Annotated in this window: 53 protein-coding genes, 2 tRNA genes and 1 riboswitch; of the genes, 34 read left to right on the top strand and 21 right to left on the bottom strand. The window is 51.5% G+C overall.

The window, feature by feature from the left end:
- The coding region (locus ABI361_07995) for a hypothetical protein (GenBank protein ID MEO9320596.1) at window positions 1–184 on the top strand (184 nt) is incomplete at its 5' end.
- Between the two features lie 3 nt (window positions 185–187).
- Here ABI361_07995 and ABI361_07990 read toward each other — a convergent pair.
- Window positions 188–1114: a hypothetical protein gene (locus ABI361_07990; GenBank protein ID MEO9320595.1), complete on the bottom strand. Its 927-nt coding sequence runs from the start codon at window positions 1112–1114 to the stop codon at window positions 188–190.
- 100 nt (window positions 1115–1214) lie between these two features.
- Between ABI361_07990 and ABI361_07985 the strand changes: the two genes are divergently transcribed.
- The 4 genes from ABI361_07985 to ABI361_07970 all read left to right on the top strand — a co-directional run bounded on the left by ABI361_07985 (window position 1215) and on the right by ABI361_07970 (window position 5046).
- The gene (locus ABI361_07985) at window positions 1215–2630 is read left to right on the top strand and encodes a nucleotide sugar dehydrogenase (GenBank protein ID MEO9320594.1); all 1416 of its coding nucleotides are present in this window, start codon (window positions 1215–1217) and stop codon (window positions 2628–2630) included.
- Window positions 2631–2714: 84 nt separating this feature from the next.
- Window positions 2715–3746, top strand: coding sequence for an S-methyl-5-thioribose-1-phosphate isomerase (gene mtnA, locus ABI361_07980; protein ID MEO9320593.1), 1032 nt, complete (start codon window positions 2715–2717; stop codon window positions 3744–3746).
- A 97-nt stretch (window positions 3747–3843) separates the two neighbouring features.
- Window positions 3844–4446: a PqqD family peptide modification chaperone gene (locus ABI361_07975; protein ID MEO9320592.1), complete on the top strand. Its 603-nt coding sequence runs from the start codon at window positions 3844–3846 to the stop codon at window positions 4444–4446.
- 12 nt (window positions 4447–4458) lie between these two features.
- Window positions 4459–5046 carry a hypothetical protein gene (locus ABI361_07970; protein ID MEO9320591.1) on the top strand — a complete coding sequence of 196 codons (588 nt, stop codon included), beginning with the start codon at window positions 4459–4461 and terminating at the stop codon, window positions 5044–5046.
- 39 nt (window positions 5047–5085) lie between these two features.
- On the opposite strand, the gene ABI361_07965 is transcribed toward ABI361_07970, so the two are convergent.
- Together ABI361_07965 and glyS are read right to left on the bottom strand one after the other, a co-directional pair.
- On the bottom strand, window positions 5086–5484 hold the full coding sequence (locus ABI361_07965) for a hypothetical protein (GenBank protein MEO9320590.1): 399 nt from the start codon (window positions 5482–5484) through the stop codon (window positions 5086–5088).
- A gap of 35 nt (window positions 5485–5519) precedes the next feature.
- Window positions 5520–7007: a glycine--tRNA ligase gene (glyS, locus tag ABI361_07960; GenBank protein MEO9320589.1), complete on the bottom strand. Its 1488-nt coding sequence runs from the start codon at window positions 7005–7007 to the stop codon at window positions 5520–5522.
- A 147-nt stretch (window positions 7008–7154) separates the two neighbouring features.
- Here glyS and ABI361_07955 point away from each other — a divergent pair, with 147 nt between their 5' ends.
- The 3 genes from ABI361_07955 to ABI361_07945 all read left to right on the top strand — a co-directional run bounded on the left by ABI361_07955 (window position 7155) and on the right by ABI361_07945 (window position 9908).
- Window positions 7155–8342 (top strand): aminotransferase class I/II-fold pyridoxal phosphate-dependent enzyme, encoded by a 1188-nt coding sequence (locus ABI361_07955; protein ID MEO9320588.1) that lies wholly within the window; start codon window positions 7155–7157, stop codon window positions 8340–8342.
- 40 nt (window positions 8343–8382) lie between these two features.
- Window positions 8383–9303 (top strand): zinc metalloprotease HtpX, encoded by a 921-nt coding sequence (gene htpX / locus ABI361_07950; GenBank protein ID MEO9320587.1) that lies wholly within the window; start codon window positions 8383–8385, stop codon window positions 9301–9303.
- Between the two features lie 152 nt (window positions 9304–9455).
- Window positions 9456–9908 carry a hypothetical protein gene (locus tag ABI361_07945; GenBank protein MEO9320586.1) on the top strand — a complete coding sequence of 151 codons (453 nt, stop codon included), beginning with the start codon at window positions 9456–9458 and terminating at the stop codon, window positions 9906–9908.
- On the opposite strand, the gene ABI361_07940 is transcribed toward ABI361_07945, so the two are convergent.
- The 3 genes from ABI361_07940 to npdG all read right to left on the bottom strand — a co-directional run bounded on the left by ABI361_07940 (window position 9892) and on the right by npdG (window position 11583).
- Entirely contained in the window at window positions 9892–10374 is a 483-nt protein-coding gene (locus ABI361_07940; protein ID MEO9320585.1) for a hypothetical protein, read from the bottom strand. The genes ABI361_07945 and ABI361_07940 overlap by 17 nt on opposite strands.
- A gap of 191 nt (window positions 10375–10565) precedes the next feature.
- On the bottom strand, window positions 10566–10832 hold the full coding sequence (locus ABI361_07935) for a hypothetical protein (protein ID MEO9320584.1): 267 nt from the start codon (window positions 10830–10832) through the stop codon (window positions 10566–10568).
- A gap of 82 nt (window positions 10833–10914) precedes the next feature.
- Window positions 10915–11583, bottom strand: coding sequence for an NADPH-dependent F420 reductase (npdG, locus tag ABI361_07930; protein MEO9320583.1), 669 nt, complete (start codon window positions 11581–11583; stop codon window positions 10915–10917).
- A gap of 114 nt (window positions 11584–11697) precedes the next feature.
- Between npdG and ABI361_07925 the strand changes: the two genes are divergently transcribed.
- The 8 genes from ABI361_07925 (at window position 11698) to ABI361_07890 (ending at window position 18385) form a co-directional block, all read left to right on the top strand.
- The gene (locus ABI361_07925) at window positions 11698–12321 is read left to right on the top strand and encodes a histidine phosphatase family protein (protein ID MEO9320582.1); all 624 of its coding nucleotides are present in this window, start codon (window positions 11698–11700) and stop codon (window positions 12319–12321) included.
- Window positions 12322–12380: 59 nt separating this feature from the next.
- A complete protein-coding gene (locus tag ABI361_07920; protein ID MEO9320581.1) occupies window positions 12381–12653 on the top strand; it encodes a heme transporter CcmC in 273 nt (90 codons plus the stop codon).
- Entirely contained in the window at window positions 12654–13145 is a 492-nt protein-coding gene (locus ABI361_07915) for a hypothetical protein (GenBank protein MEO9320580.1), read from the top strand. It begins immediately after the preceding gene.
- 166 nt (window positions 13146–13311) lie between these two features.
- Window positions 13312–14841 (top strand): cbb3-type cytochrome c oxidase subunit I, encoded by a 1530-nt coding sequence (locus ABI361_07910; protein MEO9320579.1) that lies wholly within the window; start codon window positions 13312–13314, stop codon window positions 14839–14841.
- 21 nt (window positions 14842–14862) lie between these two features.
- A complete protein-coding gene (locus tag ABI361_07905; GenBank protein ID MEO9320578.1) occupies window positions 14863–15777 on the top strand; it encodes a cupredoxin domain-containing protein in 915 nt (304 codons plus the stop codon).
- Window positions 15778–15786: 9 nt separating this feature from the next.
- Window positions 15787–16242: a COX15/CtaA family protein gene (locus ABI361_07900; protein ID MEO9320577.1), complete on the top strand. Its 456-nt coding sequence runs from the start codon at window positions 15787–15789 to the stop codon at window positions 16240–16242.
- An 18-nt stretch (window positions 16243–16260) separates the two neighbouring features.
- On the top strand, window positions 16261–17388 hold the full coding sequence (locus ABI361_07895) for a hypothetical protein (protein MEO9320576.1): 1128 nt from the start codon (window positions 16261–16263) through the stop codon (window positions 17386–17388).
- Window positions 17389–17431: 43 nt separating this feature from the next.
- On the top strand, window positions 17432–18385 hold the full coding sequence (locus tag ABI361_07890; GenBank protein MEO9320575.1) for an iron-containing alcohol dehydrogenase: 954 nt from the start codon (window positions 17432–17434) through the stop codon (window positions 18383–18385).
- Here ABI361_07890 and ABI361_07885 read toward each other — a convergent pair.
- Window positions 18382–18951: a hypothetical protein gene (locus ABI361_07885; GenBank protein MEO9320574.1), complete on the bottom strand. Its 570-nt coding sequence runs from the start codon at window positions 18949–18951 to the stop codon at window positions 18382–18384. The genes ABI361_07890 and ABI361_07885 overlap by 4 nt on opposite strands.
- A 113-nt stretch (window positions 18952–19064) precedes the next feature.
- On the opposite strand from ABI361_07885, the gene ABI361_07880 reads away from it, so the two are divergent.
- Window positions 19065–19316 carry a hypothetical protein gene (locus tag ABI361_07880; protein ID MEO9320573.1) on the top strand — a complete coding sequence of 84 codons (252 nt, stop codon included), beginning with the start codon at window positions 19065–19067 and terminating at the stop codon, window positions 19314–19316.
- Window positions 19317–19466: 150 nt separating this feature from the next.
- Here ABI361_07880 and ABI361_07875 read toward each other — a convergent pair whose 3' ends face one another.
- Window positions 19467–19841 (bottom strand): hypothetical protein, encoded by a 375-nt coding sequence (locus ABI361_07875; GenBank protein ID MEO9320572.1) that lies wholly within the window; start codon window positions 19839–19841, stop codon window positions 19467–19469.
- Between the two features lie 131 nt (window positions 19842–19972).
- On the opposite strand from ABI361_07875, the gene ABI361_07870 reads away from it, so the two are divergent.
- Window positions 19973–20269 carry a hypothetical protein gene (locus ABI361_07870; protein MEO9320571.1) on the top strand — a complete coding sequence of 99 codons (297 nt, stop codon included), beginning with the start codon at window positions 19973–19975 and terminating at the stop codon, window positions 20267–20269.
- A 36-nt stretch (window positions 20270–20305) separates the two neighbouring features.
- Here the strand turns inward: ABI361_07870 and ABI361_07865 are convergent, their stop codons facing one another.
- Window positions 20306–20785: a hypothetical protein gene (locus ABI361_07865; protein MEO9320570.1), complete on the bottom strand. Its 480-nt coding sequence runs from the start codon at window positions 20783–20785 to the stop codon at window positions 20306–20308.
- 199 nt (window positions 20786–20984) lie between these two features.
- Window positions 20985–21062: riboswitch (Fluoride riboswitch) on the top strand.
- A gap of 24 nt (window positions 21063–21086) precedes the next feature.
- Here ABI361_07865 and ABI361_07860 point away from each other — a divergent pair.
- Window positions 21087–21470, top strand: coding sequence for a CrcB family protein (locus tag ABI361_07860; protein ID MEO9320569.1), 384 nt, complete (start codon window positions 21087–21089; stop codon window positions 21468–21470).
- A 10-nt stretch (window positions 21471–21480) separates the two neighbouring features.
- Here ABI361_07860 and ABI361_07855 read toward each other — a convergent pair whose 3' ends face one another.
- Window positions 21481–21987, bottom strand: a complete 507-nt coding sequence (locus tag ABI361_07855; GenBank protein ID MEO9320568.1) for a hypothetical protein — start codon at window positions 21985–21987, stop codon at window positions 21481–21483.
- Between the two features lie 134 nt (window positions 21988–22121).
- On the opposite strand from ABI361_07855, the gene ABI361_07850 reads away from it, so the two are divergent.
- From ABI361_07850 to ABI361_07840, 3 genes are read left to right on the top strand one after another with little or no spacing between them, the layout of a single operon-like run.
- Complete coding sequence (locus ABI361_07850) at window positions 22122–22286, top strand: hypothetical protein (GenBank protein ID MEO9320567.1); 165 nt, start codon at window positions 22122–22124, stop codon at window positions 22284–22286.
- A 36-nt stretch (window positions 22287–22322) separates the two neighbouring features.
- Window positions 22323–22487, top strand: a complete 165-nt coding sequence (locus tag ABI361_07845) for a hypothetical protein (protein ID MEO9320566.1) — start codon at window positions 22323–22325, stop codon at window positions 22485–22487.
- Window positions 22488–22524: 37 nt separating this feature from the next.
- Window positions 22525–22773 carry an Lrp/AsnC ligand binding domain-containing protein gene (locus tag ABI361_07840; protein ID MEO9320565.1) on the top strand — a complete coding sequence of 83 codons (249 nt, stop codon included), beginning with the start codon at window positions 22525–22527 and terminating at the stop codon, window positions 22771–22773.
- A 31-nt stretch (window positions 22774–22804) separates the two neighbouring features.
- Here ABI361_07840 and ABI361_07835 read toward each other — a convergent pair whose 3' ends face one another.
- A complete protein-coding gene (locus ABI361_07835; protein MEO9320564.1) occupies window positions 22805–23008 on the bottom strand; it encodes a hypothetical protein in 204 nt (67 codons plus the stop codon).
- Between the two features lie 281 nt (window positions 23009–23289).
- On the opposite strand from ABI361_07835, the gene ABI361_07830 reads away from it, so the two are divergent.
- Window positions 23290–23364, top strand: a tRNA-Arg gene (locus tag ABI361_07830).
- 119 nt (window positions 23365–23483) lie between these two features.
- On the opposite strand, the gene mntR is transcribed toward ABI361_07830, so the two are convergent.
- Complete coding sequence (mntR, locus tag ABI361_07825) at window positions 23484–23948, bottom strand: transcriptional regulator MntR (GenBank protein ID MEO9320563.1); 465 nt, start codon at window positions 23946–23948, stop codon at window positions 23484–23486.
- A 161-nt stretch (window positions 23949–24109) separates the two neighbouring features.
- Between mntR and ABI361_07820 the strand changes: the two genes are divergently transcribed.
- Window positions 24110–25417 carry an Nramp family divalent metal transporter gene (locus ABI361_07820; GenBank protein MEO9320562.1) on the top strand — a complete coding sequence of 436 codons (1308 nt, stop codon included), beginning with the start codon at window positions 24110–24112 and terminating at the stop codon, window positions 25415–25417.
- A gap of 174 nt (window positions 25418–25591) precedes the next feature.
- On the opposite strand, the gene ABI361_07815 is transcribed toward ABI361_07820, so the two are convergent.
- The gene (locus tag ABI361_07815) at window positions 25592–26152 is read right to left on the bottom strand and encodes a hypothetical protein (GenBank protein MEO9320561.1); all 561 of its coding nucleotides are present in this window, start codon (window positions 26150–26152) and stop codon (window positions 25592–25594) included.
- Between the two features lie 286 nt (window positions 26153–26438).
- Here ABI361_07815 and ABI361_07810 point away from each other — a divergent pair, with 286 nt between their 5' ends.
- Window positions 26439–27824, top strand: a complete 1386-nt coding sequence (locus tag ABI361_07810; protein MEO9320560.1) for an Nramp family divalent metal transporter — start codon at window positions 26439–26441, stop codon at window positions 27822–27824.
- Window positions 27825–27857: 33 nt separating this feature from the next.
- On the opposite strand, the gene ABI361_07805 is transcribed toward ABI361_07810, so the two are convergent.
- From ABI361_07805 to glmS, 4 genes are all read right to left on the bottom strand, one after another.
- Window positions 27858–28826 (bottom strand): 2-oxoacid:ferredoxin oxidoreductase subunit beta, encoded by a 969-nt coding sequence (locus ABI361_07805; protein ID MEO9320559.1) that lies wholly within the window; start codon window positions 28824–28826, stop codon window positions 27858–27860.
- Window positions 28816–30795, bottom strand: coding sequence for a 2-oxoacid:ferredoxin oxidoreductase subunit alpha (locus ABI361_07800; protein ID MEO9320558.1), 1980 nt, complete (start codon window positions 30793–30795; stop codon window positions 28816–28818). Before ABI361_07800 ends, ABI361_07805 begins: the two co-directional genes overlap by 11 nt.
- Window positions 30796–30880: 85 nt before the next feature.
- Window positions 30881–31069, bottom strand: a complete 189-nt coding sequence (locus tag ABI361_07795) for a hypothetical protein (protein ID MEO9320557.1) — start codon at window positions 31067–31069, stop codon at window positions 30881–30883.
- 89 nt (window positions 31070–31158) lie between these two features.
- Window positions 31159–32925: a glutamine--fructose-6-phosphate transaminase (isomerizing) gene (gene glmS / locus ABI361_07790; protein MEO9320556.1), complete on the bottom strand. Its 1767-nt coding sequence runs from the start codon at window positions 32923–32925 to the stop codon at window positions 31159–31161.
- A 259-nt stretch (window positions 32926–33184) separates the two neighbouring features.
- On the opposite strand from glmS, the gene ABI361_07785 reads away from it, so the two are divergent.
- On the top strand, window positions 33185–34306 hold the full coding sequence (locus ABI361_07785) for a TFIIB-type zinc ribbon-containing protein (protein ID MEO9320555.1): 1122 nt from the start codon (window positions 33185–33187) through the stop codon (window positions 34304–34306).
- 46 nt (window positions 34307–34352) lie between these two features.
- Here ABI361_07785 and ABI361_07780 read toward each other — a convergent pair whose 3' ends face one another.
- A complete protein-coding gene (locus ABI361_07780) occupies window positions 34353–35849 on the bottom strand; it encodes a spherulation-specific family 4 protein (protein ID MEO9320554.1) in 1497 nt (498 codons plus the stop codon).
- A 102-nt stretch (window positions 35850–35951) separates the two neighbouring features.
- Between ABI361_07780 and ABI361_07775 the strand changes: the two genes are divergently transcribed.
- From ABI361_07775 to pdxT, 5 genes are read left to right on the top strand one after another with little or no spacing between them, the layout of a single operon-like run.
- Window positions 35952–36272 carry a hypothetical protein gene (locus ABI361_07775; GenBank protein MEO9320553.1) on the top strand — a complete coding sequence of 107 codons (321 nt, stop codon included), beginning with the start codon at window positions 35952–35954 and terminating at the stop codon, window positions 36270–36272.
- 33 nt (window positions 36273–36305) lie between these two features.
- Complete coding sequence (locus tag ABI361_07770; GenBank protein ID MEO9320552.1) at window positions 36306–38294, top strand: aconitate hydratase; 1989 nt, start codon at window positions 36306–36308, stop codon at window positions 38292–38294.
- A gap of 1 nt (window position 38295) precedes the next feature.
- Window positions 38296–38937, top strand: coding sequence for a hypothetical protein (locus ABI361_07765; protein MEO9320551.1), 642 nt, complete (start codon window positions 38296–38298; stop codon window positions 38935–38937).
- Window positions 38938–38980: 43 nt separating this feature from the next.
- Complete coding sequence (pdxS, locus tag ABI361_07760; GenBank protein MEO9320550.1) at window positions 38981–39952, top strand: pyridoxal 5'-phosphate synthase lyase subunit PdxS; 972 nt, start codon at window positions 38981–38983, stop codon at window positions 39950–39952.
- Window positions 39952–40623: a pyridoxal 5'-phosphate synthase glutaminase subunit PdxT gene (gene pdxT, locus ABI361_07755; protein ID MEO9320549.1), complete on the top strand. Its 672-nt coding sequence runs from the start codon at window positions 39952–39954 to the stop codon at window positions 40621–40623. Before pdxS ends, pdxT begins: the two co-directional genes overlap by 1 nt.
- Here the strand turns inward: pdxT and glmM are convergent.
- Window positions 40620–42017, bottom strand: coding sequence for a phosphoglucosamine mutase (gene glmM, locus ABI361_07750; GenBank protein MEO9320548.1), 1398 nt, complete (start codon window positions 42015–42017; stop codon window positions 40620–40622). The two genes, pdxT and glmM, sit on opposite strands and share 4 nt — an antisense overlap.
- A 65-nt stretch (window positions 42018–42082) precedes the next feature.
- Between glmM and ABI361_07745 the strand changes: the two genes are divergently transcribed.
- Window positions 42083–42221: transfer RNA gene (locus tag ABI361_07745), tRNA-Leu, on the top strand.
- Window positions 42222–42510: 289 nt separating this feature from the next.
- Here the strand turns inward: ABI361_07745 and ABI361_07740 are convergent.
- Complete coding sequence (locus tag ABI361_07740; protein MEO9320547.1) at window positions 42511–42795, bottom strand: hypothetical protein; 285 nt, start codon at window positions 42793–42795, stop codon at window positions 42511–42513.
- Window positions 42796–43362 carry a hypothetical protein gene (locus ABI361_07735; GenBank protein MEO9320546.1) on the bottom strand — a complete coding sequence of 189 codons (567 nt, stop codon included), beginning with the start codon at window positions 43360–43362 and terminating at the stop codon, window positions 42796–42798.
- A 500-nt stretch (window positions 43363–43862) separates the two neighbouring features.
- Here ABI361_07735 and ABI361_07730 point away from each other — a divergent pair, with 500 nt between their 5' ends.
- Together ABI361_07730 and ABI361_07725 are read left to right on the top strand one after the other, a co-directional pair.
- On the top strand, window positions 43863–44225 hold the full coding sequence (locus ABI361_07730; protein ID MEO9320545.1) for a DUF488 family protein: 363 nt from the start codon (window positions 43863–43865) through the stop codon (window positions 44223–44225).
- Between the two features lie 724 nt (window positions 44226–44949).
- Window positions 44950–45133: hypothetical protein (locus ABI361_07725; protein MEO9320544.1), on the top strand; the 184-nt coding region annotated here is incomplete at its 3' end.

Here is a 45133-nt window from a genome sequence, read left to right as displayed (position 1 = left end):
AAAGCGCTGCCAGATATGCGAGATATTCATAAAGTGGGATGGCCTATGGTGCCCGTGCTGCGGCTATAGACTTAGGACAAAGCCGAGGAACCTAAAGTACAAGGCAAAGCTGAGGGCAAAGAACAAGCTTGAGGCTCCCACTGCAGTAATCGCTGTGCCTCGGACAGGTAAAAAGCGAGCCTAAAACTTAATTATTTTTCTTGAGGCCTCTCAGAGCAATTGTTGCTGCTCTAAAGAGGCCAGACTGGTTTTTCCTGAATGTTGAAGCGTCAATTGATAAATCCAACGCAGTTTCGACAAGCTTCATGTTAAAGTTCTGTCTATTCATGTGTCCTGCCTTGAGAACTCCTGCTCCTGAGAACAAATGACTGCATACTTGCATGCCGATGTAATAATAACAATCTGCTATCATTTGTTTTTGCAGCAGGGTGCTGGCCTTGGCCATTATCAGTTCAAGGTCAGGCCTGCCATCCAACAGCGCCCTTGCCGACGGAATCGATCTTGATAGAACCGATCTGCTTGCCCTTTCAAGCCCTATTATCTCGGTGGCCAAATCAAGACCCGAGTGGTCGATAGGAGAACTAGACTGGTTACGCAGCTGACCAAGCTCGTGGAGCGGCATTGGCCTTGTGCCTGCAATCTCCAAAGTCCCCCGAGAATACTCAAATGCTCCAATCTTGAGCCACATCGCGGCTGCCTGTGTGTCAGATTCTTTGTAGGCCTCAAGAGCCTCTCCCTGGCAGAAAAGCGACCTGACAAGCGACCTTCTACCCAGCGACTGCAAGAGTCTGCGAGAAGCCAAGGAATGCTCCGTGTCGTTGATTTTACTGGACAGTTGCATTGAAGGCGAGTCTCTGATAACAATCGCATCGGAAGTGTCAAGCAGGGGAGAGGCGCCTATCGAAGAAAAATCGAAATGGTGCTCTTCGATGAAATAACCTTCAACCTTCACAAGGTTTGACTGAGTATTGCCAGCGTCGAATATGGCAAGATCATACTCGCAACACTCAAGCGAAGACTCGCCGCATCTGCACCCGACAAGTGCGACTGGGAGACCGAGTGCTAATGCGAAGCTTCTGATTTCGTCAGGCAGTTTAGGCAGATAAAGCTCCATCCGCCTGAGCGCTAATTGAGTTTAACCTCAATTATAGGCCGATATGTGGTAGTCCAACCATAATCAACTCTAATATATCCAGAGTTTATGTAAGACGCCGATGAAGAGAACAGCCGCCAAGACAGTGTCTTCGACATCCCTGGCCGACTCAGCAGACAAGCACGTTTTCTCGTCTTCAAAGGTGAAAAGTAAGCTGAGGTCCGGCGATCTAAAGATAGCGATGTATGGCCTTGGTCATGTCGGCTCACCCCTTGCAGCGGCCTGGCTTCGAGCAGGAGCGTATGTCATAGGCTTCGACAAATCGCCGGCCGTACTCGCGAATGCGAGGCAGGGCAGGACACACGTGCCGGAACCCGGAGTCAACGAGGCATTCTCAAGGGGTATCAAGACAAAGCATTTTCTGGTTTATGACGACCCTGTAAAGGCAGCACACGAGTCTTTTCTAAAAATGATATGCGTTCCTGTCCTTTTGACAGATGGCAGTTTTTCTGCCGATCTCAGCGCGATAAAGCAGGTCGCATCTACCATAGCCAGAGGGATGAAAAAAGGTGATATCGTATCTCTCAACCCGAGCGTGCCTCCTGGGACTTCGGAAGACGTCATTCTTCCTATCCTTGAAAAAGAAAGTGGGCTTACCGTCGAGAAAGATTTCTTTATGTTGTACAATCCCGAGAGGATATACGAAGGCAGGGCGATAGAGGATATTGAGGAAAGGTATCCCGCCGTAATTTCTGGCGCCGGGCCGAGGAGCCTCGAGCTTGGGAAGGCCCTTTACTCCTTCATTTTCAAAAAAGGAGTAATTCAACTTAGCAGCATGAGAACTGCCGAGACTGAAAAGCTTCTGGAAGGGATATACCGGGATGTCAACATCGCACTTGCAAACGAGCTCGCAAAATTTTGCGAGAGAATAGGCGTTGACTTTTGGGAAGCCCGAGAGGCCGCCAATTCACAACCATTCTCACATATCCATAGGCCCGGCGCTGGCGTAGGAGGCGCATGCATCCCGGTGTATCCTCACTTTGTACTTCATACCGCCGATGCCATGAAGATTGACTGCAATATTACACGCCTGAGCAGAAACGTCAACGACACGATGCCTGCCTATTGCGCTCAGCAGGCAGTCAGTCTACTTAATGCTCACAGTTCTGATGCAACTATCGCAGTTCTTGGCCTCGCGTTTCGGGGAGGTGTTTCAGACACCCGACTATCGCCTACCTATGATGTCATAAGCGAGCTTCAAAAGCTCCGAGTCGGACGGATCCGCGTTCACGACCCGCTGGTCAAGGCCGACGCAAGGCTCGAAAAGGAAGGAATACCCGTTACGCAAAATCTAAAGCAGGCAATTGACGGCGCCGATTTGATAATGCTAGTAGCTGATCATCCTGAGTACCGCGAGCTGAGCTCTAAAATCACCGGAGCGACTCCCATATATGACGGGCGCGGAATGCTGGATAGATCGAAATTCCAGCACGGTAGAATCGCTTCAATAGGCAGACCTCGGCCGCAGGCAGGTTAGATTTTATAATCTAAACCCGCGCAGGGCTATTGGCACTTGCCAGCCCGCGCCAAGAAAGATCACAAACGTAGCAAGAACCTAGATCTGTTACTCACCGTCGCCTGGGACGAGGATGCCGGCAGCCTGAAGTTGATTGATCAGACCAAGCTTCCAAGCCGTCTCGTTTACAAGAATTGCAAGGATTATCGTGAAGTGGCCGACGCCATCAAAAGGCTTGTCGTGCGGGGCGCGCCTGCGATTGGAGTGGCGGCGGCCTTTGGCCTCGCGCTCGCGGCCAGGCAAAGTGCGGCAAAGACGAAAGATGATTTCATTGCAGACATGTCCACCGCATTCGAGCTCCTGCGGTCAACACGCCCGACAGCTGTGAACCTCTTTTGGGCCCTTGAAAGGGTAATGGATAAAGCGAAAAAATCTAAAAGTGTTGAACAAGCGAAGTCGGACGTCCTAAATGAAGCGCTGGTCATGGCAAACGAAGACATCGAGTCGAACAGGAGCCTTGGGTCCCACGGCGCACGGATGTTTACTGATGGCGACGTTGTATTGACACACTGCAACGCCGGTTCGCTGGCAACGGTCGCATACGGGACCGCATTGGGGGTCATAAGGTCTGCGCGTGAATCGGGGAAGAGGCTCAGCGTTGTAGCCACGGAGACAAGGCCTGTGATGCAGGGAGCTCGACTAACCGCCTTTGAGCTGCAGCACGATGGTGTTGATGTTAGCCTTATACCGGACACAGCAGTAGGTCACATGATGTCGCGGGGAATAATCCAGAGAGTGATTGTCGGCGCGGACAGGGTCCTGCGCACAGGACATGTCTTTAACAAAATAGGTACATACCAGGTTGCAATCCTGGCAAGGAAACACCAGATTCCGTTCTACGTGGCCGCCCCGCTTTCGACTTTTGACTTTGAAAGCAATCCGGAAGACGTTGTAATCGAAGAGCGGTCTATTGACGAGGTGGTCAAGGTAGGGAAAAAGCGCATCGCCCCCAGAGGCGTCAGGATATTCAACCCGGCCTTTGACATGACTCCTCCAGAGCTCATATCTGGCATCATTACAGAACGCGGGATACTCAATCCTCCGTTTGAAAAAAACCTCAAAACGCTCTTGGGCTAGCCCTATCCGGCAATGCTGAATCCAGGTTCCTGATGACTTGTCCCGATAGCGCACTGTAGATAAAGTATTTAAAACATCAGAGATTACCTGAGTTGCTATGTCTAGGCAGGAGGCTGTCAGCGTGGATCAGGTGTACACGGCACTCAGAAAGTGCATGGACCCCGAGATCCCCGTAAATGTTGTTGATCTTGGTCTGATTTATGGCGTGAATGTTGCACATGGGAAGGACGTTGACATCAAGATGACAATGACTACTCGCGGTTGCCCTCTCCATGATACTCTTGTAAGCGATGTCAAAAGGTACGTTGGGAAAATTAACGGCATCGGCAATATCAACGTGGAAATCGTATGGGATCCGCCATGGAGCATTGAAAAGATGGATCCTAGTGCGCGGGAGCGGATGGGTTTTGGAAAACCCAAGCTGCGCTTCCAGATCGATTATGAAAAATCAAAGCCTCTCAAGACTGGCAGGCTGACAAAGCAGGAAGACGGATCGCTTATCTTGCTTAACGAAAAGGAGCAGGGATTTATGGTCAACGACGCGATCGTGGAGTTCTGGAACACCTGCGACGGCTCCAGGACACTGAATCAGCTAACAGACCAGTTCTCTGCAAAACTCGGGCTTCCAAGGCAGCAGGTGGAGCAGGAAGCCGTGCAGCTCGTTACTCAGCTCCTAGAAGCAGAACTACTCAAAGTCTGATTAATCCGGCTCATGAGCGCGCAGAACGAGGTAGCTGGCAGGCCGGCCAGCCACCCACTAGTGGTGGAGCTGGGGATAGGCGACGGGCGTTTTTTAAAGAACCTTGCAAAAGCAGGGATGAATCAAGGAATAACTTTTGAAGGAATTGAAGTCGATCCGGCCAAGTGCGAGCTTGCGAGGGAATTCCTTCCTTCCAATGCCACGGTAATTAATTCTCTCTGCCAAGATGCTCTAAGAAGATACGACAACTGCTCTGTGGACGAATTCATCTCAATTCTCCCCGACCCCGCCCTGATAGACCAATCCAGGGAGGATGATTGGAGGGAATTTTACCGCGTGCTCTACTTAAAATTGCGTTCCGGGGGCAGGTTTCACCTTATAACAGAGCTTACGAATGATCTTTTCGAGCCCGTGCCGCCAATCGAGTTTTATCGGTGGGTCGACTGGCTGGTCCGTACCTTTGAATCGATAAACTTCAAGGCTCTGTCCTGCATGCCCGGGGCGCCTTCAGGATACTCAACTGGGTGTCTGGACCAATTCGCGGGGGACCCTGAAAGAATCAGGATAGTCACGCTTGAGCTGATAAAACCCTTGGAGTAGCACCTGCCGCCACGACGTCTGGGCCCAGGTCAGTTTACACTATCTGTGTCTGAGTGCCTTGTGTTCTGCCATGCAGTCCCGAGAGCAAAATTGCGCCCCACAGTCCTCGTAAAAGCAAGGTACGGGTTCTGCATGATTGAACCTTTTGTTGCAAAAAGTGCATCGAGCATCGAGCATAGGAAACTTGCAACCCTCGAGACCCTCGCAAAGCCTCCTCTCTTTAAACCACAGCACCTCAAAGTTTGTTCTTTCTGCAAAGGTCATTACGATGTCATAGGCTTCGTAAAACCCCGGCGCCAGAAATTCACGCACCAAAGAACTATCAGGCCTTGAACGCGAGCTTGGATTTCGAAATGCGACCAGCCACTTCTCGCCTGGGGGATCGGAGTCCTGCGCAATCCTCCTTGGGTCGCGATGTCCGCCAGCTCTGGTAGGCATGACTCTGCTTGCCTGCGCAGAAATAAAAGCACTCGTCATCGGCGAGCGGGAATGCTGGCGGCGCGACGCATAAACTCCCCCAGTTCCGCAATTCGCAACCTGTCCTGGGTCATCGAGTCACGGTGGCGCACGGTCACAGTGTCGTCGCTCATTGTTTGCTGGTCGACGGTTACGGCAAAGGGAGCGCCGACCTCCTCGAGGCGGCGATATCTCCGTCCTATGGAGCCAGACTCATCGTAAAAGGTGTCAAAGTCAAGTTTGAGTTCTCCGTGAATCCTTCGGGCCTTCTCTCCTAGACCCTCCTTTGTCATCAGGGGAAGAATCCCCACGAGCACCGGAGCAAGGTAAGGCTTGAGCCTAAGAACGATTCTATCGTCGTGCTCCTGGTCTTCGTAGTAGCAGTGTTCTAGGATCGTATAGAGGCTGCGGTCTATGCCCATGGATAACTCGAAGACATGCGGCAGAACCTTTGTCTGGTCGGAAGGGTCGACGACTTCAAGGTTTTGCTTGCTCGTCGCGCCGTGGCCCTTCAGGTCGTAATCCGAGCGGTAGTTGCACGCTACAAGCTCCAGCCATCCTATGCTCGTCTCGACCTCAAAGTCAAAGGCCACGCTTGCGTAGAACGCCTTTTCTTCGTCGGAAAGCCTGCGGAACCTGCTCCGTGAAACGTCAATGCCTGTCTTCTCGTAGAAAAGGGTAAGAAGCGACAGATAGTACGCGACAAGGACGTTTGGAATGAGACCTTTCCTCACCGCCTCGTCGGCAGTCATCTGGCCAATTGGTTTACCTTCAGAATCCGAGAGTCGAAGCACCGTGTCCTTCACCTCTTCAAAGCGCGGCATCCTGTCGACATGCGCTGGGTTGCAGAATACCTCAATCTCGGCCTGATAAAATTCCCTCAACCGCAAAAGGCTCTGCCTTGGCGCTATCTCGTTGCGAAACGACTTGCCTATCTGGGCTATCCCCAGAGGCAGCCTGCCTCTCATGGTCTTGAAAACCCTTGAAAAGTCTACAAAAATGCTCTGGCAAGTTTCGGGTCGAAGATATGCCTCTTCGCCAGCTGGACCTATGCCGAGCCTGAACATCATGTTAAACCTGCTTACTCCCCCAAATTCCCCCTTGCAGTTGGGGCATTTCAGGTTGTGTTTGCGGATAATTGCGTTTACTTCCTCGTCACCCAGCCTCTCCGGCACGTTCTCGCCAGTTTTTTCCGAAATGAATTTGTCCGCCCGAAAAGTGGAGCCGCACTTGGAGCACTTGACGATCGGGTCGGTAAAGTTGCCGATGTGTCCGGATGCCACAAAAACGCTCTTACTCATCACCTGGCATCCGTCAATCTCCATCATGCCATCCCGCCTTACCAGCTCGCGGCGCCACAGTTCAATGAACTTGTTCTTCAGGTTTACCCCTGTCGGCCCGTACTCCCAAAAGCCCGCTGGTGCATCCGCATAAATCTCGCAACTTTGGAAGTAAAACCCGCGTTCGAGAGCAAGTTTCATGACATCTTCATAGCTGGCAACCATTCAAGCAAGACTCAGACGATTAGGCTTTAAGTTTGTTGTTCACATTTTATGTAACTTGAGCATCTCATTGTGAACTCCCGCGTGCTTAATTCAGAAAATCACTAACAATTTAACTCGGCTCGCTTGCCCTACCTCAGTCACGCTCAATTGAAGGTATCTGACCGTACGCACGGCGTTGAATATGCTATCCGAGACATTGCCACATACGCGCGGCGTTACAAGGCCAGCGGTAAGGACATCATTTATCTAAATATCGGAGACCCGGTGAAGTTTGATTTCAAGACGCCCGACCACATCAAGCAGGCCCTCATAGACGCAGTAAGTGGTGACCTGAACTACTACGCCGAGTCGGAGGGTCTTCAGGAGCTGCGTCAGGCGATTGTTGAAAAAGAGTCAGAGAAGGGGCTTGATGTCTCGGAAGACGACGTGTTGGTCACAAACGGCGTTTCGGAGGCCCTGGACATGACGATGGCGTCGATAGTCGATCCGAACAGCGAGGTCCTGATGCCCGGGCCGTATTACCCTCCATATTCCTCTTATGCGAAATTTTACGGAGGCCGACCGGTGGAGTTCAGGCTGCACAGTGATGGCCGGCCCGACCTCGAGGACCTGCGTTCCAAAATCACTCCGAGGTCAAGGGCCCTCGTTATCATAAATCCAAACAATCCCACTGGCGAGGTCTTTGACCGCAAGAGCCTTCAGCAGCTCGTCGATATTGCCACCGAGCATGACCTCTATGTAATTTGTGACGAAATCTATGACAAGATCGTATTTGATTCCCAGTTTTCAGGCATCGGGAAGGTCTCAAAGGACGCCCCCATTGTTCTTTTAAACGGCTTTTCGAAATCTTATCTCATGACTGGCTGGCGCTGCGGCTACCTTTGCATGAACAGCCAGTCGAGGAAGCTCGACGGGCTGAGGGAGGACGTGCCAAAACTCGCAAGGGTCAGAATCGCGTCAAACCTTCCAGTTCAAGTGGCAGCCGTCCAAGCCCTCAAGGGTCCCCAGGACCACATTCCAAGGATGGTCAGCAAACTTCGCTCGCGACGGGACTTTGTGGTAAAGCGACTCGCCGAAATGGGGATGAGCTGCAAAGTCCCAAGCGGGGCTTTCTACCTTTTTCCAAAACTGAACCTGGGAAGCCGGTGGAAAAGCGATCAAGAGTTTGTAATCGACCTGCTTAACAGCACCGGCGTCCTAACCGTGCATGGGTCTGGCTTTGGCGCGGCCTACGGCAGCGGTCATTTCAGGATCGTTTACCTTCCTCAGGAGGAGTTGCTGGAAAAGGCGATGGACAAACTCGAGGACTTTGTATCGGACAGGGGCGGTAAATGATTATAATACTAAATCTGCATAGTATTACCGTCGCTATCTGATGTATTCGCCAAAAAAAGAGCAGCCATGGAAGAAGAGAGACACAGGCCTCACTGCGAGGATTATAGTTTGCTATGCAGTTCTAACTATCCTTTACCTTGTATTCTTGGGCATTCTGACTGCTCTCGGCGTAGGCGCAACGGCCATAGCCGTCATTGCAGGGATTATGGTCCTCGCCCAGTGGTATTTTTCAGAAAAAATAGTTCTCTGGAGCTCCGGCGCCAAGATCGTTAGCCGAGAACAGTTCCCAGAACTTCATGACCTCGTTGAGCGCATAGTCGCCCGCACCGGCCTTCCAAAGCCCAAGATCGGCGTAATAAATACAGATATGCCAAACGCGTTTGCCACCGGCAAGTCACAGAAAAGCTCCATAGTATGCGTGACGACCGGCCTTCTGAACCTGCTAGAGCCGGAAGAGCTTGAAGGTGTGCTGGCACATGAACTTTCCCACATAAAGAACCGGGATGTCCTTGTCCTTACCCTGGCAAGCCTCTTTTCTACTGTCGCATGGTACCTCATGCAGTTTAGCTTTTACGGCGGTGCCTATGGAGGGGGGTACTACGGGGGAAGGCGAGACAGGGACAACGGCATGATGATGATTATCGTCCTTGTGGTGGCGGTCATAACCTGGGTTGTCAGCTTTTTGATTATACGTGCAATATCGAGATACCGGGAGTTTGTCGCAGACAGGGACGGGGCGCTTATGACCGGCAAGCCCTCCAAGCTCGCGAACGCTCTTCTCAAGATAAGCGGCGACATGCGTAAAATACCGACTCGGGATCTCCGTCAAGTCGAGGGGCTTAACGCGTTTTTCATAATTCCCGCCCTTTCTGGCCAAGGCATCGCAAACCTTTTTGCGACACATCCTCCAGTCGATCAGCGAATTAGGAAGCTGATGGAAATGGAGGCGCGAATGAGCTGAGTTTTTTTCGCCGCGTCCGCGACATTGCCAATGTCAAGAAGGCAAAGCAGCCTGATTATGACTCGCTCTTTAGCCTGTCTTCTGCTCAGCTCACACTTGATGTAAAGCTCGGGCTAAAGTCAACCGGAAGGTGCGCGATTGCGTTCAAGAGCGTGAGCGGGTCCTTCTTTCAGGAGATGGAAAGCGAACTTCGCAAATTTCTTGACAGCATTCGGCCAGAGTTTGACATAAATTACAACCTATCGACCGACTCGTACGGATACATGTGGGTGACCTTTGACGGACAAAAGATAGAGGATCTTCTTGCCGGAGTCAACTCTGTCGCTGATACCGTAATTGAAAGGGGATTTAAGGACCAGCTCCTGGCAGCCGTCTTTGAGTTTCAGGCGCAGGGCGAATCGTCAAGGACTTTTTCGACCTACCAGTACTTGATTTACAATTACAAGAGGACAAGGTACTATCCCTTTGTCCCGACCGGAAGCGACAAGCGAAACACGGAGGCAGAGATGAAGATGATGTCTGCGGTTTCAGATGAAATGGCTTTTGAAAAGGATATGGGGCTTTGGTATCCTATATGGAACCTTCCGCTCAGAAGCGGGGGATGACGCCTTCTCCAGTAAACAGCTTTTTGGCATTATCGATTGGCAGGTCTGCACTGGGCAAGATAATGTCTGTTTTCGTCATTTCTTGGCCTGTTAGCGGCTTGCCGTCGCGGACTACGATTTCGGTCAATTCCGTCAATTTTCGCTTGAACTCAATGTCGTCGGGCTTTTCCTTGCTGACCATCTCCACCATTGCGTCGTCGACCAGGTTGAGCCGCTTCAATGTCCTTGCGTTAACCCTGTATTGACCTCTGCCCATGATCCTCACCACGCTTGGCCTTTGGGGCTGGGCCTCAACGTTAGGCGATTTCCGTGCACTGTCAGTGCGGCCAACCGATTTGCCGGTCTTGCGTGGGCTCTTTGCAAGGGGAGGCAGTCTGGACTTCTTTGATCGTTTCCGGGTAGAATCGGCGCTCTTGGATGCCGACCGTGACGACATGCGCCGCATGACTTGAGCTCTTCGCTTCATGACTAATTCGCTGCTATCTCAAGATTAGTGCACACTCGGACTTTAACTTTGCTGATTATCTGACTGGAATATTAATTGCGGAAGACCCTAGGGGTCAGGCAGACAAGTCTAGTCTGATTAGAACCCAATTTCACTAAAAATTGTATCGGCAATTGACGGTTAAGCGAAGATTATCGGGATGAAAGTCACACCTACCTGAACCTTCGGCGTTCGTGCTCGTCAGGCGGCCCGTAATCCTCTTTCTTGATGAAATACCCCCAGTACAGCAAAAAGCCGCCTATGCCAAGCATGACGAAAACGAATTTTTCGTTGGTTATCTGCGAATTAGTAATCTTGTTCAGGTATTCCTGCCAGCTGTTCTCGATCAGTCCGGCAGAATAGTCAACATAGTATAGAGCCAAATTTCTAATAGCGATGATTCCTGCGACGACAATAAACAGGACTCCCATGGCCGACATCCAATTCCTGCCGCGGCGACTGCCGGTCTCCTCCTTCCACCGCACATGCGTAAACTGCCCGCTAAGTGTATAATGTTTGCTGTCAGACGAGCTTTAGACCGGGATTCTTTAGTTTATTCCGCCTAGCTGCGTTTAGGAGCATCGGTGTAAGGATTTCTATCTGGTAACTCAGAGATAGCGGTCCGATGTGTATTGGCCTGAGGCCAGCTATTTCTGACGTCAAAGCTGAAATTGAGGATACTGCCTGGGCATCATCACCGCAAATGAATGCGTCCGCATCGATGTCGTGTCCCATATTCTTCAGCTTCACCTCCGATATTGTGTGATACGCAGCGACCACTCTTGAACCCGGAAGCTTTTTCGCTACGAGCTCCGCGGCAGGTCTTGCCGAGCGCTCGAGCGGAATGTAGACGAACCCCGACTCTGCCTTGGCCATAGGAACAATCGGAGAGACTATGATGCACTCGTTTTTCACCTGGCCAGCAAGCCTGCTGCACGTATCCTCAATCGTTTCGTAAGGTATTGAAAGGATTAAAACGTCAGAATCCTTGGCGAGCGCGATATTCTCATCGCCGGAAATGCTGCCTGAAATACTTCCATGGAACTCGGTTGCAGCTTTTGAGTAACCAGCGGCTACGTCCCTGGCCTTGCCGGCTTCCCGAGAACCAATGACTATGTCGTGCCTCAAGCACCAGCGAAGTGCAAAGCCCTCGCCCATCCCGCCAGTTCCGCCTATTATCCCAATTCTCATACCCGGATGTGCTTCGTGTGTTCCGATTGCGGATATTAAGTTTACACACGAGGCTAAACCAAACGTTCGAGCTGGGCTAAAAAATAATAGTGACACTTGTACGCTGAGCACGTATTGCCGCTTGTCATCATGATGCGCCACGGCCAGGCAGACAACAATGTCAACAGAATATTGGTCGGAAGGCACATAGAATCGCACCTTACTGAGCAGGGCAGGGTGCAGGTTGCCGATGCGGCCAAGCAGCTCAAGTCAATTTCGATAGACAAGGTCTTTGTCTCGCCCGTAACCCGCGCCATTGAAACTGCAGAAATAATCTGCAAGTCAATTGGAACCACCTACGAAGTCGACGAACGACTTTACGAGATAGAGCTCGGCAAGCTGGTTGGAATGAACTATGAAGAAGTCATTGCGAAATACGGCAACCTGTTCCTAAAGTTCTACTCTGAAGACGATCCGGTTCTGCAGGGTTTTGGAGTCGAAACCTTTGCATCAGTCAAGGCCCGGGTGAAAAAATTTCTGGAAGACGTAATTCGTCGGCATCCCGACAAAAACGTGCTAACCGTCACTCATCTGGATCCCATAAAGGCAGTCTTGTCTACTGTCCTGGACCTGAAACCTGAGGCACTCTACCGCTGGCACATCCGTAACGCCTCGATGACTGTTGTAAAACACGAGGAAGGGATGATGTCTCTGTCCGGCGTGAACATCATGGCCATGCACAGATACCCTAACGAATAGCAGCTCTTTGCGATAGTTTTAAATTACAATGCCAAAGGAGCTAAGGTCGACAGAGGATCATGATCTCGTATTCTAGGATCTTGTTGTTTGTCCTGCCTGTCGTTGCTGCAATGCTTTTTGTTTCGGTCGGTCCCGCGTTTGCGCAGCAATCTGGTGGAAATACCTTCTATCCCAGAATTGAAATTTGGGCGCTATTTTACAGGCTGATGGTTGTCGCATTCGTAATCGGAGCGGTAATCATGGGTACAATGTTCTACATCGTATGGCGATTCAGGGAATCTCATCCGCGAAACAAGACTGTGTCGTCAAAAATGCAGGGAGGCGGGCACTAGATGGGTCACGCAACTATAGAATGGGTTTACGTAGCAGTCGTTATTGCTTTATTAATCTACGTGGGCGCGGATGCTTGGAACGTAGAGCGGAAACTAGACGAGACTCCGCCAAACGCCCAGCTGATCAAAGTTACTGCCCAGCAATGGTTCTGGACGTTTGAGCATGAAAACGGAACTCAGGAAATTGGCCAGCTGCACGTTGTAAAGGGAGTCCCCTATCGGTTTGAAGTAACTTCTAGGGACGTAAATCACGCATTTAACATCCCTGATTTTTCCACCCTGATTGACGCAGTCCCAGGCAGAATCAACAACGTCTGGACCATCTTCGACCAGTCTGGACAGTACCTGATACAATGCAGGGAATACTGCGGCTTTTCGCACTATCAGATGAGGGCCAAACTGTTCGTCGAGGAGCCAAGCTCAAACTCTACGTCTGCGACCAAGCCTGTTGACCTGACACCGTCTGTCGGTGCAACAGCTCTGACGGGTTAATTCTTCCCGTTTTCCTTTTTACTTTTTATTTCAAGTTTAGTTCTCTTGCCCCATTCAATCATTATAACAAGCAGGACACTGCGTTTCTGAGCATTCGAAATCTCCAAGCAAAATGCTTTTATTGATAATCGCAGCGTAAAATGTCAATTAAGAGGTGCGGATGTAGTTGGTATTAGAAGTCAAGAAGCCGCGACCTGTCTGGGAAATACTTTTTTCAACCCATCATACAGATATAGGTCTACTTTACGTATACCTTGCTTTGACCGCATTTATTATGGGCGGAGCCCTCGCTTTGGTCATACGAACAGAGTTATTTTTGCCCGGCCACCAGATGGGGCTGGTTCCTGATTCGACCACATTCCATAGAATATTCACAGTGCATGGTACCAACATGCTGTTCCTGTGGCTGCTTCCCTTTGCCTCTGGTATCGGTAACTACCTCATCCCCATCATGGTCCGATACAAAGACATGGCTTGGCCAAAGCTCAACGCTGTTGCGTTCTGGATGATTCCAGTCGGAATGGCTCTAATTTGGCTCGGCTGGTCCGACACCTCATGGTATGGTTACCCACCTTACTCCACTATCCGCGCGCCAGGTCCTGCCGCTGAAATGTGGATATTCGGCCTTAAGATTCTGGGAATCTCTTCAATTCTTGGCGCAATCAACTTTGTCGTAACTATTCTCCGTATGAAGCACCCGGATCTGCCTCTGATGAAAATTCCTTTGTTTGTCTGGGCTACTCTCATCACATCACTCATGATTCTGGTTGCTATGCCTACCTTCGCTGCAGCTCTTATCATGCTGTATACGGACAGGCTTGGGGTATCCGGCTTCTTCAATCCCGCGATGGGAGGAGATCCCATAGCTTATCAGCACCTGTTCTGGTTCACGTTCCACCCTGAGGTGTACATCTTCTTGATACCTGCGGTAGGTATGGTTTACGAGATAGTGCCAAAGTTCTCTCGCAAGCCGATATTCAGTTATCAGTCAGGAGTAACCGCCTTTGTACTATTAGCAATCGTGGGCTTTTCGTCATGGGCACATCACATGTACTCCACAGGCATGACTTTCACGGAAAAGACAGTGTTTATGGTGGGGACTCTTGCCGCAGTGCCTGCGTCTGCGATGCACGTCTTTAACTGGATGGCGACCATGTGGGGAGGAAGAATCAGGTTCCGTGCCCCAATGGCTTTCGCGGTAGGGGGGATAGTGTTGTTCTTCTTCGCGGGAGCCGGAGGTATAGTGAATACTGCAATGCCCCTCGACTTCCTGACGCATGACAGCTATTGGGTAGTCGGGCACTTCCATCTGTTCGTGATGGGGCAGATTACCTTCAGTTTCGTCGGCTTCCTGCTATACTTCTTGCCGTTTATCACGGGCAGGATGTACAACGAGAGGCTCGCAATGGTCACCTTCTGGTTCATGTTCATAGGCACATCGCTGATATTCCTCACTCAGCACGTCACAGGACTATACGGGCAGCCCAGACGAACATTCGACTACGTGCCAGTCCAGCCGCTAATCATCCTGAACCAGATTTCGACCGTCGGCGCATGGATTACCGGCACAAGCGCTGCGTTGCTCCTTGCAAACCTCTTCCACTCGGTAGCTCGTGGCAAGCCTGCGAACATGGACGACCCATTTGGCATCGGAGAGAAATACTACGACTATGCGCGCCGCGAGCCGCACCACTAGGAACGGAGGAATAGGGACAAGATGAGCCACGACGAAGAGGGGCCAGGACATAGGGAACCAATCATCCTGACCTCGCCAAAGCGTTTTGGCAAGGGCTTAGCGATCATTGGCATTACTATCGCCATCGGGGCAGCAATCCTCATCCCCAACTTTAATGAAATGATCAAGAACCCGCCTCCTGTAACAAGACTTGGCCTGCCAACAACCGTAGAGCCGAAATTCACTGATACTGGTAGCCATGGAGCCGGCTCTAACTCATCGGGCGGCGGCAATGCAATTCCTGCAGGCGCGACCACAATATCCATACTGAAAGGCGCGTCCGTTCAAGGCAGCAAGGCATACGACCCTGACCCCGGTTCGGTGCCCGCAAACGGCCAACTAGTATTTTCAAACAAGGACACTGCAGTCCACACTGCAACATCCGGTAAAGGCTCTGACGATCCAAACTCTGGCAAGATCTTTGATACCGGCTTTGTAAATCCTGGCAAGAACTCAAAGGCTATGACGCTGACTGGAGCGAAGCAGGGCGATACCATCCCGTATTACTGCCAAGTACACCCCTTCATGAAAGGGACAATTAACGTGGCGGCTCCCTCGGCAGGCGGCGCCTCTGGCAGCACTAGTTCCACTCCGGCTGCGGAAAAGATTTCCATTCTGAAGGGCGCTTCAGTCCAAGGCAGCCCCGCATATGACCCCGACTCTGCGACTGCCAAGAAGGGCGACATAGTAGAAGTTGATAACACTGACAACGCGATGCACACGCTGACTTCGGGTACCGGCTCAGACGATCCCAATTCAGGCAAGGCATTTGACACAAGCTACATTCAACCTGGAAAATCCGCCACCATCACACTCGATAAAGTCGATTCGGGAACCACCTATCCGTTCTACTGCCAAGTCCATCCGTTCATGAAAGGGTCTCTAAAGGTTAGCTAGTCCCAGGACATGGGCCTGCTACAAACCCTCTCTTTTTCTTCATTATCCGTCCTTTTTGTACTGATTTTCATCGGAGGCTACGTGAGTTCTTCGGGCGTGGGACTGTCCTGCCCCAATTGGCCGCTGTGTCCGCAGGGCTTCGTTCCCGGGCCTGATTTTATTATCGAGTACTTTCACAGGACCGTCGCTGCAACCTCCGGTGTCCTTGTTATCATCACCATGGTCTTTACGTTGAGGTCCCGGATTGCACCTAGGGCAATGAAGATGACCTCTGCGATCGCCGGCGGCGCCGTGATTGGACAAATATCGCTAGGAGGCGTTGTTATAGTCGAGCGGCTCCATTCACTGCTTGTTACGGGCCATTTGGGACTCGGTCTTGTCCTGTTTTCCATGATGCTTATGACCTTCCTCTACGCGCGCAGGCTCGAATTGGAAAAAAAGGCGATACCTACAAAGGCGCGTTAGGCAGTAGAGCCCATGACCTTGCCGGCAATGCATCAAAGCGTCATCTCTGAGACAACTGTCAGAAAGAAAAAAGCCGGCCGGCATATTCCGTCAAGGCGTATCGGGCTGGCCCTTGCAGCCCTAATCATTGCCGCCCTGTTTTGTTTTTCGCCCAAGCCGGCTTATGGCCACTTTGAACACTTTTCGCACTACAATGCTCTGAGCCAGGGCGTAGGCCAATACTATGTCTACGAGGCGCTGGATCCGGAATATACTCCGCCCAACCAGCCGGTAGCAATGCAATTCAGCGTCCAGGACACTCAGGGCCAGGACACGCATAATATCTACACCATGGTCGAGGTTTATTCTGCGCTTAGCGGGGAAAGGGTTGCTGCCTTTCCCTGGACCAAGCAGGATGTCGGCGACTTTCAGGTATACTATAACTTTCCAAGCGTCGGCAGCTATCAGATAGTGCTCAGCGTCGCCGGCTCACAGCCCGCAAACCCCAACTCGATTGACCCCCCAAGGTCAATCCTATCAAGTTCACTTGGCTGCAGCTGTGACAGGTTCGTGTTTAACGTCAACATCAACCGCGATTTCGGCACTATTTTCAACTCGACCGTGCTAGTCGGAATATCGCTCCCCCTGCTGTTTATGGGAATCGCGATGGGCATGGCGTACAGGCGCAGGCGCAAAGCCGGGCAGTTCAAGCTACAGCCGGGCGATCTTGTAAGGTATGTAGTAACGTTTACTGCCATCGCCGGAGGCATGGTCCACTTTGCCGTCTATTCGGAGCACGCCACCCTCAGGATAGAATACAGCATATTCCTGATAACGGCCGGAGGTATGCAGGTAACATATGGAGTCATTTACACAATGTTAATGCTTGTTGGTGCCACCTATGGCCGGGGTTCGTACCCCTACAAACACTATCGAAAGACGGTGGCAGTTAATCTCTTCGGGCTGGTCGGCAGCCTCGTGCTCGTAGGCCTTTATACGTACGCCGTAATATTCCCGCCGCCACTCTCGCCAAGCAATCAGCCGGAACACATAGACTTTGAAGGCCTGCTTGCCAAGTCGCTTGAGGTCTTTGTCATAGCAGGCATCGTTTACCTTATGCGTCTAGAGAAGAAAAAGTACGAACAGCTAGTCCGGCAGAACGTATAGAGCAAGACATAAAACCCCACCTCATGGATCCTAGAGACGTAACATGGCCTCAAAAGTGCTGATGCCCAAGAAAATAATGTTTGGCGAAAATGCTGCCAAGGAATTTCCCTATCCCAAGAATTCGCTCGTAATTACAACTACGACTCCTGACATTTACAACAAGTGGCTCGACTACATGGGTATAAAGAACTATGAAGTATACGACAAGGTAACCCCCGACCCCGCAATTGAAACCATTGAAGCCATCAAGAAACAGTACGATGGAAAAGAGGTCTCGGCTTACATAGGCCTTGGAGGAGGGAGCTCGATGGACGTATGCAAGTACCTGGGAAAGATGACCGGCATTCCCAAGATACTCATTCCGACTACCTTCGGAACCGGGGCCGAAATGACGACGTATGCAGTAATCAGTTTCGATCACAAGAAGAAGCTGCTGCAGGACGAGGCGTTCCTTGCAGACGCCGCCATAGTGGACCCTTACTTTCTTCCCGGCACGCCTTTTAACATAATGCGCAACTCCGCGTGCGACGCAGCAGCTCAGGCATCGGAGGCGTTTGACAGCAAGCTTGCAAACCCGTTCACCCGCTTCTTCTGCAAGGAGGCGTTTGATATCCTCGAGGATGCGATTATAAACGACAAGCAGAGCCTTCTGCCATACGGCGCAATGCTTTCGGGCATTGGATTTGGAAATGCCTCGACCACTCTTGGACACGCTCTGTCGTACGTATTCTCAAACGAGGGAGTTCCTCACGGCTATGCCCTCTCATCCTGCACGACCGTCGCCCACAGGTTCAACAAATCTCAGTACTACGATCGGTTCAAGAGGATATGCCAGAAGTTAAAGTTCGAGCCCCTAAAACTCAAACAGCCGCTTGATGCCGCTGCTGACGTGATAATGCCTGACAGGGGTCATCTGGACAACAATCCTGTTTCGGTCTCAAAGCAGGACATCGTCAGGTGCCTTGACGAAATCGTAAACTCTAACCCGCTGGGCTAGGGCTCGCCTTTTTCTTCCTTTTTGTGTTGGACAAGTTGATTTGCCGTGGCAAATGTCGCGCCACACAAATCGCAGACAGCTGCGCTTCTGGGGTTTTGAGCCATGACTGCACCCTGGTTCCTGTCTGGCGCCACATTGACTTTTGTCTCTGACACGTGCTTTCTCGTCGGAGTTGACTCATATCTGGATCTCTCGACCTCTGCAGCGTGCTCGCCCTGCCCCTGGGTCGGAAACGTGTCCGGCGAATCATTGCCGTGATGGCGAGTCCTGGGACGGTTGACCTCTATGGCCTCGCGTACCTGGTTCAGTTCTCGGTAGGCATTGTAACCGCTCAGGGTATTGAGGACGCTCAGGACCTGGTCCTCGCTCATGTTTGCCTCCGTGACATAATCGAGTATTTCCTGCTTGAAGGCTGGAAATTCCATTCCCTTTAGGAGCTCGATTACCCGTTCAACAAAATCCTGGTCAGCTATCGCCCTTCCTACCGAGTCGTTGAGTGCGCGTGATTCAAGCCCGGGGCGCAGAGAGGGCGATTGATCGCCGTCCGAGTCAACATTGTCAGGCATGTCGCAAATATTTGTACGCACCATGCAAGATATGAATTCCCACTCAGTGCCCGAACTATCGTTGATCACGTTTATAGTCATAGCAATCCTGTAACTCTCAAGGAAACTGGAATATGGCGACAGAAGACAACGGTAAGATAATCAAGCGAATCTCATGGCAGTCTGAAAACTGTCTCTCGTGCACTTGGTTTTCCCCATCCGATCCAATAAACGCAGATATTCTGACGAACGGCAAATGCGTCCAGCCCGACCTTGCAAAGTTTAACCTGATAATTTCAGGCAGGGACTGGTGCAACAAGTTTGCTGAGATCCCGCAGGCCAAGATAGACAAATTGCAGCAGGAAGCAATGGAAAGGGAGCGCTAGTTCTCGTCGAGTGATAGTATTCGCATTGGTTTTCTGGGCCGGGGTTAACCTACGTCATCAGAGCTGCTGAAGGGCAAATCAACGGATCAACCCGATGCTCTAGCTGTTGTCATTGATGGCCATGGGGGCATTGCGTGAACTTGACGCAGTTTAGCTCCTGTGTTTTTCCGCTATAATCGGCATCTCGGGAAAGTATGCGCGAGGATACGGACGGGCGTCGATATAAGGAGAATCTTGGACATAGAATGGGCCCTGCTCTGGCTCTTTGTCGCTCTCATGAAGTGCTTTGACCCGGTCCTCCGTGATCTTTAGCCACACTACATGTCCATCCCAGCCTTCCACGTCGCGTACTGGAATGTAGTAATAGTGCACATTGGCATACCCCCTTTTTACAACGATAAATTCGCGGTTTATGGCCTTGATGTCCCCAATATCTACGTCGTCGCTTGTGTGGACTGACTCGTTTGTCACGTCCATCCATGTCGTCCTTTGACCCTCGGCCTCATGTTCATTGCCCCTTGACACGCTCCTACCTACTCTGAATATTATTTAGTATGCAGGTACGGTTGTGCTAGCCGAAATAACCGGAAGAGCCTGTAACTAATGGAGAGGATGGGCTTATTTTCTTATATGCGCCATCGGATGCTGTTACCTTGGTGAACACAAGCATTCTTCGCGAAGCGATTGAAAAAAAACAGTTATTGCAGTTTACCTTTAAGGGCTTTCAGCGGATTGCAGAGCCTCACGCCTACGGCATCAAGAACAACAAGAGGATGCTTCTCGTTTACCAGATAGCCGGCGGGACTAGCTCCGGTTCGGTACCTGACTGGAGGCTAATTCCTATTGACGAAATAAAGAATCTTGGCAAGACCGGCCAGGGTTTTGCCGCCGCACGCGAGCTACCATCCGGAGATTATGGAAAGTGGGACACGCTGATATCCCAGTCAAAATAGCTTCGAGCAAGGTTTGACGCCTACCCTGCCCGTCTCTCAAACGTTAGAACTTGGTCTTATCTGCGGCGCGTCCTCGGTTCGCGCAAAGTAGAGCATGAAGCCTATCCACGAGCCGACCTGGATTATTGTAATCAATACGTCGAACCTTCCAGACAGATATCCCCGGGTGAAGAATCCCTCAAGCACTACCTTTGAAAACTGGTCGACTACATATGCCAGGCCGACTGAAGTGATAGCCAGTCGCAGGTTTCCAGGGAATAACCTTGAACTTGCGGTAATTGAAATCCCTGCGGCCAACCCAAATATTCCGCCCATCGCGTTGTACGAAAGAAGCCGGGTTACCGAAGTGTTGGAGCAAATCTCATGACCACCTGTGAAATCCACCCAGATACGATATGAGTAGCCATTGGATGAGCAGACGAGGGCATGGCCAAATTCGTGGAAGACGCTTACGGGAACCACAAGAACAATGTACAGCAGAACCGACCACCGGATTACGTTCTTGTTCAGTTTCATGCTACATCGGTCTGTGCAAAAATAGTGCTCGCAGAGAATGTAAGGTAATCACTGGAACTGTAATTACGAATGGGCTTGAGAGCCGGAAGCTGAATCACTGGCGAATAGTTCTCATTTCAAATTAATCTACCTATTCCCGCCGACGGAAGCCGTTTATTCTTCAAAGACACCGCTAAGTTTATCTTTTTCATGTGCCGCTGCAAAATCAGGCTATGGCATTAGCCTTGGCAGAAAGCCAAAACCGCACCTGAGGGGTGCTGATAATGCCTGCCAAAAAAGTGTCAAAAATGGTGGGCGCGATTTGAAGGGGATTGAGGTTGCTCTTATTGCTGCCGGAGCAGTTGCAGGCGCGCTAATCAGGTTCAAAATCACGGAATCTCCACTAATCTTTGGGACACTCCCGCTTAACATTCTCATAGTTAACGTGCTAGGGAGCGCAATCCTCGGCGCGTTCTCTGCAATATCTGCTCTTTACAATCTCGAGCCCCGCTATTCCCTTTTGGTCGCGGTCGGGTTCTGCGGTTCGCTGACTACAATGTCCTCATTTGCATTTGAAGCAACCGGGATGCTTGACAACAGACAGTATCTGAACTTCGCCCTGCTGGTTCTGGGAAATGTGGGCCTATCGCTGGGCGCAATCATTGGGAGCCGGGAACTCGCCACTGCCGTCGCCCGGCACGCCTAGTCGCAGTCCACTATTGGACGGTGATTACAGAGGTCATGAACGGGTGAACCTGACAGTAGTAAGAATGGTCGCCCTTGCCCAGCTTTGAAGCCGGGACGCTGAACGACTTGCCCGGCGCCAAAAAGCCCGAGTCAAACAACTTGCCGGAGGTTGGGTCGTCAGATGACTTGCCGTTTGTCGCCGTGTGGGTTGCAGTATCCTGGTTGGTCCACTTTATCAGGGCGTCGCTGTTTGCCTTTGCGGGCGATGGCGAATATGAAGGACTGCCCTGAACAGACGCGCCCTTGAGGATGTCGATATTAACGATATCTGTAAACTTTGACTCATCAACCGGAGCGCTACTGGAGTTCCCAGCGGAAGTCGGCTGGGCGACTGGTGGAGGAAGCTCCTGCCTGTAAGGAGAAGCTACTGTCCCAAGATGAGGGATTGCTCCGTAAAACCATGTGTAGCAAAGATAGCCCGTCAATGCCCCTAACGCCAAAATCACGGGAAACGCGACCTTACCAACACGTCCCATTTTTGTGGAGATACACACCTTTTGCCCCTATTAAAACATAAGCATATTTCCCGCGGGCTGGAGGCAGGTCCTCCTAGGATTTCCGTGCCTGCCTACCGATTAAATTGACGGTATCGCAAAACAAGCCAGCAGAAATGCAGAAATCAGTCAGATGCAAGAGTTGCGGCAGGCGGTTCCTGGCGCCAGTCGTGGACACAAGCAGGCAAGAGATTTCCGAGATTTCCGAAGAAACAAGCTTTGGGCTTATTTGTCCGTTCTGCATGACGCATGAGGTCTACCGCTCGTCGGATTTGGAATAATTCTTATTGCGCAAACTTTTACGAAAATAGAGAACAATGGCAGATGCCCCGACCTGCGCGCTCTGCGGCAGCCCGCTAAAGTTCAAGTACCGACCAATGGATGGGTGGAATATTTCCGGATTGCTGTGCGGCAAGTGCTACGAAACCAAGCTGACCGAGCAGTACATTGCCGAGGACCGGCGCGGTATAACAAAAAGGTAGCAAAGACTAAATACTAAATTCTTGTTCTGCTTTCCATATGCCAACTGCATACATCCTCGTCAACTGCACTCTTGGCTCCGAGGAAAAGATCATTAACGAAATCGCCAAATTGCCGGACGTCAAGGAAGTCCGCGGAACTTATGGCGTGCACGACATCTTTGTGAAGGTAAAGTCAGACAACACAGAGGCAATGAATCACACAATCACGAACAAGGTCCGCAAGGTCCCGGGAATCACGTCAACGGTAACTCTTGTGGTGATTGAAGAGCAGGGCGGCAAAGGTTAATCGGCTTTACCTCCTGCACGAGCGGCCCAGACTAGGCGAGCTCTCTCTTTTTCTTCCGGTCCTCGCTTTTTATCCTTCTAATCTCGTACAGCATGAGTCCTGAACTCGTTAGCAGTGTGACCCAGCCCGCGACGCCGACCGCAAAGAAGTCGTTATACCTTGGAAACAAAAGAGCGAACCCGGCAGCCGCTGCGCCTGCCCACCAAATCACGAGAAGCAAGTGAAGGTGATTCAATTATCATCCTCTCACGTCTTCGTCGTAGCCTCTGATCTGCTTCAGAGTTTTTCCGCACTTTCTACAGGCGCAAAACTCGACGAAAGAAAAATCGCCATAGTTCCTGTACGCAAAAGAATCCTTGTGGGTGCAAAATAGCTGCCTAAAGCCTGACTGCAATTCGCCTGTCTTACATGTACACTCGAAAGCCACCTTCTTTACCCTTTCGGAACTCGGCCAACTGGCATGAATCTCTTGCTTGAATTATATGATACTCTCATACTCAGGTATAGGCGACGGCTGGGCCCGTAGCGTAGTCAGGATATCGCGGCGGTCTTCGGAACCGCAGGCCAAGGGATCGAAGCCCTTCGGGCCCGCTAGTTTTGGTGTCCGAGGATTAAAGAAAGGTTCACGCTGCGCGAACAACAACTTTGATTCAAACTGGCGTTGCTGGAATGGATAGCCGAAGCAGACGCTATTCCTGGCAGGTCTTCAGCTACTTCTTAATCGATTTAACAAAATCTTCAAGCTTTTTCAAAGTTTGCGGATGGAGATGGTGCTCGATACCCTCTGCGTCCATATTTGCTACCGCATCATCAACCCCGATTATCTTCAAGAATTCAACTAGCAGGCTGTGTCTGCTGCGTATATTCGCTGCAATCGCTTTTCCCTCATCGGTGAGTGTAATTCCTCTGTACTTTTCGTATATGAGGTAGCCCATCTCGTCAAGTTTTTGCACCATCTTCGTCACGCTGGGGGAGCTGACGTTGAGATAGTTCGAAATGTCAATTGTAGTGGCGTAACCTTTACTCTGTATCAGTTCATAGATTACCTCGAGGTAGTCCTCCATGGTGTCGGTTCTCGAGGGCTGACCAAGCTTGCCTGCTGCGCTGGAGTGGGCTATGCGAATCGACTCTAGCCTGTTTTGTTCATCAGCGTTATCCTCAGGCTTCGCTTTCAACCGGATACCACTATCAATGACTCCGTTAGTATTTTGGTTTATGTAAACTTATTGCCTTTGGCTCTGATAGTTTAGCCGAACTAATGCAGTTAGCCAAGGCTAACTTCTTTAGTGGTGCACAAGCTTTATAAATCACGCAACCTTTTATAGCATATCGAAATATGGCCGAGGGTTCACCCGTAGCCAGAAAGTCCACTATTTCTAGGCTGGCCTTGGCCTATCGCAGTAGCAGGGTGGCGCAGCTGATTTCGTTCATGGGTCCTGCGCTAATGGTAAGCATTGCTTACATGGACCCTGGCAACTATGGCACGGACATCCAGGGGGGAGCGGCATACAACTACGCACTGATTTGGGTAGTCTGGCTTGCAAGTGCCATGGCTATGTTGCTTCAGTATCTGTCTGGCAAGCTGGGAATTGCGACAGGTTTCTCCCTCCCCGAGTTAATGCGAGAAAAATTAAGAAAGAGAATTTACATTATTCCGTATTGGCTGGCTGCCGAAGCAGCGGCCGCTGCCACCGACCTGGCAGAATACCTTGGCACGGTTATTGCCCTGAATCTCCTCTTCGGCGTTCCCCTGCTGTATGCGGCGATATTTGGCGCGCTTGATGTTATTTTGATCCTGACCCTGACATCCCGCAGGTTTAGGGTCATTGAGCAGATGTTTCTGCTGTTTGTCTCAGTCATCAGCATTGGGTATCTATACGAGTTGTTTGTGACAAAGCCCGACCCATATGCCATTGCGGCTCATTCGTTCGCGCCCTCATTTCCTGACAACGGCGCCATAATTATCGCAGTTGGCGTAATCGGAGCGACCGTGATGCCACACGCACTATTCCTCCACTCTTCTCTCACCGCGAATAAGGCCCGGGAAGCAACCCCGACCACACGTAGAAAGATGCTCCAGATGCACAAGTACGAGAACATCATTACTCTCACCGTCGCTGGATTTGTGAATGTCGCGATAATGGTCATGGCTGCGGCAGCATTTCACCACGGACACTCCAACGTCGCCTCGATAAGCGACGCGTACAGGACGATTCTCCCTATCTTTGGCGCAGCTGCAGGCGTTATCTTTGTCATCACCCTCCTTTCCTCGGGCATTTCCTCTTCTGTGGTTGGCACCTTGGCCGGCCAGTCGATCTTTGAGGGACTTTTGGGAAAAAAGGCCAATCCCTGGGTGAGGCGACTTATCACAAGGTTCGTAAATGTCATCCCGACAACAATAGCAATCCTGCTCGGCGTCGACCCATTGAACCTGCTTGTCTATAGCCAGGTGATACTAAGTCTCATGATTCCATTGCCAATGATACCTCTGGTACTTCTCTCCAGAAACAAAAGCCTGATGGGCGAATTTGTCAACAAAAAGATGACAACTCTGTTTGCTTTCGTGTTTGTGGCTGTGATACTTGGCTTCAATACGTACCTGCTGATTACGTCGTTGGTTCCATCAGCTGCACCCTCTTCTTAGGCTCCTTCGCGAGGCTCTTCGATAGCAATCTTGTCATCTGTCCTTGCACTAGCGAATCGTTAGCAATATTCTCCGACAGGTACCGTTAATGACCGTTCGTGGAAGATTTTCAAAATGGCTCTAGTTGATTAAAATCGGTGGGAGATGCAAAAAAACGGGGTTTTTGCACCGAATTTACTTCGTGATTACTTGGACTTGCTGTACTGCGATTGCTTGGCCTGACTGGACTTGGAGCGAGTACGTGTTGCCTGCGTCGATTGTACCAATGTTGCCAGCGCCGACCATGTATACAATCTGTGCCTGACCCTGTGTCAATGACACTGGACCGGTCTGCATCGCGTAGTTAGTACCACCGAGCGGAACGCCGGTTGACGGATGGTACTGGGTTGGCAGGTCCGTGTTGATGTTGCCTGATGTCGCGCATGCTACCGGGTTGACACACGAGTACCAGCTTGTCTGTGCAATTGGCAGACCTCTCAAAGATATGGAGTTGATTGCCACTGCCTTGCTGCCCGTGTTCTGGACTGCAAATGCCGTTACTGATGTGCCGTTAGAGTTAACCCAAGTGTGCACGTTTGACACCTTGATGGATTCGCTTTGTGTGTTGGTCTGGAACATGCTACCCCCGAAGAAAATTACTCCCGCGCCCAGAACGACTGAGGCGATGAGGATAATCAGGGTCGTAATTACGTCGCCGAGACCTCTACGACTGCGTCTCGTTCGGATGCGTTTCATCATGCGATTTATCGATAAGCCCAGTCCATAAGATACGGTATGTAGCTACCGCATAGTAGTGCAAGTTTTAGGCTCCAGAATGCCAAGAATGGGAACTTGCTCCCTCAATGGAGCCGCTCTGATCCTTATAATTTGCTCAACCCTTGGGGTCACCGCGTTCCGCCGTGTGACGCCGCAGACATTTTCATACACTGTTTCCCGCACGTCGGCTAGCTATTGCTACTATGAAATGTCTTAAAATTATCAAATAGTTTGTACCTCATGGAGCTTTCGATTACAAAGCCTATTGGACAATACTGACACGCCTTCTGACGGGCTGGCAGAAAATGGCGGCGCCTCAAATCCAGTTGGGGAGCAGCAAGGTAACAGGACCCGGCAAAACCCGGTGCGGTCTTTTCTGAATACCTTGGGACCGGGCATAGTCACAGGGGCTGCAGACGACGATCCATCCGGCATTGCAACCTATTCTCAGGCAGGCGCGCAGTTCGGACTTGGCATGCTCTGGATGGTGCTTTTCATGTTTCCTTTAATGACTGCAGTCCAAGAGATGTGCGCCAGGATAGGTCTTGTAACGGGTGATGGACTAGGCAAGGTCATTTCCAACCGGTATAGCCGCAAGGTCATGTTTCCCCTTGCAGGACTCTTACTCATTGCCAATACGGTTAACATTGGTGCCGACATAGGCGCCATGTCCGCGTCTGCCAAACTCCTGCTTCCGCAAGCGCCAATGGCGCTGGTAACAATCGGGTTTACGGCATTTATTCTGGCTGCAGAGATTCTAATCCCGTACAGGGCGTACGTAAGGGTTCTGAAGTATCTGTCACTTGCGCTCTTTGCTTATCTGATATCAGCGATTATTGTCGGCGGAAGCTGGTCAGAACTGCTGGAAAGCACGTTAGTACCGACATTCCAACTATCGCCGGAATTTGCGGTCATGTTTGTGGCCGTACTAGGCACTACCATTTCGCCGTATCTGTTCTTTTGGCAGGCATCGGAAGAGGCGGAAGAAAAGGTCACGGAAGGAGTAATTAGGGAAATTAGCGGAACCGACAGGCCGCGGCTCAAAAGAGAGGAAATGCGAAAAATGAAAGCAGATGTTGTGATGGGTATGGCGTTTTCGCAGGCCATTACCTGGTTTGTTATCGTTACGGCCGCAAACACGCTTCACGCTCATGGCGAGACGAACATCACAACTGCTGAACAAGCCGCTTCTGCGCTAGAGCCGCTTGTCAAGACATTCCCGCATGCCGGCGAGCTTGCCAAAACGATATTTGCGGCCGGAATAATCGGCACGGGACTTCTCTCCGTACCGGTACTTGCTGGGGCGTCAGCATACTGCTTGTCGGACGGATTTGGCTGGAAGCAGGGCCTCCACAAAAAGTTCGGGCAGGCGAAGGCATTCTACGCCGTAATTGGAGCCTCAACTCTAATCGGGCTGTGGATCAATTTTTCGGGAATTGACGTCATAAAGGCGCTTGTATATGCCGCGGTGATTAACGGAATAATGGCAGTCCCTATCCTAGTGGCGGTAATGAGAATAGCGAACGACCGCACCGTGCTAGGCAGGCGAACAAACGGCAGGCTTTCAAACGGGCTTGGGTGGCTCACAGTCGCCGTGATGGGAGGGGCTAATGTCGTCTTGTTTGTATTCTGGAAGCAGGCGTTTGGCTAAAGCTATATGCAAGCTGCCTCCTTGCGCTGAACATTATTGGTCTACGCGCAGGTCGCCTAACAAGCGCTCGATGTTTGTCACCGGCTTGCCAGTGTCATCAGCTATCCTCTGCACGGCAGGGGCATCTTTCAGGTAAGTCGGGATTCTTGCGGATATCCTCTCCTGGTACGTTGGAACGTGCTCATTCTGGTAAAACACTCCGAGCGGTATCCTGGAGCCCCATTCGTTTGATTTTTCTATCACCTGCGCCATCTTTTGGTTCAGCTCCTCCGGGCTGTGCACGATGCCATCATAGCCGGTCTCTTCAAGCTTGTACGTCCTTGGCATGTCTTTTCCTGTCTCCGGGTTCATGTTGTCTGCTCCCTGGAACCACTCTCTCGTATTGATGTCGTTGTAAGTTGGACATGGCTGTAGCACGTCAACAAATGCAAGGCCCTTGTGCTCGACTGCCTTTCTAATCATGTCCTTTAGATGCCGAACATCGTATGCGTAGCCACGGGCAAGAAAGGTAAATCCTGCGACGAGTGCAAGCGCTATCGGATTTACCGAATTATTGACGTTTGGTTGAGGCAGTGACTTGGTCTTCATTCCAAGTTTCAGCGTAGGAGAGGCCTGCCCCTTCGTAAGGCCGTATACCGCGTTATTGAAGATAATGTAGGCCATGTCGACGTTTCTGCGCCCGGCGCTTACAAAATGGCCTGCTCCAATTCCAAGGCCATCGCCATCGCCGCCAACCGCGAGAACATGCAGCTGCGGATTTGCAAGCTTGGCTCCCTGGGCAAACGGCAAAACCCTTCCGTGAAGTGTATGTACGCCATAAGTGCGAATAAAATGGGGCGTCTTTCCGGAGCAGCCTATGCCGGAGAATATGGTCGCGCCTGAGGGAGGCACCTGCATGTCAGCCAAGGCCATTTGGATCGCGTTCAGGATGCCAAAGTCGCCGCAGCCGGGACACCAGTCATTGTGAACCTCGGTCTTGTAATCGGCCAGCTTAAGCGCCACTTTTCAGCACCTGCCTCCTTGGTGACTTGCTTCCATTCTTGTACGCTGCAACTATTCGCTTTACAGCATTATAAACCTCGTCAAGCGACATCGGCCGGCCGTTGTACTTTACAATCTGGTAATCCATTTTTCTGCCGATATTTTGCATCACAAGGGATCCCAACTGGCCCGAGTAGTTCATCTCCACGTCAATTACCACTTTGCAGTCCCTCAGCATTGATTCCACGAGTTCCCGTGGAAAAGGGTTCATGAGGCGCAGTTGAATCATTTTTACACGGATTCCGTCGTTTTCTTCAAGCATTTCCATTGCATCGAGGATTACTCCCTTGGTAGAACCCCAAGTCAATAATGCAATGTCGCTTGTTTTGTCGCCGTATTCGCGAGCCATTTCAGACGCAGGAATTTCAGTCAGCGCAAGGTCAAGTTTGCCCATTCTTTTCTCCATCATCCTCGTCCTCACTTCAGGGTCCTCGGTAATGTGGCCTTCCTCAGTGTGCTCGTCGCCGGTGTTCCAGAATATGGCGCCTTCGGTGCCAAGCGGTATGCGGGGACTGATTGGGTCTGAATCTGACAGCTTGAACCTGAGGTAGTGCCCCGCGGCGCCGGTATTCTCGGATTTCTCTACGCGCCTGGAAAAGTTGCCCCTGTCAATACGCGCCCGAGAAAGGTCAAAGTTCTTGCAGGTGGTCACGCAGTTGGCGATTGCCTTGTCCATCATGTGAATGACGGGGACCTGGTATCTGTCAGCGAGGTTGAACGCCATGATTGTATCGTAAAAGCTCTCCTCGACATCAGCTGATGCGAGAACTATTTTCGGGAACTCGCCGTGCCCCGCGTTTATGGCAAACAAAAGGTCGCCCTGCTCGTGCCTGGTTGGCAGGCCCGTTGAAGGTCCGGCTCGCTGGTAAAGCGACACGACGAGGGGAACCTCGTTGATTCCTGCCCAGCCAAGCGCCTCTGCCATGAGCGAAAACCCTGGACCCGACGTAGCAGTAGCAGATCGTGCTCCTGTCAGCGAGCTGCCTATGGCCATCGCAATCGCCGCGATCTCGTCCTCGGTCTGAACTACGACGGTGGAGCCCTTGCCGCCGGAATCGTAGAGGTCAAGCACCTCGTTTGATTCAAGAAATTCGCTGTCGTCGCTGGCGGGCGTGATGGGATAGTAGGTCTGAAACCGGCAGCCCGCAACCATCTTGCCCATAGCCGAGGACTGGTTGCCCTGAGCAATTATTGTATCACTATCCGGCTGGCGTGTCTTTAGCGAGTACAGTGTCTGCTGGCTGGAAAATTTCGATCTTGCATAATTGTAAATGTGCGTCGCGGCTTGAATGTTGAGCTGGGCCACTTTTGGCTTGTTGCGAAAGATAAACGATATTGCCTTTGTGAGTGCCCCTAGATCAAAGTCCAAAATGGCCATAGAGGCTGCAAGGGCCATGACGTTGACCATGCGTGAGAGTTTGCTAAGCGACGGGTCGTTGACCTGCTTTGCAAATTCCTCAAGAACCTGGAAAAACGGAATCTCGTACAATACGGCCCCCCGTGAACGGGCAAGTGATAGCGCGTCCTTGACGCTCAATCCAAGGCCGGCTTTCTCTAGAAGCGATCTAATCCTGTCGACTGCGGGGTCATCAATGGTAGGCACTTCTGTCAGCAGAGTGTGCACAGCGTCCGCATCGTAGATGATAGCGCCGCCGGCCGACACCTCGTCGAAATGTCTGAAGACGGTTTCCGCGTCGAAAGTTACAAGCATGCTAATACATTCTATATGAGAGTGTACTGGCCGTTCCGACACCCTGACCGTGAAGTAGCTGTGTTCACCTTTGATATTCGAATAATACTCGCGCTTGCCGAAAATTTGCAGTCCGCCAATCGCACATGCGCGAGAAAATATGTTTGCGGCCGAGTCGACGCCGCTTCCTTGAGCGCCGCCTATGACCCATGACATGGAGTTCACGATCTTTTCGGGCATTGGTTCTATACGCGGTGTTCTCTGGGCAGTCCTGCTTTTAATGCTTTTTAGAACGGCCAAAGCCGAGTGACGGGCTGGACCTGTATCAGCCGCCGGTTACCGCGTCAAGTATACAGCATTCGCACTTGTCAAGCTTGCCGCAGTATGGGCAGGCACACATGCACGAATCAAGTGGGTTACCACAAAGTTCGCACATTATCACTTCCTCGTGGCTGCTGGATTGAGGGGTCGATTCTTTTTCGGGCTTGGAGCGCTGTTGCGAGGAGGAAGACACTAGAGTGGTAATTGGCGGCGGAACTTAATTACTTTATCTCTCGATTGAGCTTTAGCGACCCCGCCAATCTCCCTGCAAATTGTATCGTGTCATCTTACTGTGACAGACTTTGCTAGGTTTCTGGGGAAGTCTGGATCGGCATTGTTTTGGAGGGCCAGGTAGTATGAGAGCAGTTGTAGTGGAATCGTCTCAATCAATGGATAAAGCAGATCGTTGGCCACGGAAGGGATACGGATCAGGGCATCGTATATATCGCTATCCGCGTTAGAGATTCCGATTATTTTCGCACCCCTTGCCTTTACCTCATGCGCGCTGTTCAGAGTGTCAGCGTAAGTGCGGTCTTGGGGGTTGATAACGATTACACAAGCGTTCCTGTCCATCATCGCCAGCGGACCGTGCTTCAACTCGCCTGCTGCTATTCCTTCAGCATGGACATAAGCCAGCTCTTTCATCTTGAGGGCGCCTTCAAGGGCGATTGGATAGTGGAGCGACCTGCCAAGAAGGTAGATGTCGCTTGCTTTGGACAGCTGCGTGGCGGCAATTCTCTCTATGTCGTAAGAATGAGCAAGGACGCCTTCGAATTTCAGAGCAAGTTCATTTGCGTCAAACCCTACCTTGCCTGACGAGAGCCTGTCAATAATGGCGTAAGCCAGTGAAAGCTGGCCGGTAAAGCTCTTCGTCGCAGCTACTCCTATCTCCGGTCCACAATTGATCGCAAGTGAGGCGTCGGCAATGCGTGCTAGAGAAGAAGTGGGGACGTTGACGATTGAGACGACCTTGGACCCGGAAGCTCTGGCATGCTTGACAGCTGAAAGGACGTCCGCTGTTTCGCCACTCTGCGATATCGCAATCACGGCCGTTGCAGAATCCAGCATGTCCAGGTCATACTGGAACTCACTCGCCATTATCGGCTCAAAACGTTTTTTTAGTAATTTGGAGCCGAGCATCGAAATAAGGACTGAGCTATGGTAGCTAGTGCCGCTGCCCGTGACAATTACCTTCTGAGCCGAGCCTATAATGTCGCAGAATGACGCCAGAGTGTGGGCCGGCTGCCTAGTTGCCAAGACGACGCTTGATCGCTGCTCAAAGATTTCCTTTGCGGTATAGTGAGCAAATTCCCCCTTGTTGGTGTCTGCGAGTTCCCACGCGACCTTGGTAACCTCCCTGCGAACCGGCCGGCCCCCGAAGTCGAAGACCTGCACTCCCGACCCATCAATGATCGCAATGTCTCTGTTTTCGAGAAACATTGCCTGATCGGTATGCTGTAGAAATCCCAGCACATCGCTTGACGCGTAAAACGCATTATCCGACATTCCGATTACCAGAGGTTCGTCCATCCTTGCGCAAGCAAGTGTTCCGGTTGAAAACAGGGCGACAAATGCATAGGTCCCTTGCAGCCTGCCAACCGTTTCAAGCACAGCAGTCTTGACATCTCCAGAGTGGGAATACGCCTCTTCAAGCAGGTGTGAGATTACTTCGGTATCAGTATCGCTTCTAAATACGTGATTGCGATTGAGAAGCTCTGATTTTAGCCCCGAGTAATTCTCGATGATGCCGTTGTGCACAACCGCGATATCGTCGGTGCAGCAAGGGTGCGGATGGGCGTTGTAATCGGTGACTTTGCCGTGGGTTGCCCACCTCGTATGGCCAATCCCGACTGTGCCCCCCATGGAAGGGAGATCAAGGTTGCTGCTTACCTGACCGACTTTTCCAATTCCCTTCTTAACTTTGATGCTCGACCGAGAAAGGGTCGCAATCCCGACGCTGTCATAGCCCCTGTACTCCATCCTTCTGAGGCTTTCCACGAGGAACGGGGCGACGGACTCCTTGCTTACAATCCCAATAATAGAACACATGTGCTGCTAATTTGCAGACTGGTTGGATGGCTTTTATCGCTTGAGTACGTCTGGTATCGAACGATATGTCGATAAATTCATTGTATACAAGGTACCTGCATTGCTTTTGTAACAATCAGTCCAGGCCAGATTTTGTGTAATCGGTTGCCAGAATCAAGTTTCCATAAATTTCAAAGGAGTACGAGACAACATCATTATTGCTTCCGGGTTATTACCACCCGGACTTTATTCTCGGTTGGCAATGACAGACGGTGGATTAGTGGATGATCTATGCCTCAGCTGCGGGGGCTCTCCCATTACAGACAGCTCGACCGGGGAGCTGCTGTGCGGGTCGTGCGGGATAGTGCTGAGAGAAAGGCTTGAAACTTTGTCGCCTGAATGGCGGAACTTCTCATCAATGGACGAGGACCGCGCCAGGGTAGGCTATCCTTCTTCTCTTTTAATTCATGATACGGGACTTTCAACCTTTATCGGAAATCTCAAATCGCCAGCCGGAGCAGGCAGGAGGCAGTCGCCTGACCATGACACGCGTGACGAGCTTCAGCTCGACGGGGCAGAGGATGAAAGCAGTCATTCCATTGAAGGTTCTTCTGGCCGTACAACGCGGGGCCAATCGGGCAGAAGGCGAGAAAATCCACAGCCAGGCCTTTCAGCAGGCAGCGAGCGCACGAACGAGATTGGGTCACTGAATAGATCCTTTCATCCCATTCCCGTCAGCAGGCTGCGGAAACTCAACGCGATGTCAGTCGCCAGCGCGCCGGTTTCCAGAAATCTGAAGAAAGCCACGTGGGAGATTAACCGCGTGTGCAGCACTCTGGGCCTGAGCTGGCAGGTCGCGGAGCGCGCGGCCTATTTTTACCGGAAGTCCCTGCAGAAGAACCTGATCAAGGGCCGCTCGATAACCGGGTTTGTCTATGCGTCGATTTACCTTGCCTGCAAGGAAAGGAGAATCCCGCGAACAGTGGATGAAATATGCCGGGAGATCGGGCTGGACAAACCGTTTGGCAATCACTGCTACAAGATACTCGTAAAAGAGATGCAACTTGATCCGCCCATGAGCGACCCCTATAGAAGCGTGACTAAAATATCCGCCAAGGCCGGAATTGAGGAGCGCGTTACCCGGAAGGCACGTGACATTCTATCTAAAATTGCAAATCACACCGCCGTAATGGGCAAGAATCCGCTAGTACTTGCAGCCGCGGCACTGTACTTGGCAACCGTCGAGTGCGGGCTGAAGAACATAACAAAGACGACCATAGCTGATGCCGCGGAAGTCAGTACGATCTCGCTGCGAAAGAGGCTGGCAGACATTACCGTCGCGCTCAACTCTATAAAGGCAAAACAGACGGCATTGAAGCATCCAGAGGCAGCGACACGGTAATTCTCTGAAGACTTATCCCTAGATAACTTCGATAGGGCGCCTGTAGCTAGCCTGCGCAGGCTGCCAATGCTGCACTTTTTTGCATGTACAGTTCAAGCGTGCCTGCAACAGGTCCGCCCTGCTGGAGCGCGTCGGCAACCGCAGCCGAGTAGCCATTATCAAAGCATTGCTGTTTGAAAACCGCGGTGCCCAGCTTGCCCACCAGCTGGTTGTCATACCGCGCCTCGACGAGCGTGTCATTTGAGACGTTCAAAGTCAAGCTTCCTCCGGAACCACTGCTTGCCTGCGACTGGCTGTCCCAGCCGGCGAATTGGTAAAACTTGTAACCTAAGGCAGTAAAATCATAAGTTCCGGGCTGCAGCTTTACCTGATAAGGGGTAAAACCCTGGGCTACCGTTGTGGCGCCATTGCTCACCCTGACAAACATGCCTCTTATGGGATTTGCGCTCAAATCATGGCTCTCTATGGTCACGAGGTGGCTTTGCGTCCGATACACCGCTCCGAGTTCCAGATCCAGAGAGACATCCACGCTCCTGTACTGCTGGGTCATGCCGTCGCTCCACTTCGAAAATTCAAAGGCCTGATAGCTGGAGGCGCCTATCTCGAAAATTCCATCCGGCAGGTTAAAGGCAGCTGGGCTGAACCCTGTCATTATAACCGAGTTTCCCTTCTTGACCTCGATCCAAAGACCAGAAATCTCTTGGCCAGAGTCATCGTAGGTCCTGACGCTGACCTTGTGCGTATTTGCAAAGGAGCTCGAATAATCCACCAAAGATTGCTGGTAGCTTCCAAACCATGGCGGCAGGGCGGTGTAGGTGTCCGTAGAGTAGTGATATCCTATGCCGTCATTCCAAGCTTCGATCGTGTCGCGCGAAGCGACATCGCTCGCGACTCTATATCCCATAGCGTTCAGGACGTCGTTGCTGGAAATCCCCATGTAACGCGAGGGAGGATATTTTGAAAACCAATCCAAGGAAGAGGCAAAGCGCCACTGGTGCTCGAACGAAACAATGTCGCTTACCTGCATCACCCGTTCCCCTACTAGCACGCTGCCCGGATTTGCAATCACCAGTTTGTCGCTTCCACCCTGCTGCTTGACAAAGTTGTAGATTTGCTTGTAGTACGAGTACTGATCGTCTGTCTGCATGAGGGATACCTCGTCGAGCATCACGCCGTCGGCGCCCGCGCTGAGCGCGGACTTGATTTCGCCTAGAACCGAGTTGACGTCTCTTTTGGCGTCACCTGTTGCAACGTACGCAATCACCTTGATCCCGTTGCTGTGAAACGTGTTCATTACGTCAGGCCGGATGTTGACCTGGCCGTCGGACGTGTGGTAAGGGCTTATCACAAGATCAGGCTTTGCCGCCAAGATACTGCTGACCACGTTTTGCAGGATCCCGTGTTCGTCAAAATACCATCCATAATAGATAACAAACCGCCTGTGGGTTAAGCTCTGGTCCGCGGCAGTTACCCCGGTTGGAGTTGCGCTTGACAGGAATGAAATGAAAAGCAATGCCGCCAAGCCCCTGAGCAAACGCTTCAAATCAGATACCTCAAGCCCCGCGAGCGTATTTAAGGCGACAGAATTTCTTTATCAGAAGAATAGAGCGCCTTTTATCCTTGAGATACATTATCAGAGGTGCGCTTGAAGGTCTTTGCATACTCGTGCCAGAATTGCGGCTATGCCTCAAGACATCTGCTAGGCACCCCTGCAATGGACCAGGTACTGACTGACGTAAATGATGAGTTTGCTGATTTTCGCCTGTTTTGCTGCACCTTGGAGTCGAGGTTTATTTCTGTAGATGTCTTGTCCTCCGGCTTTACCGGGCTGTGCCCTTCAGACGGCTCTGACCTCATAGATGTACCCGATACTCAGACCCCCGCCTGCCCGCGTTGCCATAGCCTGCTTGCCGTCGGGGAGGAGCTTCCGCTCTCTGTAAGCAATGACAAAGGCGGCTCGGAATAAAATATTATATCCTTCATGCATAACCATCTAGTAGTGCCGTCCACATCGTCAGACCGAAACAATGAGCAAACCGGCCCGCTCAATCTGGCTCAAAAGATAATTTCCTCTCACCTAGCGGAAGGCAAGATGGAGCCGGGTCAGGAGGTTGGCCTGAAGGTCGACAGGGTGTTGATGCAGGATGCAACAGGCACAATGGCCTGCCTGCAATTTGAGGCCATGGGAATTCCGAGGGTCAAAGTCGAGCACGCCGCCATCTATGTAGATCACAATATACTCCAGACAGGATTTGAAAACGGCGACGATCATCGCTTTTTGCAAACTTTTGCTTCAAGGTACGGCATTCATTACTCAAAGCCCGGAAACGGCATATGCCATCAGGTAAACCTGGAGAGGTTTTCGGTCCCGGGAAGGCTGCTTATCGGCTCTGACAGTCACACTCCCACTGCCGGTGGTGCAGGAATGCTCGCCATAGGTGTAGGCGGACTAGACGTGGCCGTGGCGATGGCAGGCGCGCCTTTTTACACCAAGATGCCAAAAATCGTGGGCGTAAAACTCACCGGCAAGCTGGGACCTTGGGTGACCGCAAAGGACGTTATTCTTGAAATGCTCCGCCGGCTGTCCGTCAAGGGGGGAGTAGGTAAGATTTTTGAGTATTACGGTGATGGAATAAAGAACTTCGGCATTCCTCAGCGTGGAACCATCTGCAACATGGGGGCAGAACTGGGGGCGACCACTTCGATCTTTGAGTCCGATGAGGTCACTCTCGACTACATGACGCGCCAAGCGCGCCCACAGGACTATACACGCATCGCGGCAGACCCGGGCTGCAGCTATGACGAGGACATGGAGATTGACCTGGGTGAGCTCGAGCCGCTCATTGCGCTGCCCGGCTCACCAGACGCGGTGAAGAAGGTCCGGGACGTCCAGGGAGCCGACGTCCAGCAAGTGCTTATCGGATCGTGCACGAATTCCAGCTATACTGAACTCATGACGGTCGCACATGTTCTCAAGGGGAGGAAGATACACCCGAACGTAACAATGGCGATCAACCCCGGCTCAAAGCAAGTGCTTGAGACGGTCGCCCGGGATGGTTCAATCTATAACATTATCGCTTCAGGCGCTCGGCTCCTTGAGAGCGGCTGCCAGGGGTGCATCGGCATGGGCTCAGCCCCGGGGACCGACTGGATATCGATAAGGTCGTTTAATCGCAACTGGCCCGGCCGGAGCGGCACCAAGGACGACAAGGTCTTTCTGACCTCTCCCGAAGTCTGCATCGCCTGCGCCGTGACTGGCAAGATCACCGACCCGAGGGATCTGGGCGAATACCCTGCGATCCCATGGCCCGACAGGTACGTCATTGACGATTCGGGAATCATTGAACCTGCGCCAACCTCCCAGGCGGGACAAGTGGTGGTTGCACGAGGGCCCAACATCAAGCCACTTCCACTGCGACAGCCGATGGAGCAGGCTCTGCGAGGCGAGGTCCTGATAAGAGTTGGTGACAACATCAGCACGGACGCTATCATGCCCGCAGGCGCAAAAATCCTGCCCCTGCGAAGTAATATCCCGGCAATAAGCGAGTATGTCTTTTACTGGATAGATCCAGAGTTTGCCAAGCGCGCAAAGGAGAAGGGAGGCGGCTTTATAGTTGGAGGCGACAATTACGGGCAGGGCTCAAGCAGGGAGCATGCGGCTCTTGCTCCGATGTATCTGGGCATAAAGGGAGTGATCGCAAAATCATTTGCGCGGATTCACAGGGCCAACCTGATTAACTTTGGAATAATTCCGTTCGAGCTCTCAAACAGCGCCGACTTTGAGGCTCTGCCACAACAGACGCTAGTTAACATAGCCGGGGTGACTGAAATGCTCCGATCTGATTCCCGAACTATCGATGCTGAGGCGGGCAATGGTACAAGCGTGAAAAAAATCACGCTTAAAGTCGACCTTACACCAAGGCAGCGGCAGGTACTCCTCGCGGGCGGACTGCTTAACTTTATCCGCACAGCACAGCCAGGATCCTAAAGTGGCTACAGGCGGAAACAAGTTTGTAATCATTATGGTTGCCATAGTTGCGGTTATGGCAGCCCTTGTCTTTCTTCCGGGGATTAACGGTAAGAACGGCACCAATGAACCTGTGGTTTCCCCTGGCGGCCAGGCAAGTCCATCGAGCAGTTCACAGGACGTAATCATCACACTGGACTATGGGCGTCAGAACTTCACGTCGGGCTTCTCGCCGAACAGCGTCCTTAACCAGACAGGCGCACCATCGGACCTGCTGACCGTGTCTGCAGACGGATCGGCCAAGTTGATGCGCTTTAACGAGAATGCCTCGTTACCCCGGGAAAAAGACTTTGCTCTGACCTCAGACGAACTGTCGCGGCTCCACTCACTTATTCTTGATACAGGCTTTTTGCAAATTCCAGACGCAGACTATCCGCGAACGGATAATGCTACAAAATTCACCAGGTACTCACTTGACGTACACCTGGTAAATTCAGCAGGATTTGGGACAACGGGTGACAGCAATAGCCTAACTTCGGCCCTTCCTTCTTCCACAACAAAGACAATGGCATGGGTAGATGCCAATGCGACAAAAGGCTCGGTGCCTCCGATTGTGCGCAACATTGGATCGACTCTGGATGAGATAATCTCGGCACACCGGTAAATCACGCTAATATCTATATAGAGCGTTTTGACAAAATCAGAGCATGACGATTTCTCTTGTGGCAGCCGAGCATGATCCAAAGGGCGTCAGGGTATCTGAGCGAAATGGCGCCAAGGTGATCAGGGGCACCACTCTTCTAAAACGCGGCTTTGCGCATATGCAAAAGCACGGCGTGGTTATGGACGTGACGAGCGTGGAGCAGGCACAAGTTGCCGAAGACGCCGGCGCGGTGGCTGTCATGGTCCTTGACAAACTGCCTTATGATGTCCGCAAGGCCGGAGGCGTTGCGCGCACAGCCAGCATCAAAGTGATTGAAGACATCATGGACGCAGTTACCATTCCGATTATGGCCAAGTGCAGGATTGGCCACACCGACGAGGCTAGGGTGCTGGAGGTTACCGGCGTTGACATGATAGACGAAAGCGAGGTGCTGACCCCGGCGGACGAGGAAAGGCACATCTGGAAATGGGATTTCACTACGCCCTACGTGAACGGCGCCAAGAGCCTCGGCGAGGCTTTGCGAAGAGTAGAGGAAGGCTGCGCCATGATACGCACAAAGGGCGAACCGGGCACAGGAAACGTATCTGAGGCAGTCACCCACATACGCGCGGTAAATGGCGAGGTCCGGCGAATCAGGTCAATGTTTCAGGACGGCGACAAACAGGAGCTGATGAAGGCCGCAAGGGAGCTCAAGGTTTCTTTTGCAATTGTAGAGGAGACGGCAAGGCTTGGAAGGCTTCCTGTCGTTAATTTTGCCGCGGGCGGAATAACCACTCCTGCTGATGCGGCTCTTCTTATGAACCTGGGCTGCGACGGCGTATTTGTCGGCTCTGGAATTTTCAAGTCAGACGATCCCGCGCAGCGCGCTCGCGCCGTCGTACTTGCCACGACTTTTCACGACGACGAAAAAGTAGTTGCCGAGGCGCAAAAAATGGTAGACGAGAAAAAGTCTCTGCTTGGACTTGATGTAAAGAATCTTGAACTGCGGATGCAGGAAAGGGGCCAGTCCGCCTGATGAGCGATTCTTCCGGTCGTCCTTCAGCATCTTCCACTGGCAAACTCGTGATAGGTGTGGCTGGATTTCAGGGTGACATCGAGGAGAACCTGGCTGCTGCGCAAAATGCATTGAAGCAGCTCGGCCTGGATGGCGAGGTCATTTCGGTCCGCTATCCTGACGAAATAGAACGCGTCGACGCCCTGATTCTGCCCGGAGGCGAGAGTACGGTAATCAGCACACTTGCTGCCATTCACAGTTCCCTTCCCGCAATAAGGTCGCGGATTTCTGAAGGCCTACCGGTGCTAGGCACCTGCGCAGGCATGATAATGCTATCGAACAGGGCGTTTGACAGGGTGGTGGGCGAGACCAAGCAGAAGCTGATAGGCGGACTGGACATTGTGGTGGAAAGAAATGCGTTTGGGCGCCAGAGCGACTCGTTTGAGACCGACCTTGACATGCCGTCGTTGGGAAAATCACCATTCAAGGCCGTCTTTATCCGGGCGCCGGCCGTCTCTGATGTAGGAAGCGGGGTACAGGTCATTGCAAAACTGGACGGAAGGCCGGTTGCAGTGCGCCAAAAGAACCTGATTGGAACGTCATTCCACCCCGAGCTTTCAGACGACACCCGGATTCATGAGGAGCTCGTCAGAATGGCAGCTGCGTTCCACGAGTCCAGGCTAAAGAACTAGCTATCCTGCATCCCGCCGATTGTTGAAACGATAACTCGCCTGTACTCCTCGACCTTGGAGTCAAGGAGCGATTTGTCTGTCGACTCGGCGTACATCCTGATAAGAGGTTCTGTCCCGCTCGGCCTCACCATTACCCAGCTCTCGTCGTCTATCCAGATTTTTGCCCCGTCCATCTGCTCAATCCTTCTCGGCGAGCCGTGACCGAGAACCGCCCTGACAACGCTCTCTACCGATGCCCTTGAATTGCAAGAGAACTTGTCCTTGAACTGGTATGTTCTTGGAAGTCCTGCGACCAGCCCAGAAAATGGCGAAGCAGATGCGGCAAGCATATCTAAGACAAGGCAGGTTGACATTGCGCCGTCGCGCACCTGATTCATTGGGCCGTACATGTAGCCGCCATTCTCCTCAAGCCCAAGCGGGCTGCCTCTTGCAACCATCTCGCGAGAAACTTCTACGCTTCCCACCTTTGTGTAAAACACTCTTCCGCCTGCCTCTTTAGTCACGGATTCTAGCACCATGGAGGTGTTTATCGGGCAAACAACCTCCGCGCCAGGATGCCTTGTCGAAATGAGGTGCCTGGTGAGCAGCGCGCCGGTTTTATCGCCCCAGTGAATAGCTCCTTTTTCATCGCAAAAGATGCTCCTGTCGCCGTCGCCGTCAAAAGCCACGCCGAGATCGGCCCTTGAACTTTTCACCGCCTCTGTCAGTATCGAAAGGTTGGTTACAAGCGGTTCTGATCCGCGGGCTGGAAAGTCGCCATCGATTCTTCCATTAACCACAATCACCTTGCAGCCGAGATGCCTTGCAATCAGCGGCGCAACTGCTGCCTGGGCGCCGTTGCCGGTGTCCATCACAATCGTGAATTTGCGATTTCTGATTCTATCCGAATCAACGAGCGCCAAGGCCGCGTCGATGTAGGCCGGAACAACTGATTCATCCCGAGAATCCGTCGCGGCATGTGCGTGAACGGGCGGATAAACCTTATCGTAATACGCCTTCTCGACAGCCAGCTCGTCCTCTCTCGATATTTCTACCCCGTCTGCTCCGGAGGGCTTTAGGCCGTTGTACTCGGGAGGGTTATGCGACGCGGTGACCATGATGCCTCCACTGTAACCGAGTTTCTTTGCTGCGAACTGAAGGCATGGAGTCGGCAACAGTCCCGCATCGGCCGTCCGGATTCCGGCAGAATTTAGAGTCGCCCTCACCAGTTTTGAAATTGTCGGACTGGAATGCCGACCGTCATAGCCCACAACTATCGGACCATTCCTGAAGTAACTGGCCAGCGCACGCACAAGGTCTATGACCAAATGGTGGTTAATCGTTGACCCGTACACGCCTCTTACGCCGTTTGTCCCAAACAGCCTCGGTCCGTTCTGCTCGCCTTTTTGCTGCACCTGTTTGCAGATAGCTTCGCACAATATATAACAATAAATTTGGCAGCAGGCGGAAGCTGAATCAAGCGGGGGTTGCCAAGCCCGGTCAACGGCGCAGGTCCTTTTTGCCTAGTGGCATGAAGGTGCGAAGCTTAGAACGAACCGGGAGTGGTTCCTACAACCCTGTTCCTTAGGGATTCGTGGGTTCAAATCCCACCCCCCGCACTATTCTTCTTGCCAGGACGAGCTAAATTCTACCCACTTGATAGAAAGACGGTTAACTATTCTGCTATCGCGTATAAAACGCATTCAATAAGATATTCCGAGTCGGCCTGACAGTGTAATAGCTGCTTGTTGTACTGTCTCACCAGTGGTTGAAAGTTTCAAAAGTGATAGTTTCCTATGTGGATTACATGAATGGCACGCTCTGTCGCTAAACCGGTCATGTCCATTTTGTCAGCTTAAGGTCTACCCCGTTCCAGCGTACCTCAAACATGAATTAATCGGCTAGGAGTCATCTAGTGCTGGATACCGACGGGGGATTCTTTTGTTTATACTCGATTTCAAGGCGAATCCTGCCAATCCCGTTTACTACGGGGTCTGATGTTATCTTGGCATTTCCTTCGATATCCTTGAGCTCGTCGCTGGCAAGTATCGGTTCCAAGAGCTTAATCAGCATCATAATTGACGGGTACTTCCAGGCGCCGGACGCGCTTATCTGCAGCCCCTTTGCATCATAGTGTCCGTCGGCGGCAGCGCGGGTAACCCGATCAATGTCGTACACCAGATTAATGACCATCTATTCGCCCCCCGAGTCTCCTCCACCGCCGCCTGAACTGCCTCCGCTGTCGCCGCCGGAACTGTCAGAACCGCCAGAGCTTCCAGAGTCACTTGATCCGCCAGAACCTGCGGTTGCAGATTCGCCGCCCGTATCAGTTCCCCCTCCGCCTGACATACTGGGGCTCGGAGGTGCAGATCCCTGCACAGACTCGCCTCCAATATCACTCCCACCTTTTCCGGACATGCTATTGCCGGGCGTTGAAGAACCATAGTCATTTGTTATCGACTCGCCACCCACGTCGGAACCTCCCTTCGGGCTTGGTTCAGTTGACGCTCCGGGAGGAGCATTTCCGCTGTAGGTATTGCTATCGTGATATACACCACCGTAAAATGGATATGGCTGATACCAGAGGTAATAAAATGGCAGATAACCGTACGGGTTATGATTGTAATAGTTGACAACCGTCGAGTTGCCTACCCTGCTAGCTTGTGCCACCTGCTGTTTGGCTACTGCAGCATTGGCTGCCAGGCCCACTATGAGGACAAGCGCAGCCACCACAACGACCGCGATCAGAACCTTTCGCATAGTTAATGTGAGCTCGTGATCAAGTATAAACTAATACCTGCTCGACCATGAATGCCTTACACACCAATGTCTGAGCAATCCCGGTGGGTTTATGTGTCAAGAGCTGTAGAATTGCGATTGAATGTCTAAATCCGGCCCAAATCTGAGGGGCCGCTCCCTGCTGTCAAATTGGTATGAGCCCAGTGAAGAACAATATGCATCTGACTGCATTTCTAAAGCAGCAATAGCACGATCAAAACTTGGCATCACCGTAATCAAAACTAAACGCAATAAGCAGATAGGATAATCCCATACTCGAATTGCCTTTGCAATTAAACCAAACAAGGGGCAATTGACCAAAAGCGAGTCAAATGAAAATTCGCCAACTCTTAACGACCTCGCAAACGAGCTAGCATTCCGCAGCCAACGCCTGAAAAAAGCAGCCTCAGCCTTTTGATAGTTGTTGCCGTCAAAGTACTATAGACACATTTTTGAACTGATAGAGCGCTAGAAAGTCTACGATTACACTAGCACGAGCTTACGGCTATGTCAAGGCAGATAACGAAGCAGCTGTGCTTGTTGATAGGTTTTGGCCACGTGGCATACCCAAAGATAAGTTGAAAATAGACGTATGGTTCAGGGACATAGCTCCAAGCGACAAGCTAAGAAAGTGGTTTTCACACGACGCAAAGAAATGGGAAAAATTTAGGACAAAGTACAAGGAAGAAATTAGAAAGGATAGCTTGAAGCTAGGATTGCTCCACCAATTAAAGGAGATGGAGGCGGAAAGAGGTAGAGTAGTTCTGCTTTATTCTGCCAAGGATACTGAGCACAACAATGCAGCAGTGCTGAAAGAAATGTTATCGGCAAATAGAATTGTATGACAATCTTGACAAATCATCTGCTCGCTAACCTGCTGTTTGCTTAAATCAGCTGTTTCGGCCTTATAAGATGAGTTAGGGGTTCTGGGTTTCAGGACTTGGTTTGCGATCACTGCTTGGTCGACTCCGGCAATACTCTGCGTTACTTCAAGGATTAACGGCGATTGCTTAATTGCGCCGGACTACCAGCTGAAATATTTTCTTCAAACTTGTACGGTGCGTTTTGGCATAAAACCGCTTGTGGCCCGTGAGCAAGTTGTGTTTGCCAAAGTTATCAAGCGAAGAAAAAATGCTATCACAGAATGCGCACTGATATTGCATCGACTTTATTGTTAGCATTCGAAGGTAAGATTGGGTGCGAACTATTTAGCATGGTGTAAGGTTACTCTAGTTGTTACATACATTTCGTTGATCGGCTGACATTAAGAAAGGAATAGCTGCGAACTTTTCACAGTCTGAAGTTAGTCTCAATCAGCCTTCATTGTTTGCTGCCGGGTGCCCGAAACAAAGATGAAAGAACTTCTCCGGGTACTCGAGTATACAACTATTGGTTCCCATTCAGTGCCGGAAGAATGTGTTCGCATTCGCCCTGCATTTCGAACGCAATACAAAAGTACGCTGTAATGAGGCAGCTGGTGGTATAACTTTATTCTGAAATCCTTGACCGTCTGCAGTGCAAGACAATGCGTTCCGCAAGTTATAATATCAATCGGACACTATGTTGCATGTGAATACGAATCCCACGCCCGACAATACGACACATGGCATAACTGAAATCACCTTAGCCAGGTGGTCCACAAGGTTCTGGGCATGGCTTGTCGATTTTATCATAGTAACCGTGGCATTTGAGGTTCTCTTTGCAATAGTCTATGCCCCGCTTGCATTTCTCCAGGGAATTGACGGAAGCCCGG

The organism is Nitrososphaera sp. (assembly GCA_039938515.1).
GTDB lineage: Archaea > Thermoproteota > Nitrososphaeria > Nitrososphaerales > Nitrososphaeraceae > Nitrososphaera.
This window is presented reverse-complemented; position numbering and strand designations above follow the sequence as displayed.

What these genes read in the sequence shown, in the direction of transcription:
- ABI361_07845 (MEO9320566.1), top strand. Translation starts at nt 22,323, where the DNA reads ATGGCAGATGCCCCGACCTGCGCGCTCTGCGGCAGCCCGCTAAAGTTC.
- ABI361_07840 (MEO9320565.1), top strand. Translation starts at nt 22,525, where the DNA reads ATGCCAACTGCATACATCCTCGTCAACTGCACTCTTGGCTCCGAGGAA.
- ABI361_07990 (MEO9320595.1), bottom strand. Translation starts at nt 1,114, where the DNA reads ATGGAGCTTTATCTGCCTAAACTGCCTGACGAAATCAGAAGCTTCGCA.
- ABI361_07820 (MEO9320562.1), top strand. Translation starts at nt 24,110, where the DNA reads ATGGCCGAGGGTTCACCCGTAGCCAGAAAGTCCACTATTTCTAGGCTG.
- ABI361_07940 (MEO9320585.1), bottom strand. Translation starts at nt 10,374, where the DNA reads ATGAAGCGAAGAGCTCAAGTCATGCGGCGCATGTCGTCACGGTCGGCA.
- ABI361_07915 (MEO9320580.1), top strand. Translation starts at nt 12,654, where the DNA reads ATGGGTCACGCAACTATAGAATGGGTTTACGTAGCAGTCGTTATTGCT.
- pdxT (MEO9320549.1), top strand. Translation starts at nt 39,952, where the DNA reads ATGAGCGATTCTTCCGGTCGTCCTTCAGCATCTTCCACTGGCAAACTC.
- ABI361_07890 (MEO9320575.1), top strand. Translation starts at nt 17,432, where the DNA reads ATGGCCTCAAAAGTGCTGATGCCCAAGAAAATAATGTTTGGCGAAAAT.
- ABI361_07935 (MEO9320584.1), bottom strand. Translation starts at nt 10,832, where the DNA reads ATGTCGGCCATGGGAGTCCTGTTTATTGTCGTCGCAGGAATCATCGCT.
- ABI361_07985 (MEO9320594.1), top strand. Translation starts at nt 1,215, where the DNA reads ATGAAGAGAACAGCCGCCAAGACAGTGTCTTCGACATCCCTGGCCGAC.
- glyS (MEO9320589.1), bottom strand. Translation starts at nt 7,007, where the DNA reads ATGGTTGCCAGCTATGAAGATGTCATGAAACTTGCTCTCGAACGCGGG.
- ABI361_07815 (MEO9320561.1), bottom strand. Translation starts at nt 26,152, where the DNA reads ATGAAACGCATCCGAACGAGACGCAGTCGTAGAGGTCTCGGCGACGTA.
- npdG (MEO9320583.1), bottom strand. Translation starts at nt 11,583, where the DNA reads ATGAGAATTGGGATAATAGGCGGAACTGGCGGGATGGGCGAGGGCTTT.
- pdxS (MEO9320550.1), top strand. Translation starts at nt 38,981, where the DNA reads ATGACGATTTCTCTTGTGGCAGCCGAGCATGATCCAAAGGGCGTCAGG.
- ABI361_07905 (MEO9320578.1), top strand. Translation starts at nt 14,863, where the DNA reads ATGAGCCACGACGAAGAGGGGCCAGGACATAGGGAACCAATCATCCTG.
- ABI361_07900 (MEO9320577.1), top strand. Translation starts at nt 15,787, where the DNA reads ATGGGCCTGCTACAAACCCTCTCTTTTTCTTCATTATCCGTCCTTTTT.
- ABI361_07970 (MEO9320591.1), top strand. Translation starts at nt 4,459, where the DNA reads ATGAGCGCGCAGAACGAGGTAGCTGGCAGGCCGGCCAGCCACCCACTA.
- ABI361_07880 (MEO9320573.1), top strand. Translation starts at nt 19,065, where the DNA reads ATGGCGACAGAAGACAACGGTAAGATAATCAAGCGAATCTCATGGCAG.
- ABI361_07800 (MEO9320558.1), bottom strand. Translation starts at nt 30,795, where the DNA reads ATGCCCGAAAAGATCGTGAACTCCATGTCATGGGTCATAGGCGGCGCT.
- ABI361_07740 (MEO9320547.1), bottom strand. Translation starts at nt 42,795, where the DNA reads ATGGTCATTAATCTGGTGTACGACATTGATCGGGTTACCCGCGCTGCC.
- ABI361_07975 (MEO9320592.1), top strand. Translation starts at nt 3,844, where the DNA reads ATGTCTAGGCAGGAGGCTGTCAGCGTGGATCAGGTGTACACGGCACTC.
- ABI361_07920 (MEO9320581.1), top strand. Translation starts at nt 12,381, where the DNA reads ATGATCTCGTATTCTAGGATCTTGTTGTTTGTCCTGCCTGTCGTTGCT.
- ABI361_07735 (MEO9320546.1), bottom strand. Translation starts at nt 43,362, where the DNA reads ATGCGAAAGGTTCTGATCGCGGTCGTTGTGGTGGCTGCGCTTGTCCTC.
- ABI361_07850 (MEO9320567.1), top strand. Translation starts at nt 22,122, where the DNA reads ATGCAGAAATCAGTCAGATGCAAGAGTTGCGGCAGGCGGTTCCTGGCG.
- htpX (MEO9320587.1), top strand. Translation starts at nt 8,383, where the DNA reads ATGTATTCGCCAAAAAAAGAGCAGCCATGGAAGAAGAGAGACACAGGC.
- glmS (MEO9320556.1), bottom strand. Translation starts at nt 32,925, where the DNA reads ATGTGTTCTATTATTGGGATTGTAAGCAAGGAGTCCGTCGCCCCGTTC.
- ABI361_07855 (MEO9320568.1), bottom strand. Translation starts at nt 21,987, where the DNA reads ATGGGACGTGTTGGTAAGGTCGCGTTTCCCGTGATTTTGGCGTTAGGG.
- ABI361_07865 (MEO9320570.1), bottom strand. Translation starts at nt 20,785, where the DNA reads ATGAAACTGAACAAGAACGTAATCCGGTGGTCGGTTCTGCTGTACATT.
- ABI361_07885 (MEO9320574.1), bottom strand. Translation starts at nt 18,951, where the DNA reads ATGCCTGACAATGTTGACTCGGACGGCGATCAATCGCCCTCTCTGCGC.
- ABI361_07965 (MEO9320590.1), bottom strand. Translation starts at nt 5,484, where the DNA reads ATGCCTACCAGAGCTGGCGGACATCGCGACCCAAGGAGGATTGCGCAG.